At 43.4% G+C, this 57,671-nt stretch carries 55 protein-coding genes (1 of these 55 running past the window's edge); 20 read left to right on the top strand and 35 right to left on the bottom strand.

Translation table 11 applies throughout. The features are described 5' to 3' along the window. The first annotated feature begins 379 nt into the window (after positions 1-379). Positions 380-2,815: an ATP-dependent helicase HrpB gene (gene hrpB, locus ACFPIB_RS05325; protein ID WP_378016398.1), complete on the top strand. Its 2,436-nt coding sequence runs from the start codon at positions 380-382 to the stop codon at positions 2,813-2,815. 330 nt (positions 2,816-3,145) lie between these two features. Here hrpB and ACFPIB_RS05330 read toward each other — a convergent pair whose 3' ends face one another. Together ACFPIB_RS05330 and ACFPIB_RS05335 are read right to left on the bottom strand one after the other, a co-directional pair. After that, complete coding sequence (locus ACFPIB_RS05330; RefSeq protein WP_378016399.1) at positions 3,146-3,379, bottom strand: GIY-YIG nuclease family protein; 234 nt, start codon at positions 3,377-3,379, stop codon at positions 3,146-3,148. Between the two features lie 216 nt (positions 3,380-3,595). Next, positions 3,596-4,072, bottom strand: a complete 477-nt coding sequence (locus ACFPIB_RS05335; RefSeq protein ID WP_378016400.1) for a DinB family protein — start codon at positions 4,070-4,072, stop codon at positions 3,596-3,598. 211 nt (positions 4,073-4,283) lie between these two features. Between ACFPIB_RS05335 and ACFPIB_RS05340 the strand changes: the two genes are divergently transcribed. The 3 genes from ACFPIB_RS05340 to ACFPIB_RS05350 all read left to right on the top strand — a co-directional run bounded on the left by ACFPIB_RS05340 (position 4,284) and on the right by ACFPIB_RS05350 (position 6,999). Continuing rightward, positions 4,284-4,613 carry a hypothetical protein gene (locus ACFPIB_RS05340; protein WP_378016401.1) on the top strand — a complete coding sequence of 110 codons (330 nt, stop codon included), beginning with the start codon at positions 4,284-4,286 and terminating at the stop codon, positions 4,611-4,613. A 184-nt stretch (positions 4,614-4,797) separates the two neighbouring features. Beyond that, on the top strand, positions 4,798-4,980 hold the full coding sequence (locus ACFPIB_RS05345) for a hypothetical protein (RefSeq protein WP_378016402.1): 183 nt from the start codon (positions 4,798-4,800) through the stop codon (positions 4,978-4,980). Between the two features lie 507 nt (positions 4,981-5,487). Beyond that, on the top strand, positions 5,488-6,999 hold the full coding sequence (locus ACFPIB_RS05350) for a hypothetical protein (protein WP_378016403.1): 1,512 nt from the start codon (positions 5,488-5,490) through the stop codon (positions 6,997-6,999). Between the two features lie 47 nt (positions 7,000-7,046). Here the strand turns inward: ACFPIB_RS05350 and ACFPIB_RS05355 are convergent, their stop codons facing one another. The 18 genes from ACFPIB_RS05355 to ACFPIB_RS05440 all read right to left on the bottom strand — a co-directional run bounded on the left by ACFPIB_RS05355 (position 7,047) and on the right by ACFPIB_RS05440 (position 23,560). Continuing rightward, a complete protein-coding gene (locus ACFPIB_RS05355; protein WP_378016404.1) occupies positions 7,047-7,634 on the bottom strand; it encodes a hypothetical protein in 588 nt (195 codons plus the stop codon). Positions 7,635-7,764: 130 nt separating this feature from the next. After that, positions 7,765-7,941: a hypothetical protein gene (locus tag ACFPIB_RS05360; protein ID WP_378016405.1), complete on the bottom strand. Its 177-nt coding sequence runs from the start codon at positions 7,939-7,941 to the stop codon at positions 7,765-7,767. Next, positions 7,938-8,192, bottom strand: a complete 255-nt coding sequence (locus ACFPIB_RS05365; RefSeq protein ID WP_378016406.1) for a BRO-N domain-containing protein — start codon at positions 8,190-8,192, stop codon at positions 7,938-7,940. Before ACFPIB_RS05365 ends, ACFPIB_RS05360 begins: the two co-directional genes overlap by 4 nt. A gap of 4 nt (positions 8,193-8,196) precedes the next feature. After that, positions 8,197-8,679 carry a phage terminase small subunit P27 family gene (locus ACFPIB_RS05370; protein ID WP_378016407.1) on the bottom strand — a complete coding sequence of 161 codons (483 nt, stop codon included), beginning with the start codon at positions 8,677-8,679 and terminating at the stop codon, positions 8,197-8,199. 237 nt (positions 8,680-8,916) lie between these two features. Continuing rightward, positions 8,917-10,209: a DUF6371 domain-containing protein gene (locus tag ACFPIB_RS05375; RefSeq protein WP_378016408.1), complete on the bottom strand. Its 1,293-nt coding sequence runs from the start codon at positions 10,207-10,209 to the stop codon at positions 8,917-8,919. 63 nt (positions 10,210-10,272) lie between these two features. Beyond that, complete coding sequence (locus ACFPIB_RS05380) at positions 10,273-11,745, bottom strand: DNA primase family protein (protein ID WP_378016409.1); 1,473 nt, start codon at positions 11,743-11,745, stop codon at positions 10,273-10,275. 1 nt (position 11,746) lies between these two features. Next, the gene (locus ACFPIB_RS05385; protein ID WP_378016410.1) at positions 11,747-12,004 is read right to left on the bottom strand and encodes a hypothetical protein; all 258 of its coding nucleotides are present in this window, start codon (positions 12,002-12,004) and stop codon (positions 11,747-11,749) included. Beyond that, entirely contained in the window at positions 11,997-12,191 is a 195-nt protein-coding gene (locus tag ACFPIB_RS05390; RefSeq protein ID WP_378016411.1) for a hypothetical protein, read from the bottom strand. Before ACFPIB_RS05390 ends, ACFPIB_RS05385 begins: the two co-directional genes overlap by 8 nt. After that, positions 12,184-12,534: a helix-turn-helix transcriptional regulator gene (locus ACFPIB_RS05395; RefSeq protein ID WP_378016412.1), complete on the bottom strand. Its 351-nt coding sequence runs from the start codon at positions 12,532-12,534 to the stop codon at positions 12,184-12,186. Before ACFPIB_RS05395 ends, ACFPIB_RS05390 begins: the two co-directional genes overlap by 8 nt. A 99-nt stretch (positions 12,535-12,633) precedes the next feature. Beyond that, the gene (locus ACFPIB_RS05400; RefSeq protein WP_378016413.1) at positions 12,634-14,286 is read right to left on the bottom strand and encodes a hypothetical protein; all 1,653 of its coding nucleotides are present in this window, start codon (positions 14,284-14,286) and stop codon (positions 12,634-12,636) included. A 28-nt stretch (positions 14,287-14,314) separates the two neighbouring features. Next, positions 14,315-15,457, bottom strand: coding sequence for a site-specific integrase (locus ACFPIB_RS05405; protein WP_378016414.1), 1,143 nt, complete (start codon positions 15,455-15,457; stop codon positions 14,315-14,317). A 23-nt stretch (positions 15,458-15,480) separates the two neighbouring features. Further along, positions 15,481-16,062: a helix-turn-helix domain-containing protein gene (locus tag ACFPIB_RS05410; RefSeq protein ID WP_378016415.1), complete on the bottom strand. Its 582-nt coding sequence runs from the start codon at positions 16,060-16,062 to the stop codon at positions 15,481-15,483. A gap of 271 nt (positions 16,063-16,333) precedes the next feature. After that, positions 16,334-17,704, bottom strand: coding sequence for a tRNA uridine-5-carboxymethylaminomethyl(34) synthesis GTPase MnmE (gene mnmE / locus ACFPIB_RS05415; protein WP_378016416.1), 1,371 nt, complete (start codon positions 17,702-17,704; stop codon positions 16,334-16,336). A gap of 212 nt (positions 17,705-17,916) precedes the next feature. After that, positions 17,917-18,405, bottom strand: coding sequence for a thioredoxin family protein (locus ACFPIB_RS05420; protein WP_378016417.1), 489 nt, complete (start codon positions 18,403-18,405; stop codon positions 17,917-17,919). Positions 18,406-18,531: 126 nt separating this feature from the next. Next, a complete protein-coding gene (locus ACFPIB_RS05425; protein WP_378016418.1) occupies positions 18,532-20,421 on the bottom strand; it encodes an Nramp family divalent metal transporter in 1,890 nt (629 codons plus the stop codon). A gap of 78 nt (positions 20,422-20,499) precedes the next feature. Further along, the gene (locus ACFPIB_RS05430) at positions 20,500-21,156 is read right to left on the bottom strand and encodes a metal-dependent transcriptional regulator (RefSeq protein WP_378016419.1); all 657 of its coding nucleotides are present in this window, start codon (positions 21,154-21,156) and stop codon (positions 20,500-20,502) included. A gap of 175 nt (positions 21,157-21,331) precedes the next feature. Further along, positions 21,332-22,345, bottom strand: coding sequence for a 3-oxoacyl-ACP synthase III family protein (locus ACFPIB_RS05435; protein ID WP_378016420.1), 1,014 nt, complete (start codon positions 22,343-22,345; stop codon positions 21,332-21,334). Positions 22,346-22,423: 78 nt separating this feature from the next. Then, complete coding sequence (locus ACFPIB_RS05440; RefSeq protein WP_378016421.1) at positions 22,424-23,560, bottom strand: glycosyltransferase family protein; 1,137 nt, start codon at positions 23,558-23,560, stop codon at positions 22,424-22,426. Positions 23,561-23,607: 47 nt separating this feature from the next. On the opposite strand from ACFPIB_RS05440, the gene ACFPIB_RS05445 reads away from it, so the two are divergent. Further along, positions 23,608-24,420, top strand: a complete 813-nt coding sequence (locus ACFPIB_RS05445) for a 2,3,4,5-tetrahydropyridine-2,6-dicarboxylate N-succinyltransferase (protein WP_378016422.1) — start codon at positions 23,608-23,610, stop codon at positions 24,418-24,420. A gap of 126 nt (positions 24,421-24,546) precedes the next feature. Here ACFPIB_RS05445 and ACFPIB_RS05450 read toward each other — a convergent pair whose 3' ends face one another. Continuing rightward, positions 24,547-25,464 carry a 3-hydroxyacyl-CoA dehydrogenase family protein gene (locus tag ACFPIB_RS05450; RefSeq protein ID WP_378016423.1) on the bottom strand — a complete coding sequence of 306 codons (918 nt, stop codon included), beginning with the start codon at positions 25,462-25,464 and terminating at the stop codon, positions 24,547-24,549. Between the two features lie 394 nt (positions 25,465-25,858). Here ACFPIB_RS05450 and ACFPIB_RS05455 point away from each other — a divergent pair, with 394 nt between their 5' ends. Together ACFPIB_RS05455 and ACFPIB_RS05460 are read left to right on the top strand one after the other, a co-directional pair. Next, positions 25,859-26,011 carry a lmo0937 family membrane protein gene (locus tag ACFPIB_RS05455; RefSeq protein WP_378016424.1) on the top strand — a complete coding sequence of 51 codons (153 nt, stop codon included), beginning with the start codon at positions 25,859-25,861 and terminating at the stop codon, positions 26,009-26,011. Positions 26,012-26,059: 48 nt separating this feature from the next. Next, the gene (locus ACFPIB_RS05460) at positions 26,060-26,215 is read left to right on the top strand and encodes a lmo0937 family membrane protein (RefSeq protein WP_200505579.1); all 156 of its coding nucleotides are present in this window, start codon (positions 26,060-26,062) and stop codon (positions 26,213-26,215) included. Between the two features lie 72 nt (positions 26,216-26,287). Here the strand turns inward: ACFPIB_RS05460 and ACFPIB_RS05465 are convergent, their stop codons facing one another. Further along, positions 26,288-26,950, bottom strand: a complete 663-nt coding sequence (locus tag ACFPIB_RS05465) for a hypothetical protein (RefSeq protein WP_378016425.1) — start codon at positions 26,948-26,950, stop codon at positions 26,288-26,290. 51 nt (positions 26,951-27,001) lie between these two features. Beyond that, positions 27,002-28,630, bottom strand: a complete 1,629-nt coding sequence (locus tag ACFPIB_RS05470; RefSeq protein ID WP_378016426.1) for an ABC-F family ATP-binding cassette domain-containing protein — start codon at positions 28,628-28,630, stop codon at positions 27,002-27,004. A gap of 280 nt (positions 28,631-28,910) precedes the next feature. Between ACFPIB_RS05470 and ACFPIB_RS05475 the strand changes: the two genes are divergently transcribed. Continuing rightward, positions 28,911-29,375, top strand: coding sequence for a hypothetical protein (locus ACFPIB_RS05475; RefSeq protein ID WP_378016427.1), 465 nt, complete (start codon positions 28,911-28,913; stop codon positions 29,373-29,375). Between the two features lie 358 nt (positions 29,376-29,733). Then, positions 29,734-30,771 (top strand): hypothetical protein, encoded by a 1,038-nt coding sequence (locus ACFPIB_RS05480; protein ID WP_378016428.1) that lies wholly within the window; start codon positions 29,734-29,736, stop codon positions 30,769-30,771. Between the two features lie 70 nt (positions 30,772-30,841). Here ACFPIB_RS05480 and ACFPIB_RS05485 read toward each other — a convergent pair whose 3' ends face one another. Further along, entirely contained in the window at positions 30,842-31,288 is a 447-nt protein-coding gene (locus ACFPIB_RS05485; RefSeq protein ID WP_378016429.1) for a hypothetical protein, read from the bottom strand. A 45-nt stretch (positions 31,289-31,333) separates the two neighbouring features. Here ACFPIB_RS05485 and ACFPIB_RS05490 point away from each other — a divergent pair, with 45 nt between their 5' ends. Beyond that, positions 31,334-32,119, top strand: coding sequence for a murein L,D-transpeptidase catalytic domain family protein (locus tag ACFPIB_RS05490; protein WP_378016430.1), 786 nt, complete (start codon positions 31,334-31,336; stop codon positions 32,117-32,119). A 99-nt stretch (positions 32,120-32,218) separates the two neighbouring features. Here the strand turns inward: ACFPIB_RS05490 and ACFPIB_RS05495 are convergent, their stop codons facing one another. Further along, the gene (locus ACFPIB_RS05495) at positions 32,219-32,425 is read right to left on the bottom strand and encodes a hypothetical protein (RefSeq protein ID WP_378016431.1); all 207 of its coding nucleotides are present in this window, start codon (positions 32,423-32,425) and stop codon (positions 32,219-32,221) included. Positions 32,426-32,588: 163 nt separating this feature from the next. Here ACFPIB_RS05495 and ACFPIB_RS05500 point away from each other — a divergent pair, with 163 nt between their 5' ends. From ACFPIB_RS05500 to ACFPIB_RS05510, 3 genes are all read left to right on the top strand, one after another. Next, a complete protein-coding gene (locus tag ACFPIB_RS05500) occupies positions 32,589-33,398 on the top strand; it encodes a M48 family metalloprotease (protein ID WP_378016432.1) in 810 nt (269 codons plus the stop codon). 72 nt (positions 33,399-33,470) lie between these two features. Beyond that, entirely contained in the window at positions 33,471-34,388 is a 918-nt protein-coding gene (locus tag ACFPIB_RS05505; protein WP_378016433.1) for a diacylglycerol/lipid kinase family protein, read from the top strand. A gap of 114 nt (positions 34,389-34,502) precedes the next feature. Further along, the gene (locus ACFPIB_RS05510; protein ID WP_378016434.1) at positions 34,503-35,552 is read left to right on the top strand and encodes a hypothetical protein; all 1,050 of its coding nucleotides are present in this window, start codon (positions 34,503-34,505) and stop codon (positions 35,550-35,552) included. Positions 35,553-35,659: 107 nt separating this feature from the next. Here ACFPIB_RS05510 and ACFPIB_RS05515 read toward each other — a convergent pair whose 3' ends face one another. After that, entirely contained in the window at positions 35,660-36,832 is a 1,173-nt protein-coding gene (locus ACFPIB_RS05515) for a metallophosphoesterase (protein ID WP_378016435.1), read from the bottom strand. 47 nt (positions 36,833-36,879) lie between these two features. Further along, positions 36,880-37,515, bottom strand: coding sequence for an LON peptidase substrate-binding domain-containing protein (locus tag ACFPIB_RS05520; RefSeq protein ID WP_378016436.1), 636 nt, complete (start codon positions 37,513-37,515; stop codon positions 36,880-36,882). Between the two features lie 205 nt (positions 37,516-37,720). Here ACFPIB_RS05520 and mtgA point away from each other — a divergent pair, with 205 nt between their 5' ends. Both mtgA and ACFPIB_RS05530 read left to right on the top strand, forming a co-directional pair. Next, positions 37,721-38,452, top strand: coding sequence for a monofunctional biosynthetic peptidoglycan transglycosylase (gene mtgA / locus ACFPIB_RS05525; protein ID WP_378016437.1), 732 nt, complete (start codon positions 37,721-37,723; stop codon positions 38,450-38,452). Then, the gene (locus tag ACFPIB_RS05530) at positions 38,442-38,882 is read left to right on the top strand and encodes a YybH family protein (RefSeq protein ID WP_378016438.1); all 441 of its coding nucleotides are present in this window, start codon (positions 38,442-38,444) and stop codon (positions 38,880-38,882) included. Before mtgA ends, ACFPIB_RS05530 begins: the two co-directional genes overlap by 11 nt. Here ACFPIB_RS05530 and ACFPIB_RS05535 read toward each other — a convergent pair. From ACFPIB_RS05535 to ACFPIB_RS05545, 3 genes are all read right to left on the bottom strand, one after another. Next, the gene (locus tag ACFPIB_RS05535; protein WP_378016439.1) at positions 38,879-40,051 is read right to left on the bottom strand and encodes an App1 family protein; all 1,173 of its coding nucleotides are present in this window, start codon (positions 40,049-40,051) and stop codon (positions 38,879-38,881) included. The genes ACFPIB_RS05530 and ACFPIB_RS05535 overlap by 4 nt on opposite strands. Positions 40,052-40,137: 86 nt before the next feature. After that, positions 40,138-40,974: a M48 family metalloprotease gene (locus tag ACFPIB_RS05540; RefSeq protein ID WP_378016440.1), complete on the bottom strand. Its 837-nt coding sequence runs from the start codon at positions 40,972-40,974 to the stop codon at positions 40,138-40,140. 216 nt (positions 40,975-41,190) lie between these two features. Next, positions 41,191-41,571 carry a hypothetical protein gene (locus tag ACFPIB_RS05545; RefSeq protein ID WP_378016441.1) on the bottom strand — a complete coding sequence of 127 codons (381 nt, stop codon included), beginning with the start codon at positions 41,569-41,571 and terminating at the stop codon, positions 41,191-41,193. A 107-nt stretch (positions 41,572-41,678) separates the two neighbouring features. Here ACFPIB_RS05545 and ACFPIB_RS05550 point away from each other — a divergent pair, with 107 nt between their 5' ends. Further along, positions 41,679-42,755, top strand: coding sequence for a DNA topoisomerase IB (locus tag ACFPIB_RS05550; protein WP_378016442.1), 1,077 nt, complete (start codon positions 41,679-41,681; stop codon positions 42,753-42,755). Positions 42,756-42,933: 178 nt separating this feature from the next. On the opposite strand, the gene ACFPIB_RS05555 is transcribed toward ACFPIB_RS05550, so the two are convergent. Further along, positions 42,934-44,523, bottom strand: coding sequence for a hypothetical protein (locus ACFPIB_RS05555; RefSeq protein ID WP_378016443.1), 1,590 nt, complete (start codon positions 44,521-44,523; stop codon positions 42,934-42,936). Positions 44,524-44,790: 267 nt separating this feature from the next. Then, positions 44,791-46,461, bottom strand: a complete 1,671-nt coding sequence (locus ACFPIB_RS05560) for a formate--tetrahydrofolate ligase (RefSeq protein WP_378016444.1) — start codon at positions 46,459-46,461, stop codon at positions 44,791-44,793. A 306-nt stretch (positions 46,462-46,767) separates the two neighbouring features. Here ACFPIB_RS05560 and ACFPIB_RS05565 point away from each other — a divergent pair, with 306 nt between their 5' ends. Next, complete coding sequence (locus ACFPIB_RS05565; protein WP_378016445.1) at positions 46,768-48,300, top strand: hypothetical protein; 1,533 nt, start codon at positions 46,768-46,770, stop codon at positions 48,298-48,300. Between the two features lie 204 nt (positions 48,301-48,504). On the opposite strand, the gene ACFPIB_RS05570 is transcribed toward ACFPIB_RS05565, so the two are convergent. The 3 genes from ACFPIB_RS05570 to ACFPIB_RS05580 all read right to left on the bottom strand — a co-directional run bounded on the left by ACFPIB_RS05570 (position 48,505) and on the right by ACFPIB_RS05580 (position 52,039). Beyond that, positions 48,505-49,923, bottom strand: a complete 1,419-nt coding sequence (locus ACFPIB_RS05570) for an exonuclease domain-containing protein (protein ID WP_378016446.1) — start codon at positions 49,921-49,923, stop codon at positions 48,505-48,507. A gap of 304 nt (positions 49,924-50,227) precedes the next feature. Further along, entirely contained in the window at positions 50,228-50,701 is a 474-nt protein-coding gene (locus ACFPIB_RS05575; protein ID WP_378016447.1) for a ferritin-like domain-containing protein, read from the bottom strand. A gap of 219 nt (positions 50,702-50,920) precedes the next feature. Continuing rightward, positions 50,921-52,039, bottom strand: a complete 1,119-nt coding sequence (locus tag ACFPIB_RS05580; protein WP_378016448.1) for an AI-2E family transporter — start codon at positions 52,037-52,039, stop codon at positions 50,921-50,923. 328 nt (positions 52,040-52,367) lie between these two features. On the opposite strand from ACFPIB_RS05580, the gene ACFPIB_RS05585 reads away from it, so the two are divergent. The 3 genes from ACFPIB_RS05585 to ACFPIB_RS05595 all read left to right on the top strand — a co-directional run. Then, positions 52,368-54,239 (top strand): DNA topoisomerase IV subunit B, encoded by a 1,872-nt coding sequence (locus ACFPIB_RS05585; protein WP_378016449.1) that lies wholly within the window; start codon positions 52,368-52,370, stop codon positions 54,237-54,239. After that, on the top strand, positions 54,232-56,961 hold the full coding sequence (locus tag ACFPIB_RS05590; RefSeq protein WP_378016450.1) for a DNA gyrase/topoisomerase IV subunit A: 2,730 nt from the start codon (positions 54,232-54,234) through the stop codon (positions 56,959-56,961). Before ACFPIB_RS05585 ends, ACFPIB_RS05590 begins: the two co-directional genes overlap by 8 nt. Positions 56,962-57,034: 73 nt before the next feature. Then, positions 57,035-57,671, top strand: partial view of a hypothetical protein gene (locus ACFPIB_RS05595; protein ID WP_378016451.1) — the 5' portion only. 146 nt of this gene lie beyond the right edge of the window; 637 of the gene's 783 nt are visible here — the first part of the coding sequence; the start codon lies at positions 57,035-57,037; its stop codon lies off the right edge, out of view.

The raw sequence follows: 57,671 nt of genomic DNA on the forward strand, positions 1-57,671 counted from the left end.
GATATCTCTTCCGTTTTTCTTTCTTTTGATGGGTACTCACCGAGGTTTTGAATAGTTGGTCGAATAACTTTCTTAACCAAAGTGGGTACTTTTTTTATCCCGCTAATTCACTTTTAAAACAGTTTCTAAAGTCGGTGCCAAGGGAATCTTTATCTTTTTCTATATACTCCGAAGTATAAACAGGGACTTTGATACAAAGAGGTTCTTTTTCTTTACTCATGGCCTAAATTATTTTGCGATAGAAAGTATCCTTAATGTTACAAAATATTCTTTAGATAGCAAAAATTATATATTTCTTAAACCTCATCAACTAAAATCAAAGGTGGTTATTTTGCGTTAAATTGCACAAAAAATAAACTACTTAGATAAAACTTCCCCCTTGCCCTTCAACCCCTTCACCATAGACCTGCCCGTTACGGAGATCATCCCCACGGTAAAAGAACACCTGTCCGCCCGCAACACGCTGATTGTAAATGCGCCGCCCGGGGCCGGTAAAAGTACCCTGTTGCCGCTGGCCTTGCTGGAGGAACCCTGGCTGGCCGGGCAAAAGATCATCATGCTGGAGCCCCGGCGCCTGGCGGCCCGCACCATTGCAGAGCGCATGGCTTCGCTGCTGGGCGAGGAGGTTGGGCAAACGGTGGGCTACCGGATCCGCTTCGAGAACCGCACGTCCCCGGCCACCCGCCTCGAGGTGGTAACCGAAGGCATCCTCACCCGCATGATCCATTCCGACAATGCGCTCCGCGGCACCGCCCTCGTGATCTTCGACGAATTCCACGAACGCAGCATCCACGCCGACGTAGCCATGGCCCTGGCCCGGGAAGCCCAGCAAACGCTGCGCCCCGACCTCCGCATCATGGTAATGAGTGCCACCCTGGATATGCCCCAGCTCACGCAGCTGCTCAACGCCCCGGTGGCGCAAAGCATGGGCCGGCAATACCCCATAACCGTGCACTACGCCGGAGAAACCGACCAATACCTGCTGCCCGAAATGACCGCCCGCGTGGTAAAACAAGCCCTCCGCGAGAATAACGGCGACATCCTGGTGTTCCTGCCCGGCGAAGGCGACATCAAAAAAACGGAAGCTTTGCTGCGCCGGCAAGTCCGCGATGTGGCGCTGCACCCGCTTTTCGGGAAGCTGCCGCCCGGCAAGCAATACGCCGCCATCATGCCCGACCGCAACAGCAAACGCAAGATCGTGCTGGCCACCAGCATCGCCGAAACCAGCCTTACCATCGAGGGTATTTCGGTGGTGGTAGATACGGGCTTTGGCAAAACGCAGCGCTTCGATCCCCAGTCCGGCTTGTCGCGCCTCGAAACCATCCGCATATCCAAAGATTCCGCCGATCAGCGCGCCGGCCGGGCCGGTCGTCTGGGTCCGGGCGTGGCCTACCGCCTCTGGACCAAAGCCGCCCACGAACGCCTGCAACCGCACCGCACCCCCGAGATCCTGGAAGCCGACCTCACTTCGCTGGTGCTGGATATGGCGCAATGGGGCATTATGGATATTTCGCAGCTTACCTGGGTTACGCCGCCGCCGCGCGCCGCTTTGCTGCAGGCCTCCGAAACGCTGCACCAGCTACAGGCTTTGGAAAACGGCCGCATAACCGAGCACGGCAAGAAGATGCACGCCCTGCCTACGCACCCGCGCATCGCCCACATGCTGTTGGCCGCCCAAGAAAATGACCAGCTGGCCCTGGCCTGCGACATTGCCGCCCTGCTGGAAGAGCGCGACCCGCTGCCCCGAGAAGCCGGCATCGACATCAACGAACGCATCGAAGCCCTGCGCCGCTACCGCCGCGAAAACGGTATGGGAAAGCTGAAAAAAATAGAAAAGATCGCTGCTTCGTACCGCCGCATGTTCAATATGGAAGCCGAAAACGGTACGGTAGATCCTTACGAAACCGGCGTGCTGCTGGCGCATTGCTACCCCGAACGCATTGCCTACGCCCGCCCGGGAAACAACGCGCAATTCCAGCTGGCCAACGGCAAATACGCCGCAGCCGGCCACCGCGACGACCTGGCGCACGAACCCTGGCTGGCCATCGCCAACCTCGACGCCCGCGAAGGCATGGGCAAGATCTTCCTGGCCTCGCCGCTCAACCCCAAAGACCTCATGCCGCTTGTAAAACAGCAGGACGTCATCACCTGGGACACCACCGACGGCGAACTCACCGCCTCGCGGGATCTGCGCATCGGGAGCATCGTGCTGCAAAGCAAACCCCTGCCGGAACCAGACTACGATACACACCTAATTCCCGCCATTTCCGAAGCCCTGAAACGCGAAGGCGAAACGCTATTGAAATGGACCGAAAAAGTGCAACAATGGCAAATGCGGGTGCTCAGTTTAAAAAAATGGCGCCCCACCGAAGCCTGGCCCGACGTTTCAACGCCCACGCTTTTAATGACAAATGCCGATTGGATGACGCCTTATTTAGCAAATGTAGAAGATCCGGAAGACCTGCTGGAAATAGACCTGCTGCCGATCCTGGAGAAATTCTTAACCTCGGAACAGAAACTTCGCTCAGAAGAACTCGCTCCACCAGTTATTGCCTTACCCGATGGCTATGAAATGGAACTGCTCTACATGCCAAACGGCGCGCAACCTATTCTGGAAGTCCGCTTGCAGGATATTTTCGACTGGCAGGAAAACCCCAAGGTAGATAACGGCGACATGCACGTGCTGCTCCATTTGCTAACGCCAGATCTGAAGCCTTTGGAAGTGGTGAGTGATCTGGGCAGTTTTTGGGCGGAAAGGTATAGCGTTTTGAAGCCGGAGCTGGTGGAGCGGTTTCCGAAGGTGGGTTGGAAGTAGGATTGTCTGAATTTGGATTTGTCAGATTTATGGATTTTTGGATTTCGAAATTTTTAATCTGATTAATCCTCTAATCTGGCGAATCCAAATTCAGACAATATATATGGCAAAAAAGGGTAGCGTAGGGTTTAAACCCTACGCTACCCTTTTTTTATTTAATTTGGTCATCCTGAGCGAAGCCGAAGGATCTTACGCGTACCGAACCCGCACGAAAACTAATCTGAAAACGTAAAAAAGGAATTCATTGCTTCGCTCGCATTCCATAGCTGTACCAGTTAGTTCCTTCGGCTTCGCTCAGGATGACCGGATAAATTGAACTTGGGAATAAACTCAAATTTCTGTTTTATCGGCTATGTAATTCAGAAATTTCATTTTCGGGTTTTTGCTTTTGATCAATGCTTCTTTCTTTGAACGAGTCCAGCCTTTTAATTGCTTTTCTCTTTCAATGGCTTGCTCTGCACTTGGGTAACATTCAAAGTAAATCAGCTTATAACAATAATATCTACCAGCAAAAGTCTTGTTGTCGCCGCTATTTTGAAAATGTTGTTGGAGTCTTACAGCCAAAATCGTTGGTTACACCAAAATAATAGGTTGAGCGATTCGGATTAGTTGTGATGTAAACGAAGTAATTGCTGCTGAACATAGATCTGTTCTAAAGTTATCTTTTGTTTACTTTAAACATTCAGCTTTGTTCAGGATTGCAGGATCATTCTAGGGTCACTGTTTAAGGCAGAAATCATTATGACTAACAGCTTAAGATCATTAATCATTATTAATGAATCATTCCCACGTTCCCAGTAACCGTCTAAGCACGATCACTTCGCCGGTATGATAGGCCGTATGTTCAGCCACCAATAAAGCTTCACGCATTAAAGTTTGGCCTTCGCCGTGCGAAAAAGTTTTGAATAAATCATTGGCCGGATCTTGCACCAGTTTGATCATAGTTTGAATACCGGTTTTGATTTCTGCTATGCATTTATCCAGCGTTTCCTGATCAGCAGGTGCTACTTCTTTGGGCCAGTAATCATCCGGCCATTTCAGGTACTGGTAATCCGGGTTTTGGCAGAATTCGAGAATGTCGTATAAGGTGATCCGCATGTGCTCCAGCAATTGCCAGATTGTATAAGGTAAATGTGAGATACTTTTGCCGGCTTCATCCGCGGTTATGTCTTTTAACAGTTCTTCTATTGGTTGATAGGCAATACCACCTTCCAATAATTTGATAAGCTGATTACGGATTTCCTGGTTCTGGTTCATAACGACTTTTTCTTTCGTTTTCCATACCGTTTTCAGGTCAAACAGTTTTACGATCAGAGCATTATTTTATGGGAGCTTACCTGAAAATTAACTAATTTGCTGTGAAATGAGGCGTTTAATTATGGGCTATAACATAATAATTGGCCCTACCTAAAAAGATCCTGGAAGTGAAAGATTTAAATGCTCTCGCTCGCTCTTAATAAAAAATATCATGAAAATCGCTTTTATAAACATTTTGCTCAGTGCATTTCTGGTCACTGGAGCCGGCTGCAAAACTTCAAAGCCTGACCAGGAGAAACTTAGCCAGGACGAAAGTCTTTTTATTACCGGAAAGGTAACCGCAATACAACCGGGGAAAGATGGGTATACCGCAAAAATACTTACGGTTAACAATCAGGAATACTTTGCAACAATAAGTCGCGCAAATCTTACAGATCCAGCGACTTACCGGACTGTTACTATTGGCGAAGTATTAAAAGTAAAAGGCGACCAGTGGCAAATGGAAAACCAAAATCATATAACCGTCCGGGAGCTGAAGTAATTACCATAAAGCACTTCTGGGGATTACTTATTCCATATGTTGTTCTGTTGTGAAAGTGGAGAAGTTTCTTTTTATACCTCATGATTTAAACCAAAAATACGTTTTGCTTTCTGGCATATTAGCCGCATTCAGCTGAATTAAAGAATAGAATAATGGGTTGTAGCAAAAGGATTTACCTGTAAAAATGATAAACGAAGAAGAATTCAGTGAGCAATTCACCAAAGTGTTGGATACAGTAATAGAAGCGATGACCGAAAGCCCCGAAATTGAACCGGAAAAGTTTTTCAGTATGGTCTGCGTTTTAGAGAATCTGCAATATTTCGGGCCGGTAATTTTTAGTGCCCTTAAGGTGAACTCCAAAGAATAAGGTGTTAATTAAATAAAAGAAGCCCATATGCAGCGCTTAGCATGTGGGCTTAGTTTTATGATTATTATGCTTTTTGCAGGCTTACTTGCCGATACAAAAAGTAATTCGTGTTGAAAATCAGTTAGTTGTAAAGTAAAGGTACAAATAAGGTACAAAACTGTTTAAAAAAGTGAATTCACCTTTAATTTCACCCCGTAAATAAATTCCTAAATGAGGTAAAGCCTTTCAATCAGATCGGGGGTAAGCTGTTCGCTTTCCTGTATCTTTTTCATTAGCCTTGCATACCGTTTAGTAGGTTTACCGGCATAATTTTCCTAGATCCTTATTGTAAAACTGTCTAAAAAATTTTACCAAACCATAAAAACAAAAATAAATACCAATCTTTGTTTTCTGATTAGTCTATCATACTAGCAACTACCAAAATCACAGTAATACAAATTGTTCATAGGGAAATTTGCTGTAATGGATTTTGGAAAACTATTTAATCCTAAGTAAATACAAGACTTAATGAAAAATTCAGATACTCATAATTCACAAGGAGGCACCCTCCAAACTAACCTGAATGTTTGGAATCTTTTGGATATTATGACTGGCCGATATAAAGAATTTATTGAAACTGACTATTATGGGCAACCAATAATAAAGATTGAGAACAAAAGAATAACAGGCCCAGGTGATAATTATTTTCACGAACTAGATTGTCAGCATAGAATAGAATTTAGAAACTGTATTTTCGATGTTCACTTCAGTTTAGGAAAATCAAATTTTAAGGGCAGTTTGTTGCTTATTGATTGCGTTTTTAATGAAGGCTTATGGTGGAAAGGTTGTGATTTTGGAGAGTTTTTTATGTTTAGCAAATGCAGATTTTTAAAATCAGTTAATATTTCTGCGTTTGAATGTTATCGGTTTCATATTGATGATTGTATTTTCTTTAATTTACTAGTAATAGCTGAAGGTACTACTAAAAAATCTGAAGATAAAAGTTACGGAAGAAATGGTGGTGATTTAAGTAATATAAAAGCGAAGCATGTTATGTTGAAAAATAATGACTTTGCTTGGGTTACAATTTATTTTCATCACATAGGTGTTTTAGAGATAGGGTCTGGTACTTATGAGGAAAGAATTCTCTTACATAAATCCGCAAACCCTGACCTTTATCCATTAGAATTGACAGAAAAGGTTATTGACGAGCTTAAAATTCATACTAAGTCTAAAGACACCATAGGAGAGATTTATGTCTCTAAGTGTGAGATAAGGGAAATTACATTAACTGGTGAGCTTAATAGTGGAAATTTTATTTTTGAGGATGTAAGTACCGATAAGCTTAGTTTTAATAAATTTACGAATACTTCTATTTTAAAATTTATTAGGTTAAAGAACTTAACCAATCAATCCCGAGTTGAAATAATAGAAACTTATTTAGGTAAAGCTCAATTCTTTGAAATCGATTTTACCAAGTTTTCGAAATTATACATCGATAATTCTCATTTGGTTGAAATCTTGACCACTTTTACAAACTGGCCTACCAAAATTTTTACTAAAGACGATAATCCACATAAGCTTAAAGAAAATTATAGGCAATTAAAAGTTGCTATGCGGAAACAAGAGGAAGGGTTTCAAGCACTTGTTTTTGAACAAGAAGAAATGAATGCTTATAGCAACACATTAGATAATAATAGTGGAAATTGGCAAGAAAAATTTATTATTTGGACAAGCCGTGAATCAAACTATTTTGGAAGAGATTGGATAACTCCTGTGGTTTGGATGATAATTTTTAATTATTATTTTTTCTTTTTTATAGGAGCTTCAATCTTTTGGAATAATTCTGAAGGCTTTGATAATTATTTAAAAAATATTGGTAGAATTGTTCATCTGTTTAATCCTGCACACCTTGTAACTTTATTAGATACTGGAATAAATTCTAATAATTTAGCCCTTGTATTAGATTTTGCTTCTAGAATTACGACTTCTTACTTTCTTTTTCAAACCATTAAGGCGTTTAGAAAATACTCCAAGTAGTATGAATGATTCAAAGCATTAATTAATTAATTAATTAATTAATTAATCTAAATGAGGTAAAGCCTTTCAATTTGATCGGGGGTAAGCTGTTCGCTTTCCTGTATCTTTTTCATTAGTTTCAGATACCGTTTTGTAGGCTTTCCGGCGTAGTGGGTTTTGAAATGCTTTTTGTAAAGCTGTTCGTAAAGCCGTTCAGATCTAAAGGCTTTTTCAAATAGTTTATCTAAACCACGTTTATAATTTGAATAGGTTTGTTTCTCATAAAGGCAACCAGTAAAGGCTTCGCGATGCAAAAACCGTTCACCTACTAAATAAAGGTTGCGGCATCTTTTCCCGGTATGTGGGCAAAGGAAATACCAAACCCGGCCTTTGCCTAAATTCGAGGAAACAGAAACCAATTCAACCTTATAATTTATTGGTTTGTTCTGGCATTTATAGTTCAGCTCCAGGTAAGGGGTTTTTGAATGTGTATTTACCCAAATTGAAATATTTGCTGTTTGGTTACCTCTCCAACTCCAGGAAAGAGTACCACCTTTTATTTGGCCTGGGTTCAGGTAGCCCCATTTATTCAGCTTGCTAATGTAAATTGTTAAAACCTCATCGTAAAGGGTTGGGAACGTGGGAAACTTTGGCATTTTGTCAGAATTTAAAACCTAAATCTTTAAGGAACATAGGGGTTTAATCTTCAGTAAATACGGCTTTTAAATTGTACTTTGGGTAAAACTTCGGCCGTATTTTTCCCTATTTAACGGTAGTGTTTTATAATTATTCAGGGGTTTTGCCTTCAATCTTGTTTATTACTGTTTGTAAGGTTCCTAATTCCTGGCCGGTCAGATCAAGATTTAGGGTAGCTTCATAAAAATACAGGGCGTTTAGTACCTCATACTTTTCGGCCGGGGTTAAAATTACCGGGCTGGTTTCGGTTGGTTCGGGCTGGTTCATGACAGGTAAGTTAAAAAAGGTTGATCGGGGTTTTGTTTGTGGTGTTCGTTTAAAATATCTAATGCCGCGTCCTGGCTTAATAGGTCGTGCTGGTTTTTGTAGCCTAATATTATTGCCATGTCGTCAGCATTTACTAATACCTGGCCGCTGGCCTTATCGAAGTAAAACCGTACCGGATGGCCTTCAAAGTGGTCAATCATGGTAATTCTTTCGGCATCTTCGGCTATTATTTTCATTCTTTCAGGTTCCATAGTTTTATAAGTTTTGCCAATTCATGTATTCCGCTAATGCATCCTTTTCTTTTTCAGCATCTTTAAAATTCAGCTTTTGCCTGCTTAATGGGTTAAGGCCAAATTGAGAACCTAACCGGTTAGCGAGCTGTACGGCATCGTTTAAAATGCTAATCCAGGGGCTTTTTGCCGGGTAGCTTTGCTTTTTGGTATTGGTCAGCATTATAGTAAAGCCTTCGGTTTCCAGGTGTTGCTGGGCTTCGGCTATTACAAAACATTGGTAGCAATAGCTTTTAAAAAGCGGAATATCAATATTGGTTAGTATGCTGTTTTTTACCAGTTCTGCCCCGGTGGTATTCCAAACGTGCCGGGCTAATTCCGGCAGATCTACGGGCGCGGCTGGTATTTCGGTAAAGGGTTCCAGGGCTTCCGGGGCTTTCAGTTCGCGGCTTTTCCGGTAGGTGCCTTTTAATTTTTTGGTTTGGGTTTCTTCTCTGTAACGTGCCATAAAAAACGGTATGGTTTTAAGGTTAAAAACTGATTAGTAAGGGTTTGCCCCCTGAAAGGGTTGGGTAAAATTTTGGCTTCGTGAAAATTAGCCTGGTCTGCGGTTCATGGGGGTAATCTGGCAGGTATTTACCCGCCCCCCTGGTTTGTTACCCCCTTTTACTTTTGAAATGGATAGCATTTTTTTTCAGAACCAACCGGTTAATGGTTCTTTATTGCCTGGGTATTATAGTACCCCCTATGCCGCCCGGCTTTGGTAATAGGTGGTCAATAGCTCGCAATTATGCAGGCTCCAGGTTTGGCAGGTTGCGTACTTTTCTGAAAGTTCCTGATACTGTTTTACCTTAGCGTTTGCCTGATCGGTGCCAATGGCCTGGCATAATTCGGAATAAGTAAAGCGGTAAAATTCTTTTCCAGGCTCGCTGGTTAGCTCCAGGTTTTTACCATTGGGCTGGCTTTCATTTTCCTGTTGGGGGTGTAAAAAAATATTTGTTTTTGGGGCTTCACTTTTTTCACCTTTTTCACTTTCTGCCGGTAGGGGTTTGGGTTGCTGAGTTGGGGCTGGCTGTTTGCTGAACGTTTTTAAATCATATTTTAAAAGGTAGTCAGCTAAATCTAAACCGCTGGCTTTTTCGGCTCCGGTGGCGTTGCGTTCCAGTAAATCGGAAACCTCAAACAGGGTACCCGGCATTTGCTGGCTTAACTCTTTAGCTTTCCGGCTCCATAGTTCAAACCCGTTCAGATCGGGAAACAGGTAAACGTTCCGGCCGGATAAAGCCCTGCATTTTTCAGGGTTCAGGTTGGTAAGACTGCCAACGGCTAACCAAATAAATTCAGGTAAATAAATACTTGCAATAACGGCGGTTTTCTCGCTTTCTACCAGTGCAATAGGTTTGTTTAACTGGCTTAGTAAATGGCTGCCAAAGTAGCATTGTTTCAGCTCAAAATTAGGCAGTTTAAGGGCTTTATGTACCCATGTAATATGGTTGAAAGGCTCCTTTGTTCTTTTGCCGGTGGTGGGGCTGTAATGCATTATTTTGCCGCTTCTAATTTGCCCGGCTTGGTCTATCTGCCAAAATACCGTTGCCCCGTTCCAATGCTTTGATGTGCCTATAAAGTACCGGGCTATTGCCTGGCTTACCGTTTCGGCAGGGAATAAGGTACTTAGCCAAAGTACAAAATTATTATGCTGGTAACCGGCGCGGCTTTGCTTCATAACCTCAACCGGAATAAATGAGGGTTCCGGGGGTGGGGTGGGGCTGGCCTGGGGGCTGCTCAATTTTGGCCGGTCTGGTTTCCGTGTGCCGGTAGGCTGGCCGCTTTCCTGATCGGTTATTTCTTTGGCGTACCCATCGGAATACGGGTTAAGGTAGTACCCGCAATTTATAGCCCGGTCGCAACGGCCGTACCGTTCCGGTAGGTGCTGGCCGGTGGTGGTGTCCAGGAACGGCACAAAGCGTTTTTTGCCGCAACCGGGGCAAAGAAATTTCTTGCTGCCTGGTAATAGCGTAAAGCGGTGGTTTGTTGCCATGAGTGAAAAGAGTGAAAAAGGTGAACATCAGAAAACATATTTTTTTTCTTAGTACCGGGTGTTTCATCTTGCTATAAATGCCACGTTCCCGATATTCTTTTTCTCAATGGGTACTCCAAACCCCTGCAACCGCTTTATAAAATTTGATTTGTTAACCGGCTTAAATCCATCGTCAATACAGAAATTCCGGTATTCCTGGTAAAGCTCTTTTATTAGCCGGTATTCGGTTGGGCTGTTCTTATAGCCGTTTTCCTCAATAAACATTTTTACACTATCAGACTGGGTTTTATAGTGTTCCCTGGCATCGTGCGCGGCCTGGCAGTTGGTGAACTGCTTTTGACTTAGTAAGCGGTTAAGCCCCTGCAATACCCAATTAAAAACCCCTGATAACTCGTTTTCAATTATCTTAATATGAAGTTGTTTATCCTGTTCCGCTTCGGGTATGGTTACATCAAAAGGCACAATCAGGAACCGCCGGAAAAAAGCATCGGTTTGCTCAACATCGCGGGGCAGATCGTTTACATTGAAAATTAACCGGGCGTAATCGGAAATTTGCATCGGGTTGCCATAGGGCAAACGAGCGGAAACGGTTTCTCCGGAAGCAAGCTGTTTAAAGGTGGCCGCTTCGAGCTTTCCGCTTATTTCGCTTGCATAGTTTACCAGCTTATTGGCAATCATGGCGCGGTAATACCCGTTATCGTTGGTAAGGTCTTGTAAAGAATATTGCGAGGTGTTTTCGGCTCCTAAAAGGGCTTTTACTACTTCATGGAATACTGATTTACCATTTGCCCCGGTGCCGTACAGAAACAATACTTTTTCTTCTTTTATGGTACCGTTTTTTATAAAAACATACCCCAAATATTCAGCAAGTACCTTTTGGCGTTCCTGATCGGGTAAAACCTTGTTTAGGTAGGCAGTAAATAAAGGGGCTTCGGCTTCGGGGTTGTACTCAAACGGTAGTTGGTAGGTAATAAAATCGGATCTATCAAAAGGCCGTAACCGGTGGCCGGTGGGGCTAATTTCAAAGGTGCCGTTTTTCAGGTTTACTAATACTACCTCTTTGGGCTGTTCGGGCTTTGGCAGATTTGCCAACGTAAGGAACTGTTTAAAAAGCGTTTCCCGGAACTGGAAATACCGGGCTTTGAATTTATCTACGCCCATTTTTTCCGCCGCTTCACCTAAAAAGGCTTTTAGCTCCTCAACATCGAAAAGGCTCCAGTATGCCCCGTTGTATAAGTAAATAAAATCATGGTTCCGGCAAATGCCCCATTTGTTCAGCTTTGCGAGGTTCAAAACCTGTTCAACCGTTATTATTTGCAAATGGCTGTTATTTAGCTTTTCGGCTTCTTCAAGTTCTGCCAATTCCCGAAAATCCAATGTATTAACCCGGTCAAGTAACCGGGCTAATATTTGGGCGTGGGGTATGGGTTCGGCTTGTTTTATAAGCTCCTCAACGTGGTTTATTATGGTTTCAGGAGTAAACAGGGGTTTGGCCTGATCGAAAAGGCTATCGTTAAAATTCGGGTTCAGCACCATATTAAAAAAGGCTTAGTTGTTGGGAATTTTTGGGGGCTTTGGCCTGATCGGTGGTTAGGTACCATGCTTTGCAGCCGGTGCGCTGGCAGGCTTTCCGAGTAAGTTGCCATAACCGCCCGGCCTTTTCCAGTTCCCGTTTATAGCGGGTAATGCATTTTTGGTGTACACCGGTTGCGGCTTCGGCCATTGAAGCGGTGGCAACGTGGTTTTTCAAGTACTCAAAAAGTATTTCGCGTTGGGTTTGGTGGGGCTTATGCATAGCGTTTACCTCCTTTCATAAATTCGGCAATGGCCGCTTTTAATTGTTCGGGGGTAATGCTGAACCGCTTAGCAATGTTTTGTAAGCCTTTTTCTGAAAAGTTTAGGAAAGGTACTGCTTGTAAGAAGTGGAATAATTTTGTATCTTCGCCTTGTCCTTTATGCTTGGGGGTTGCCGTGTTACGCATGGTAGCCCCCTTTCTTTTTGGCTAAATACTGGCTGGCTTCGGCTTCAATTTCGGCAGCGGTTTTACGCCCCTGGTTTTTTAACCATTGGTCAATTTCGCTTTTCAGGAAGGCTAAACGCTTACCAACTTTTTTATGGGGTATTTCGCGGGTGTGAACTTTGCCGTAAATGGTAGCCCTGGCCGGGTTGCCCGGCAGGTAGGCGCAAAGTTCATCAAGATCAAACCAGCGGTCGGTTTCGGCTGGTTTGCTGGCCTGGCTGGTTAGCAGGCTTTTTAGGTGGGCTACATCCTCAAGGAGTTTAGAAACGGCTCCCGGCAGGCTTTCAAAGGTTAAATTTTCCATTTGCATAATGCTTTAAGTGAAACATTATGCAATAGTATAGGCGTGTTTTGTGCCCTTACAATGCCTTTACAGTAAGGGTATTACAAGGGTATAAGTTTGTTAGTATTTTCTATACTTTTTTTTCTGTTCCTGTTTAACTGCCACAATTTGCCCGTTTTCAATTTTCAAAAGTGGGTTCATGCATGGGTTGGTATAATTAGATATTCCCTTTCTTACAGTTTCGTATTCAAAATCAATAGCATCTTTTTTCTTTCCGGAATAGCAGAAATTCTTTATAGTCCATTGCTGCAAAACTTCTTTTTGGCAACCAATAATAAATTGGCAATCATACAATTTCTGCCATGTATCAGTTAATTGATTTGCGTTGCCTTTGAATAATAGTTTTGGGCTTGTATCGCTGCCGGTTTCTATTAACTGTTTTAACTGGGGTTGCTGGTTTGTATTGAAATAGTCTTTTAAAATATTGTAAACCTGATCGGTAATTTCTGTTTTAAAAACTGGTTTTATTTCCGGCGTTATGGTTTCAGTATTTGGAGTTTGGGCTGGTTGGTTTCCGCTGCTTACTGTTTCAATTTCGTTTTTTATGAAATCGAAATATTTACCAATTTCTATTTGAGTTGAAATTGAAGGTTTGCGTTTTGGTTCGCCGTTTGGGCTTTTATCCGATAGCCAATTTTCAATAGTTTTCAGCTCCTCATTTAACCAAATTAGGTACCGGGCTTTTATTTCTGTTTCGGTAGTTTCTAACCCGTTAAAAGCTCGTTCCTTTATAAAGTATTCCTTAATCTGATTAAAAAGGTTTAAACGGAAAGGCTTTAGTAAATTGAAATCGTGGGTGGGGTTAAGTTTTAAACCTTTCTGTTCTAACCTGTCTTTCATTCCGCTTTCATTCCAATATTCCCAACTATTTACTTCTTTCCCGCCGTTTTCAGGATCTCCAATGTAAAATTTAAGGCCGCCTTTTTGGGGGTTCGCGGGTTGGGTTAATTTTGCTAAATGATTATCAATTAAATTTATTACATAAGTAGCGTCCTGATAATCAGCACTTTTGCTAAACCAATATTCTATTTTTCGATTTTCTTCAAATTCAGGGGGGTATTTATAGTTTTTAATTTCCAGGAATCCAGCGCATTGCCTTACAGAATCCATTAAAGCTTTATCGGCGTAATTTCTTACTTTAGATAGCTCGTATTCAGATAATTCTTTTACAAAGGCAGGAAACTTTATAATTTCTAAAAAATATTCCCTTAATTGGTAGTCTTTTAGCTGTTGCATTCCATTAAAGTATTTGTCCTTTTGAGTATTTTTAGTTGTTGGTGTTGGAGGCATTAAGGTTTTTTGCCTCCATAATAAATGGGCTTCATCTTTTGCCAATAAAATTGCTTCACTTGTTTCTAAAGGGTGTGAATAATTCGGAGTACCTAAAACTAAATCGTTGAAGTATGGCTTAAAAATCAAAATTTGATCATTAATTGCATCTAATTGGTATTTAATCGACCTTAATTTATCGTATGGTAAAAACTCAATGGCCTTTTCTAAATAGCCAATTCTAATATCTGGGCATACAATATTTCCTCTAAGCTCTGTCCAAATCTTTTTAGTCGCATAATCCTCATTTTTTGTTAATTCAGAACAGATTTCAATGTACTTATCGGTATTATAAATTAAAGGGTGCAACTCATTAAGATACTTTTCAACTGGTACCCCATTTTTCATGTCCTCCAATATTTGAACTGTTGTATTTATTGACATTTGAAGCCTCTTTAGCTTAACAACCTCTTTAAAAGTCTAATTTGATTTTATCCGCTGCTGTTCGTTTAGTTTGATCTATTACTTTGGCGTAAACCTGGGTAGTTTTTAGTTCGCGGTGGCCTAACATTTTGGAAACCGTGTAAATATCGGTTCCCTGGCTTAGTTGCAAGGTGGCAAAAGTATGCCGGAAGCAATGGAACGTTATAGGCTTGGTGATACCGGCTTTCCTTATCCAGTCTTTCAGGTAGGTGTTTTGGTAGGCAGAATATTGCAGGTCGGAAAATACCTGTTCGGTTGGTTCGGCTGGCTGGCCTAATAACTGAAAAGCCTGATCGGAAATAGGCTGTAATTCGGTGCCTTTGGTTTTTTGCTGCCGGAACCGGATAAAATACCCCTGGCCTTCCATGTATTCCAGTTCGCTCCAAACCAGCTTTGCAATATCGGAAAACCGTAGGCCGGTAAGGGCAGAAAATAGCGCGGCCTGTTTTAGTTGGGGGTTGGCACAATCGGTTTTTACCAGCGCGTTCAGCTCCTCCAGGGTTAAAAAATGCCGTTGGGTTTCGCCGGGTTTTATGCCTTTTATTTTGCCGTTCAGATCGGTAGGTAATAAACCATCCTGAAACGCCTGTCTTAAAGCGGCTTTGAACTTGTTGAAATAAGATAAAGCGGTATTTTGAGCAAGTGGGGTTTTGGTTCGCTTATGGCTTTTGGCGTTTAGCAGATATTCCCGGTACTCGTTGCAAAACGTTTCGTTCAGATCAGCAAAGGTAAGTTTGCTGCCGGTAAACGTTTCGAGGTAATGAAAGGCAGAAACCCAATTGTCATGGTTTGAACCGGCGCGTTTCCGCTTTAGCTGTTCAAAGTATTCTAAAAACGAGCGTTCAGAAATTTCCTTTAACCGTAGTTGTTCCTTTTCAAACCCGGTATAAATTTCAGGTTTGTTCAGGTGGTTATCTCGCTTTTGCCTTATCTGTTCAGCAAGCGTTTGGGTATCTTTATTGTGCTGCTTATCTACGGGGCTTTTCGGCTTTTCAAAAAGGTATAAATTCAGAAATTCCCGGCGCGTAGGGCTGCCGGTTTCGGGGTGGGGTATAGCGGGGTAAAAGTCCAGGTACAGACTTTTGCGGCCGCCGGAAATAGGCTTAGCTCGTAGTTTTACTTTCGTTGGCATCTTGTCCTTTATGCTTTAGAAAATCAGTTTAACAATTTATCAATAATTACTTTAGGAACATAGGCAAACCAGCCTTTTTTTAGTTTGGGTATGCTGTTCCGCTTTATGAGTTCAGATAAAGCCTTTTCAGAAATGCCGTACTTGCTTTGAATTTCGGTTAGGGTATAGCATTCGGCAATATCTAACTGGCTGGCCTTCCAGGTTTCAATTTCCTGCTTTTGGGTTTCAGGTATGGCTTCGGGCTGGGGTGGTTCCTTCATGAGCTGTTCCAGTTCGGTACGCCGGATAAGGGTTTTCTTTAGCAGAATATTGGTAGCCCGTATTTTGCCCGATTTAATGAGCTTGTAAACGTTTTGCCGGGAACAGTTCATAAATTGCGCGGCCATTGAAACGGTTAAAAACTCTTTGGCTTTCAGATCTTCAATAGGCTGGCTTTTCCGCCGCTTGGTTTCCCGGTTGCTGGCTTCAATTTTTCCGGCCTTTTGCCTGGCCTTATAAGCACGTTTGGCGCAAACATCGCCGCAAAACTTGGTTACGGTGGTTTTGGCTGTAAACTCGTTGCCGCAATGCTGGCAAACCCGCTGTATTTGTATGTTTGAACTCATGGCCTTTTAAATCATTCCGCTTAATTTCTCCCAAATCAGGGGGTAAAGTGTATCAAAGTGTAAACTTTGTAAACTATGTAAACCAAACGAGGTACAAAAACAGGCTAAAAAAAGCCCCTTTAGCTTTCGGGGTACAAATGAGGTACAAATATAAACAAAACAAAGGGGTAATACCAATAAATAAACCGATAAGTTAAGGCAATAAAAAAGCCCTTAACACGTAGTTAAAGGCTGTTTTTGTAGGGGTTTGGTATTTGGTTATTTATGGGGGTTATTTCCCGATACAAAACTTACTAAAAATATTCTCCAAAAGATCGTCCGTTGTAATTTCCCCGGTAATTTCTCCCAGTGCATGTAAAGCTCTGCGGATATCGGAAGCTACGAGTTCGCTGCTGATTCCTAGGTCTAATCCATGCAATACATCGTCTAATGCAGCATAGGTTTTTTCCAGGCTGGCTACGTGGCGGAGGTTGGTTACGATGGTTTGACTGCGGTCTTGTAAATTGGCAGTTTTTACCTGCGAAACGATAGCGTTTTTTAGCTCCGGAATGTGTAGTTTTTGTGATGCAGATATGCCAACAAGGTTTTCTAACTGATCGAATTGTTGAAGCTGGTTTTGGTCCGCGTCTATTTTGTTGGCAACCAAAATTACCGGTTTGCCGGATGTTTTCAGGTCGGTTATTTCCTGCTGAAGTTCTTGGGGAGTTGTGGAATTGATATCGAAAAGATAAATGACCAAAGCCGCTTCTTCCACTTTCTGGCGCGTGCGCTCTACCCCTAAAGCTTCTACTTTATCTTCCGTTTCGCGCAGGCCAGCGGTGTCTATAAACCGGAAACGGATGCCTTCGATAGAAACTTCATCTTCAATAAAATCGCGGGTAGTGCCGGGAATATCGGAGACGATAGCTTTTTCTTCGTTCAACAGCACGTTCAGTAAAGTAGATTTGCCGGCATTTGGTTTACCTACAATTACCGTAGGAACGCCGTTTTTTAGCACGTTGCCTAGTTCGAAACTTTGCAGTAAATGGCGAAGCAGTTTCTGAATTTCAGCGATCAGTTTGCGTAAGGCACTGCGGTCAGCAAATTCTACATCTTCTTCGGCGAAATCGAGTTCCAGTTCAATCATGCTGGCAAAGTGCACCAGTTGCGCGCGCAGATTTTTAATCTCCTGAGAAAAGCCGCCGCGCATTTGTTTCATGGCAACTTCGTGGCTCATCCGTGAATTAGAAGAAATGAGATCGGCAACGGCTTCGGCTTGCGCCAGGTCCATCTGACCATTCAGAAAAGCGCGTTTGGTAAACTCGCCGGCTTCAGCCAAACGGGCACCTTCGCGTAAAAACAGCTTTATGATTTCGGCAACAATGTATTCGGAACCGTGGCATGAAATCTCTACCACGTTCTCTTTGGTATAGGAGTGAGGCGCCACAAATAAACTCACCAACACTTCATCGATCAGGCGTTCACCTTCGCGAATGGTACCGAAATGTAAGGTATGGGAAGCTTGTTTTTCCAGGTCTTTGCCCCTGAAAACTTTATTGGTAAGGGAAATGGCTTCCGGTCCGGAAAGGCGGATCACGGAAATGGCACCGGGACCTTGCGCCGTAGCAAGCGCGACAATAGTATCGTTAGAAGGGAAATTCAATTTGGTAAATAATTAGAGAACTTGTGTAGATGTGAACCTCCCCCTAACCCCCTCCAAAGGGGGACTCTTCGCAGATCGTGATTGTTATTTAAACACATTATCCGATAAAGTCCCCCTTTGGAGGGGGTTAGGGGGAGGTTTACTTTTTGAAGCGAAATTGATGCTGTTTTGAGAAATAGATTTTAGAAACAAATAGCATTTCCCAGGAAACGCTATTGATTCTTCGCTACAAAGTCATCGAACGAACCATTTTTGTAATGATTTTCGGCAAAATAGCGGAGCAGATTGTCGAATTTTTTAACGTCGTAGAAGCCCATAACCGGAGCCAGCATATTAAATTTTTCGTCGAGGTAAACGGTGCTTGGGTAGCCCATTTTGCCTTGTAGCAATTCGGCAGCTATTTCGTTTACGCCATATTTGGGGTTGAAACGGTAGGTTTTTCCGTTCAAAATTATTTCCTCTTTCGTTTCAGCGTCCAGTTTTACGGCGTAGTAATGTTTGTTTACGTAAGCTGCGGTTTTCTCATCGGCGAAAGTCGATTTATCCATTTTTTTGCACCAGCCGCACCAATCCGTATAAATATCGATCACGATCTTGCGCGGTTGTTTTTTGTTCAGTTTTTCCGCTTCCTGAATGGTGATCCAGTTAATGGCTTCTTTTTTATCTTTCTCCTTATCCGGGGAAGAAAAACGGAAAGCCATAGCGGCGAAAACTAGAAGAAAAAGACCTAAAAAACGGTATGGTTTCATGGCTGAAAAGTATGTGCTTTACAAAGATAATGTTTTTACGCATTCTGATACATCAACGCCTTTCATGCTGCTTTTATTTCAGGCTTTTACGATCAGTACCGGAATATCTACGCTGTGCCGCACGGTATTTATAGTTTCGCCGTAGATCAGGTCTTTCATCATTTTGTGGCCATGTGAACCCATTACCAACAGATCGGAACGGAAATCTTTTACCAGTTCGGGAATGCGTTTTTTCGGGTTACCGTAGCCTAATGCAATTTCAACTGTAAAACCCTGGTCGCGCAATTCGCTGGCATATCGTTCCAGATTTAGTTTGTCTTCGGAAGTTTCAAAATCGATAATGTCTTTTCCCATAACCAATGCTCCAACGCTTTCTACAATGTGAATGAGCAAATATCGGGCTTCGGTATGGCCTAAAGCCATTGCGTTTTTGATCGCGTTGCGGTCGGAATTCGTAAAATCTACTGTGATTGCAATGCGGCTGTATGCCGGTTTTTTCAGGTTTACTAACGATGCACCTTTGCCGTGCGGCACTGTGAATTTGTGTTTTAAAGCGGTAGTGATTAAAGGTTGGAAAGTTATGTAAAGTAATAAAATACCTGCGCTACTTAAAACAGGAATTACCGTGAGCCAGACAACGGTAGGGTAATTGGTAATACTCAGCCACTCCATAATTGCCTCGTAAACCAGTTTAATGTTGAGCGAAACAATGATAAGGGCACAGATCCAGGCGGCAATTTTAATGAAAGGCCCGATCGCAAAATTTCCCATCCGGCTTTTATTGCTCACAAAATGAATGAGCGGAATAATGGCAAAACCAAGCTGCATACTTAGAATAACCTGGCTAAAAACCAGCATTTGTCCGGTTTTATCCTCGCCGAAATAATAGATCACAAATAAAGCGGGCAGTACTGCAATTAATCGGGTAATCATTCTTCGGAGCCAGGGCTGGATGCGCAGGTTCAGGTAACCTTCCATCACGATCTGACCAGCCAAAGTTCCTGTTAGCGTTGAGCTTTGTCCGGCGGCAATTAAAGCAACGGCAAACAGAATCGGCGCCCACTTGGTACCTAAGAGCGGCGCTAAGAATTTATGCGCATCCTGAATTTCCGAAACATTAAACATGCCATTTTTATAGAAAGCCGCTGCAGCCAGAATCAGAATCGCCGCATTTACAAATAGTGCTAAGTTTAGGGCAATGGCCGAATCGATGAAGTTAAATTTCAGGGCACGCCTGATGCCTTCGTCGTTTCTTTCGAATTTACGGGTTTGCACCAGGGAGGAATGGAGGTATAGATTATGCGGCATAACCGTTGCCCCGATTATACCAATGGCAATATAGAGCGCGGTGTTGTTCGGAATGCTGGGAATTAAGCCTTGCGCCAGCGCCGGAAGTTCGGGTTGGGCGAAGATCATTTGCAGAAAAAATGCTCCGCCAATAATTGATATCAGCACTAAAATAAAGGCTTCCATTTTGCGCATACCCTGGTTGATCAGGAAAAGCAGCAGGAAAGTATCGAGCACGGTTAGCGCCACACCCCATAATAATGGAATGTCGAAAAGGAGTTGCAAACCGATCGCCATACCCAAAACTTCGGCCAGGTCCGTGGCGGCAATAGCAATTTCGGCCAGTACGTAAAGCGGGATATTCACCCATTTCGGATACGATTCGCGGGAAGCCTGCGCAAGATCTTTGCCGCGTACCACGCCTAACCGTGCGCTTAAACTTTGCAACAGCAACGCGATCAGGTTCGACATTACCAGAACCCAGATCAGTTTATACCCGAACTGGCTTCCCCCGGCAATATCAGTAGCCCAGTTTCCCGGGTCCATGTAGCCGACACTTACCAGGTAAGCCGGGCCCATGAAAGCCAGCAATTTTTTAAAAAAGCCTTTGTGCGCCGTAGTATCTACGGAAGAGTGAACTTCGTCTAAAGATCGGGAACCGTGATTTGTATCTTGCAGCATTGGTAATCTAAAAGGAAATTTATTGGGAAAGGGTAAGTGTTCTATGAGTTTTTAAGCCTGAAACCCTACCGTTTTGCTTTAAACTGATACAAAAATATTCTTGGAAACTTCGCTGGAAACCGATAATTGTTTTTTACTGTCTAAGTTGATCTCCAAAGAGTTGTCGTAGGCTACTTTATCGGTTACTTTAATCTTGGCACCGAGGTAGATCCCTACTTTATCGAGGTACTGCAAAAAGAGCGGCTGCGAATCTTTTACCCCCATCACAATGCCTGCCTGACCCGGTTCCAGCTCCGAAAGTAAGATCTGCTGCTTCACCGCCATGTGTCCTTCTTCCGTTGGAATCGGGTCGCCGTGCGGATCGTATTTGGGGTAGCCCAGGAATTCATCGAGCCTTTTAACCATCAATTCGGAATTGATATGCTCTAATTCTTCTGCCACTTCATGAACTTCATCCCAGTTGAATTTCAGCTTATCTACCAGAAAAACTTCCCAAAGCCGGTGCTTACGAACCAGCTGAAGGGCCGTTTTTCTTCCTTCTTCCGTAAGCGTTACGCCCCGGTATTTTACGTAATTGATGATCTCTTTTTCGTTCAGCCGTCGCAACATATCGCTTACCGAAGCCGCTTTGGTCTGCATTACTTCCGCAATGGCATTGGTGCTCACCGCCCCGTCGCCGTCCTGCGAAAGCTTGTAGATCGCCTTGATGTAATTCTCTTCGGTAAAGCTTAGCATTTTTAAATTGTTGAATTGTTAAATGGCTAAATTGTTGATTTAAAATTATTCTAGGGAAATGCTTTTATGCTCTCTGTATTTTTCTGGAAACGTTAGGGTTCTTACTTAAAAAACTCATTCGCTTTCATGCTGATAGTACCAGCTATTAAACAATTTAACCATTTAGCAATTTAAATTACCAGCGAATAAGCGCCGAAGCCCAAGTGAAGCCGGAGCCAAACGCTGCCAGGCAAACCAGATCGCCTTTTTTGATCTTGCCTTCACCCACCGCTTCGCTCAAAGCGATCGGTACGGATGCAGCTGTTGTATTGCCGTAACGCTGGATATTGCTATACACTTTTTCTTCCGGTAAGCCCATTTTTTGCTGAATAAAACTCGTGATACGCAGATTAGCCTGGTGAGGTATAAGCATGTCAATATCAGTAGGTTTATAGCCATTTGCCTGAAGTGCTTCATTAATTACTTCCGGGAAGCGTTGCACGGCGTGTTTAAAAACCGTACTGCCGTTCATGTATGGATAAATCGTGCCTTCGTCGATCATTTCATGCGTCAGGCGTTCCTGCTTGATGCTGCCCGGATCGAGTACGGCAAGCTCTTCTGCAAATTCCCCTTCGGCGTGTAAGTGCGTGCTTAAAATACCGGTTTCATTGTTTTCGGCAGGAGTGAGGATCGCAGCCCCGGCACCATCGCCAAAGATCACAGAAACGGCCCGGCCGCGGGTAGAAAAGTCAAGTCCGGAAGAATGAATTTCTGAGCCTACAATCAGGATATTATTGTACATGCCGGTCTTAATGAACTGATCGCCAACGGATAAAGCATAAATAAACCCGGAGCATTGGTTGCGTACATCCAAAGCTGGAATGTTATGTAAGCCAAGTTCGCGCTGCATTAAAACCCCGGAACCCGGGAAAGTGTAATCAGGGCTCAGAGTAGCAAAGATGATCATGTCAACGTCTTCGGGTTTCAGGCCAGCCATTTCCAAGGCTTTTAGCGATGCTTTGGCGCCCATATTAGCTGTGGTATCCTTTCCTTCCTCAAAATAGCGACGTTCCTTGATTCCGGTCCGTTCCTGGATCCAGGCGTCAGAAGTATCCATGATCTTTTCCAGATCGTGGTTGGTAACTACTTTTTCCGGTACGTAATGCCCGATCCCGGCTATTTTAGAATTGCGAAGTGTTTTCGTTTCCATAATGCAAATATATGTTGTTTATGCGAAAGTTTAGATAAGTCTAAAAATAAATTATAAAACAGTATAAGAAATTAATGATTAGCTGTTTAATAGTTTTTCATTGAAAAACGATAGCAATTTTCGTTCTTCTTCCTGCCAGAAAACATGTTTCGGTTGACCACCGGGATAAAACGAGCCGGACGTTAAACGGTTTAAAATGTTTAATGCATCGGGTTCGGTAAAATTAACGCTGAAGCCTGCCTTAGATTGCTGTACCATTGCCTCCCAAAGCGGATTCTCCGGGATTAGCACAGGTAAACAATTTGCCAGGTATTCGAAAAGCTTGGTTGGCATGCAATCGCGCGTGCTGGGGTTATCGCGGTACGGTAAAAGGCCAACTGAAGCATGGTTAATCGCTTTTATGATTTCAGGATGCGGTACCAGTTTATTTCCTCCGATCAGATTGATGTAAGGTTTTTCAGCAATGTTTTTCCTGATCTTCCGATAGGTAGTTTCCTGTGGGCAAAAACCTATTATGGTTAATTTTGTTTTGTTATTCAGCACAAATAACCGGTCGGCTAATGCAATGGCTTCCCACATACCGTAAACTTCAGATATGGTGCCGGAATAAAGCAGGTGCAGTTCAACAGGGTTTACCGTAACCGGAAAAGTTTTCCAGGATTCGAAATGTTTGTTGGGTTTGAATTTGTTTTCCAGAACGGTATGCTTTCCGGCTAAAAAAGTCATTTCGGTAGCATAACTTCGTTCGGCTAAAAAGTAGTGCGAAATAAAACGGGTGGAAAGTTTTTCCAGGAGCCGCAAGGGATAAGCCAGCATCGGGCGCAGTAAGGCCGGATAAGTAGGCTGACTGGTTATGTTTTTAAAGTAATTTTCCTGAACATCGTAGTAAATTTCCGCCTTAAACAAAATCTTGCAAATTGCCATAAGTGGCAGTAATTCAGCGGTGGTAATAATTATTACTTCAGGTTTTAGTTTATGGATGATTTTGTAAATTTTCCATTGCGCTGATATTCGTTTGAAACTCAGTCTTTTGAAATTGGGAAGCCGGTGAAAGAATATATTACTGCTTTTTTCTGACTTCTGCGAACTTGATTGCCCGATAAGGTGAACTTCTGCACCCGGTACTTTTGCCAGCGACTGTCCGAATTTTTCGAACATCCGGGTATCGTTCACGGGTTTTAAAATAGTGGCAAGCAGTATTCTGGTTTTTCGCATCAGCCGAAATATAGTATTTTTGAACCGGAAATTTAACGAATGCTTATATGAGCTTGCAAACAATAATTGAAAATGCCTGGCAGGACCGCAGCCTGCTGCAGGATAAAAATACCCAGGAAGCGATCCGTTCGGTGCTGGAAGATCTGGATAAAGGCCGCATTCGGGTGGCGGAGCCGGAAGGTGAAAACTGGAAAGTGAACGAGTGGGTAAAGAAAGCCGTGCTCATGTATTTCCCGATCCAGCAAATGGAGACCATTAAAGTAGGTCCTTTCGAGTTTCACGATAAAATTGCCTTGAAAGAAAACTATGCCCAGCTGGGAGTAAGAGTGGTGCCGCACGCCATTGCCCGTTACGGTTCGTTTGTAGCCAAAGGTGTGATCATGATGCCGTCTTATGTAAACATTGGCGCTTACGTAGACGAAGGAACTATGGTAGATACCTGGGCTACTGTTGGAAGCTGCGCGCAGGTTGGCAAGAATGTTCACATGAGTGGCGGCGTTGGTTTAGGCGGCGTTTTAGAGCCCGTACAAGCTGCTCCGGTTATTATTGAAGATGGTGCCTTTATCGGTTCCAGAAGTATTTTGGTAGAAGGCGTACGCATTGGAAAAGAAGCTGTGATAGGAGCGAACGTTTGCATTACCGGCAGCACCAAGATCATCGACGTAACGGGTTCGGAGCCGAAAGAATATAAAGGCTATGTGCCGGCCCGTTCGGTGGTAATTCCGGGCAGCTATGCGAAGAAATTTGCCGCCGGCGAGTACCAGGTTCCATGCGCTTTGATCATTGGTCAGCGGAAAGAAAGCACCGATCTGAAAACTTCTCTGAATGATGCTTTGCGTGAGCACGCAGTTGCGGTTTAGATTGCAGAAAACGCTATGAAAAAGACTGCCAAAACTGGCATCCTTTTTTTGTTTATAGGAAAAAAAAGTCCCGGGACTTACTTCCCGGGACTTTTCAAAACGCTATACTTTTAAGCACAAAAACTGCTATTCAGCCATTGCAGCTTCGTTAGACTTTTTTTTAAAACGGGTGGCTACAACCAGTTCTTTTGTGCCGTGTGTCCAGCTATAAAAACCTTGGCCAGATTTTACACCTTTATGACCAGCCTGAACCATATTTACCAGCAGCGGGCACGGCGCATATTTCGGGTTGCCGAAGCCATCGTGCAATACGTTCAGAATAGAAAGGCAAACGTCCAGACCAATAAAGTCGGCTAACTGCAACGGACCCATCGGGTGTGCCATTCCCAGTTTCATAACAGTATCAATTTCTTCCACGCCGGCCACGCCTTCATATAACGAGTAGATCGCTTCGTTGATCATCGGCATTAAAATACGATTGGCAATAAAGCCCGGATAATCGTTTACTTCGGTTGGCGTTTTGCCAAGAACCAGGGAAGTTTCCATTACAAGACGGGTGGTATCGTCGGAAGTTGAATAACCGCGGATGATTTCCACCAGTTTCATTACCGGCACCGGGTTCATAAAGTGCATGCCAATTACTTTTTCCGGACGGTTGGTTACCGAAGCAATTTTGGTAATGGAAATGGAAGAAGTATTGGATGCTAAGATAGCTTCCGGCTTGGCGTGCAGATCCAGTTCCCGGAAAATGTTCAGTTTCAGATCTACGTTTTCGGTAGCCGCTTCTACGATCAGGTCAGCATTTTTTACACCTTCAGCAATGCTCGTGAAAGTAGTAATGTTGCCTAACGTGGTTTTTTTCTGCTCTTCGGTTAAGTTGCCTTTGGCTACAATGCGGTCCAGGTTTTTAGAAATAGTAGCAAGTGCTTTGTCTAAAGCGGCTTGTGAAATATCGATAAGGGAAACCTGGTAATTATTCTGGGCAAAAACGTGCGCAATGCCATTACCCATAGTTCCGGATCCAATTACTGCAACTTGTGTCATATTAAAAAGGGCGGTTTAAAAGAAAAATGATGTTTCAATGCAAATTCTGCCTGTAAAGCTACGGCTAATTTGCCGAAAATTTTAACCCGATCCCCAAAAAAAATAGCCAGTTAAACGGCTTTGCTTAAAAAAAGAGTGAAAAAAATCGGTAGGGGAATGGGCCTGAAAATCCGCAGTTTATCTTTTATCAGGAGCATTTGATATTTCAGTTTATGGCCAGAAATTTTTCTATATAAATCTTTTACAATATTCCTGCGTACAAGCTATCATTATTCCGGAAAACGGGTTTAAAACTTTTAAAATCGGCTTTATCAAGCTTCGTTTTGAAACTAACGAACCTGTTGCCTGAATAATAATACCAACAAATACAAGCTTTCAAACACTTACAAAAACTATGGGAAATTTGCTTTATATCATCGCCGTAATCCTGGTCATTTTCTGGCTCATCGGCTTTCTCGGCTTTCCAAACGAAGTTGGGAATATCATTCACATTCTGCTCGTAATTGCCATCATTGCGGTGGTTATCCGGCTCATACGTCGGGCGTGATCAATTTTTTTTATTTAAATAAATGTTAAACCAACCATATTCATCATCATGGGAAATTTATTGTATATTATCGCTTTAGTATTAGTAATTCTGTGGCTGATCGGCTTTTTAGGCTTCGGCGATTCTGTAGGTAATATTATTCATATACTGCTGGTTATTGCCGTTATTGCCGTAATTCTTCGCCTGATCCGCGGAAATGCTTAGCAACGCATTGCTAAAAGAAAAAAGCCGTTCTGAATTTCTTCGGAACGGCTTTTTTTTGATTTAAAGTGGAGCTTACAAATTAAAGATCAGTACCGGACGAATGACCGGATTTCTATAAAACGATCGTCCGTTCTGGTTCAGATCAAAAAGCACCATCAGGTCTAAGCCGGCGCGTTCGCTGAACATTTGCCGGTAACCGGCACCTGCCAGTATCACGGAAAAATTATTCCGGAAGTCGACCAGTTCGTATTCGGCGTGCCCGAAGAACGTTTTATAAACCATGCCCTGCGCAAACAACTTTCCGCCCAGCAAAGAACCTTCAAAATAAGGATCGTTGATGTAGAAATAGCTCAAACCGGTTCCAACGGTAATTCTATCGGTAAGCCGGTATCCCAGAATGGGAGCCGCATTTATGTAAGTGTATGTACCGAACGAGATACCAAAACTGCCGCCGGTAATGTACTTTTTGCCCAGCGGGTTATCTTCGGTTGGTTCTTTCGCAGTTTTTACTTTTTCCTTCACTTTTACTTTTACCGTATCTTTTGCTGGCGCTGTTGGCGGCATTACAATTACGGGCGGCGTAACCACGGCTGGCGGCATACCGGTGTTCAGTTCCGGTTTCTGGTAAACGGTATCCGGAACCTGCGCAAAAGTATCCTGAATAGCCAGCCACGTAAAAATAACCAGAAACGCTATGGTTTTCAGGTGAAAAAGTAAACCGCGATGATGCGTCATAAGGGGTTTCGTTTTTAAGCGGTAACGCTTTTTAAAAGTACAGAATTGTGCTTAGCTTAACACTTTTTCAGCGTACATTTTCTGGCGAAGCGCTTTAATGTTCTCGTCAGCGAGGTATTCTTCGTAGCTCATGCGCTTGTCAATAATGCCTTTTGGTGTCAGCTCGATAATGCGGTTGGCAATGGTTTCTACGAACTGCATATCGTGCGAAGCGAACAGAATCGTACCCTGGAAATCTTTCAGGCCGTTGTTCAGCGCCGTGATAGATTCGAGGTCTAAGTGGTTGGTCGGTTCATCTAAAACCAGCACGTTACCGCTTTGCAGCATCATGCGGCTCAGCATACAACGCACTTTTTCACCTCCGGAAAGCACATTCGCCTTTTTCAAAGATTCTTCACCAGAGAACAACATGCGGCCCAGGAAACCACGGATAAAGCTTTCGTCTTTCTCTACGGAATACTGACGCAGCCAATCTACCAGGTTCAGATCTGTGTTGAAATATTCAGCATTGTCTTTCGGGAAGAAAGCGTTGGTAATGGTGGTACCCCATTTATATTCGCCTTTATCTGCTTTCATTTCATCCATAATGATCTTGAAGAAAGCAGAAGCAGCTAAGTCGTTACGACCTAGAATGGCAATTTTATCGTTTTTCTCAACCGTAAAGGTTACGTCTTTAAAGATCAGTTCGCCTTCGATTGATTTTTCCAGATCGGTAACTTCCAGCAACTGGTTTCCGGCTTCGCGTTCCTGCTTGAACTGGATGTAAGGATATTTACGCGAAGAAGGTTTAATATCTTCCAGCGTAAGTTTATTCAGCAATTTCTGGCGCGAAGTTGCCTGTTTCGATTTGGAAGCGTTTGCCGAGAAACGGCGGATGAATTCTTCGAGTTCTTTCCGTTTGTCGTCGGTTTTTTTGTTGGCATCGGTGCGCTGTTTCAAAGCCAGCTGGCTCGATTCGTACCAGAAAGAATAGTTACCGGCAAACATCTGGATCTTACCAAAGTCAATATCAGCAACGTGCGTACAAACTGCATCCAGGAAGTGACGGTCGTGGGAAACCACAATTACCGTGTTGGCAAAATTATCGAGGAAGTTTTCCAGCCACAGGATCGATTCAGAATCCAGGTGGTTGGTAGGTTCATCGAGCAATAAAATATCGGGGTTACCGAATAAAGCCTGCGCCAGTAAAACCCGCACTTTCTCAGAACCGCCCAGGTCTTTCATTAAAGAATAATGCAGGTCTTCTTTAATACCCAAACCACTCAACAATTCAGCAGCTTCGTATTCGGCGTTCCAGCCTTCCAGGTCAGCAAATTCGCCTTCCAGTTCCGAAGCCCGGATACCATCTTCTTCCGAAAAATCAGGCTTAGCGTAAATGGCTTCTTTTTCCTGAATAATTTCGAATAAGCGCTGGTGGCCTTTAATTACCGTTTGCAAAACCGGCATCTCATCAAATTCGAAATGGTTCTGCTTTAAAATAGCCATACGCATGCCGGCCGGTATTTCTACTGTGCCTGTACGAGGATCAATTTCGCCGGAAAGTATTTTAAGGAAAGTAGATTTACCCGCACCGTTGGCACCAATAAGGCCATAGCAGTTGCCGGGTGTAAACTTAATAGTTACGTCTTCAAATAAAGTGCGCTTGCCGTACGCCAGGCTCACGTTGGAAGTACTGATCATAAATCGAAGGAAAAAATGGTATGTATTTCGGCCGCAAAAGTACGTAAATAAAATGGCTTTCGCGAACCAGATCGGTTTTTAACTGCATTTATATACCGTTTAGTTCCGGTATAAAACGCTATAAATGAATACTTAAAAACGAAGGCAAGAAAAAAACAAGGTGAAACCACAACACTCGGTCGCTAAATTAAGTATAGGAAAATGAGAATATTCCTGAAAGCAAGAATTTCAGAGGATTTCTGTTGCTTAAATTGTTACTAAACTTTACCAAAATACAACTATGGCTTTAAATTCTGCTTCCATCGAAAAAACGGGCGCCTGGTATGGTTTCCTGAACGGGCTTTGCCTGATCATTTATGGTGTTTTATTGCAAATTACGAACCTGGTCGAAGTACCTTTACTCCGGGTTGGCTTTATTCTTATTACCGTAGTTTTCATATGTATGGCCATTCTTAGCCTGAAACGCGGGCGCGAAGGCCGGCTGGATTATTTGCAGGGTATCGGGGTTGGTACGCTAACTTCCATTGTCGGGTCGCTGATGTTCGCAATTTTCACGCTTATCAACATCCAGTTTTTTGGCTCAAACATTATAAATGTGTTACGGAGTGAAAATGTCATGGGCGAAAATCTCACCCTTTCAACCGTTTTTATGGTGATCACCATGATCGGGTTTGTGGGTGGTGCAATTACTTCTTTTATTGCCATGCAATATTATAAACGGCCAGACCATAAATTAACAAAGTAATTTTCTTGCTCATTTTCTTTAAGAGCCGGGCCGAAAGCCCGGCTTTTTTTGTGCCTGTTCATACCGTTATTTTACTATATAGAATTTCCGGTTATTTATTCAGAATACTACAGATGTGTTGAAAAAGTGCAACTCCTAAAATTTTGTAACCTCGTTAATTAAACATAGAAGTTCGCTGCTACTTCTAGCCAGTTACTGAAATTTTCGCTCTTTTACCATTACTTCTATGAAAACTACTTTACTATTCTTAATTCTATTTCTTGTTTTATTTCAAGTCCGGGCTCAGCATAATACTATTGAGGTGCCCACAATAGAGAACCACGGCAGAGTTAATGTTCCCGCGGAAAACCAGTATTTAATGCGCAGGCTTTTATTGAATCAGGCCCAATTCGAAAAAGTAGAAAGTATTAATACCGAGCGCAACGAAATGCTGGAAATGGTGGCTAACATGTACCGCTTCGATCCGGAAAATTACAGTAAAAAAAAACTGGAACTCGAACTGCAATTCGATGCTGAATTTGAGAAAGTGTTAACCACTAAACAATACGCTGAATACCTGGCCATGAACGGCCGCACGCCGGAAAAAGAAACGCCGGAAAATATATTAAAAGCTGGTGCCGGAGAAACCCAACTGGCTGAGCGAACCGAAGAATCGCCAAAACTTGCCGAGCCGACTTTCAACGATCGGATACATGCCATTCTGGAGAAAGCCACGGCTGTAAAAATAGATTCTGCCCTCATTGCCAAACAAGATACTGCCGATTTCGAGCCACTTACCCTGGAAGAAGAAAGTATATTGAATGGCCTGAGACCGCAAAATGCCACTTTAATTGCTTTGCAGGCCGATACCGCCAAAAAAACTGAAACGGTAGCTAAAACTGAAACGGTAGCTAAAACTGAATTAAAACCCGATGGCGAATGTAAAACCTGCTTCTCTGTAAATCCGGAAGACAGTACCGCTCAAAAAGTAAAAATGATTGCGGTAAAAACGCCTAAAAAAGCTGCTAAACTGGCTGCTATAGATGAGGAGTGGAATCAAGAGCAGGAAGTTTACAATGCACCGAATTCCGAAGAAAAAACAGATTCTTTATTCTCCGGATCTGAAAACGAAATTTCTGCTACAGAAAAACCGGAAACAATTGCCGTAGAGCAGGAAACCAAAGAGCAAATTTCCTTAACCGAAGAAGAACCTGCCCAATTGGCCAATTCTCCAACGCATGAAAATTCCCTGGTTATTCCGGCTGATGAAATAAAAAAACTCAGAGAAAGCCTGCCACCTGCTAACGAAAACGGTACGATTTCGGAAGAAAAAACTGCCGATGAAGAACCGGAAAGCCCGCAATTAACGCAACCATTACCTTTAAATAAATCGCTGGCCGAGGATCTTGAACCTTAGCCGATGCCGCTCTGTCTGTGAAAACAAACTAAACGGAGAAGCCGCCCCGAAATCCTTCGGAGTGGCTTCTCTATTTTTTTACCGGTTGCTCGTAGTTTATTTCAATTACAAACCCCATAGAATTCATGCGCACCTGTAACTTATTTGCGCTGGAAAAGTATGACTTTTGGGTACATTGCGGTCCGGGTTCAATATAATAAAAATAGATCCGTTCACTTTGATCTGTTAAAGAAGTAGCGTCAGGTTTTCCAAGCAGCTTCTGTATCTCCGTTTCGCGTAAACCAAGCAGTTGCGGCCGCACTTTTTCTAATTCAGGCAGCAATTCCAACCGGTTATTATTGCAGGCCAGCGGGTCGTTTTGCCAGGCTTTGGTATTAAAGTTGTTTTCCGGCAGCTTTTTAGTACAAGCTGTAACTAAAAAAAGAAAAAATATAAAGTTTCTGATTGTCAGTTTATTGCGTTTAGAAAACTGTCGGTTTTTCTGTAATTTTTTTTTCAGATTTGAAACTAAATTCATATATTCAACATTGCTTTAGCTACAATATTAAAAAATTCTTTCAGTATGCGCAGATTTACGGTGATAATTGCAGGTCTCTTTTTCTTAAATCTAACCTCACCTGCTAACAGTAATAATAATTCATTTTCTGTAGCAGACCGCAATTTAACAATTGAATCAGCACGGATTGCTACTTTTGAACTGAATATCAATAATACTTATACCGGGGCGCATTTGCAGCAAGCCGGGTTAGATTATGATATTTTCCGGAAAGCCCTGATCGGGTATTACAATCTGAAACGTAACAATCAGCCGCATACTGTTAAAAAATCGGTACTAAGCATCATCGATTTCAACAAAGCCAGTTCCGAAAACCGCCTTTGGATAATCGATCTGAAATCTAAGAAACTCCTTTATAAAACATTGGTAGCCCATGGGAAAAACTCCGGTGAGAATTTTGCCCGCCATTTTTCCAATGTGCCCCAATCTGAAAAAAGCAGCCTCGGCTTTTATGTTACCAGGCAGACCTATTTCGGCAAACACGGCCTTTCTTTAAAAATAGATGGCATCGATAAAGGCTTTAATACCAATGCGATGCAACGTGCCATTGTTATTCACGGCGCTAACTACGTAAGCCAAAGTTTTGTAGCGCGACATGGTCGTTTAGGTCGTAGCCAGGGTTGCCCTGCTTTACCCGTAGCGCAAACGCCGGAAATTATTCAAACCATTAAAGATAATTCCTGCCTGTTCATTGCCGGTCCGGAACCAAAATACGATTCACCTTACCTCGATCTGGAGCCGGCCGTAGCTAAATTTGCCATGGAACTGGATAAAGCCCAGAATAATATTTAGATTTTTTTTTCAGAAACCTGATTTCTGCAAAACGAAAAAACCACTCTGTTTCCGGAGTGGTTTTTTCGTTTAAAAGCATACCGTTTTTAAGAGCACAATTTAAGCCCGGTCGCCGGTATTTTTTATGAGGCTGATGCCGGAAAAGAAGAAGATCAGGCCTACAATAAAGGGTACCAGCGCAGTTGCGGTATTCATGCTCAGGCCGGCAACGTTTTTACCGCCGCTCATAAAAGAATAAGCGCCCATAATTATACCAATAATGCCCAGCACGGTTAGTATGGCGCCGAAAGTTCGTTTTAGGTTCATGTTTATGTTCTTTTTAAAGAAGCAGTTTACGGCAATTTACATTTTCGGTTAACGGGTTTTTCGCGCAACCCAATTTCCGTTTCCGCGTTCACACAACAGTTGCCGGAATTAGCGGCAATTCTTCTTTAAAGTTTTCCCGATCATTCAACCAATCAAAATTTATATGCGCGGCTCACTCCGATACATTATTGCCATCCTGATCGCTGGTTTTTCGCTGGTTACTTATTGGTGCAAACGCGAAAAAAATGAAATTACCGGCGAAATGCAGCACGTAGACATGACCACCGAACAGGAAATTGCCCTTGGTTTACAGGCTGCGCCAGAAATGGCCCGGCAATACGGTGGTTTGCACCCTGATCAGGAAGCAGGCCGCCGGGTAAAAGAGATCGGGCAGCAGATCGTGTCCCGCACCAAAGCAGGCGATTCGCCTTATGAATTCGATTTCCATTTATTAGCCGATGAAAATACGGTAAATGCGTTTGCTTTGCCTGGTGGACAAATTTTTATAACGGCCGGTTTGCTTAAAAATCTGCAGACAGAAGGCCAGCTTGCCGGAGTTTTAGGGCACGAAGTTGGGCACGTAGTTGCGCGCCACTCAGCAGAACAAATTGCTAAATCGAAGCTTACCCAAGGGCTTACCGGCGCCGCTGCAATTGCTGTTTATGACCCTGACCGGCCAAGTACCGCCGCTGCCGCTGCCGCTGCAGCCATGATCGGAAAACTGATGACCCTGAAATATGGCCGCGACGATGAGTTGGAATCAGACCGTTTAGCCGTTCGTTTTACAGCTGAAGCCGGTTACGATCCGAATGCCATGATCCAGGTAATGGAAATTCTCAGCCAGGCTTCCGGCGGGAGCCGTGGGATGGATTTCTTTCAAACGCACCCAAACCCGGAGAATCGTATTGGTGAAATTCAGGGCGCAATTCAGAAAGAATATCCGAATGGTTTGCCTTCAGGCTTAATCAAGTAAATTACTTTTCAGTTTAATTTAAAGCCAAAAAAACGGTATAGTTTCAGGGTTAAAAAGTATGATTTTATAATTATGGCTGCCAGCAAGCTTGCCAACGTATTATTTGTGGTAAATCCGATCTCGGGCGATATTGAAAAAGGCTCTGTAAACGAAACGATCCAGGAATTCTGTCTGCAAAACCGGATCAATTTTGCTTTTTTTGAAACAACCGGCGAAAACGATCTGGCAAACCTGAAAGCAATTCTGAAACAGGAAAGTTACCAGGCGGTTTTTTCGGTAGGCGGCGACGGTACTTCGCATTTGGTTGGCTCTGCATTAATTCATTCTTCCACGCCCATGGGCATAATTCCAATGGGCTCCGGCAACGGCCTTTCCAAAGATCTGGGTATTCCGCAGGAGCTCGATGATGCGCTGGGTATTTTGCTGCAGAACCAGGTTAAAGCCATCGATACACTTTCGGTAAACAATGAAATTTGCGTACATCTTACCGATCTTGGTTTTAATGCATTGGTTGTGAAAAAGTTCAGCGAAGGGGAGAAGCGCGGCGCAACTTCTTACGCTTTTGTAGCCATGCAGGAATACCTGAGTTATGAGCCAAAACTGTTCACTATTGAGACCGATAACGGTAATTTTAAAGGCCGCGCCTTCATGGTAACCATTACAAATGCCAATGCTTTCGGCAGCAATGCTACCATTAATCCTTCCGGCATTATTGACGACGGTAAATTTGAGATCTGCATCATCGAGCCCTTTCCCAAAACTTCCGGCCTGCAGATCCTTTACCGCCTTTACAACGATTCTATAGAAGCCTCCGATTATTCGCGCCTGATCAGTTGCCGACAGGCAGAAATTTACAATACCGAGCAGGATGTTTCGCAGGTAGACGGTGAGCCTATGGATTTAGGTGAAAAAATTACGATAAAACTTCTTCCAAAGAGCCTGCACCTTTTAATTCCAAAACAAATGCAGGCTTCGGAAGATGAGTATTAATTCCGGCTTTATTCACTAATTCTTGCCGTAAAAATTCAGCAAATGTATGGTTCATACGTGAAAGCAATTTAATTTGCATTCGCCTGACTTTTACATTTTCAGGCTAGAAATTTTATGGCTAAATATTCGCAGGTTTTAAAAATAGTTTTTTGGTTTTGGTTTCTGTTTATAGGAAGTGAGATCAAGGTTTTCGCACAAAATTATAATAGCCAGAAACGGGCCACTGTTTACGCAACGCATTTTCCGGAAAGTAAGGCGAAGATCAATAAATTTATTCGCCAGCATTCCATTCGCATTCAGAAAAAAGAAGAAATGGCCGAGCGCATTTCGGCTGAATTTGTAATGCCGGAAAATAACCTGGCTGCGCTCGATTCCCTGATTCCTTCGTTGGGCTGGGTAGTAGAAAATGCGCTTACTTCCCAGGATTTTCAACAGCATATCAGGCAGATAAAGATCAATCTTCAGGATGAAGCCGAAGAACAGAACCGGTTGCAGGAACAATTGCGCCAGGCTGCTTTAGAAGCCGCCCAAAAACAACAATTACAAAGCCGGCTCGAAAATAGCCTGCACAACAGAAAACGCCTACAACAAGAACTCCGGAATTATGAAGATTACGATTCGCTGGTTTTTGTTGCCATTAATATTTACGACGAAATAACGTACCCTACCGGAAACCGGAAAATTGCCTTCGTTAACATGCCGGGCATAGAGTATAGTTTATTGTTTCCGGAAAACCCCAAAACCGGAACCAGCAACGATCTTTATCAGGGTTATCTGATCAAATATCTATTCACGCGCGGCAAAAGTTATCTTGATCTGGGCGTTTATAAAGCAGTAGATAATAACCGCGCCGATTCCACGCTCATCAACGAATTATTCCTGATCAATTTCGGCCAGGATTTTTATCCCCGTCATTTCGGCCGGGGCAAACGCAAATACCTGAATTTGTATACTTGCTACCAGATCGGGGGCTTTATTATTAACCGCAATAACGACAAGCATAATACCTTTAATCCAAACCTGAATATAGGTCTGGGCGTGGAAATTTTCAAAAGCAAGCATATTCTTATAGACAATAAAGTAAGCTACTTTCTGCCGCTTAACGAACTGAACCGCAACCTCCGCAGCTTATCATATAATGCTTCGCTGAATTTTGTGTTTTAGAATTTTTGAAGCTTTGCCAGTTTAAAAACGCTATGGTTTTAAGCCGGAAAAGTCTAATAAAACGGTAGGGTTTTGGCCGGAAAAAGTCCCTTCAGTAAATTTCAATTTCAGAGTTTTATTCTGAAAATCTCTACCGTTTCCTTGTCTGGGCCAGGTTCCAGAATGCGCAGCCAGGTTTCATCTTCGTAATAATCGATGACAAAAAAGCCTTTGCATTCGTGGGTGAAAGTAGCTTTGCCACCTTTTTTTACAAATGTAGTTTTGCTGCCCGCTCCGCTTACAATAAAATGATTGCCATACATGTGAAAATATTGCAAGTTGTGGTCGTGGCCGGCGGCGTAAATAATATTATTGTATTCCTTGAAAATGCGCAATAATTTCCGCCGCAAACGTTTATAACGCGGGTGCGACATATCTTCTTCCGCCCCGATAAATTTGCGGTAAACCGGGTAAAGCGAACCAAAACCAGGCATGGGAATGTAGAACTTTTTATGCGCGGCTGTAAGCGGAAACAAATGCTGTTTTACCGTAAATTTTCCGCCGTGTACGGAGTTGCTGTAAAGCGGATGATGCGCGGCAATTAAGATGCGTTGGTGCTGGTTGTGGCGTAAGATCTTTACCAGATCCGCCAGAATTTCTTCCGAACTTTCCTGCGGACAACCATATTGAACACCAATAGGCCTTATTCCTTTCTGCACCCACCACTGCGTATTCAATACGATCAGTAAAAGACCGGGCGCCATCTGAATGCTAACCGGGCCGGGACAACCATTCTGTGGTAAATAAACTTCTTCATCCGGCAGGTAACTGCGCACAAATTCTTCCTGCCGCAATACGAAAGAATAACCATTTTCCCGGCCTTTATTCCAGTCGTGGTTGCCGCTCAGAAACGTTACTTTACCAGCATAATTTTTGAAGATCCGTAACTGCGCCAGCATTTTTTCTTCGGCAGATTCACGGTGGCGATCGGTAGCAGGCGGTATGCCTTTCGGATAAATATTGTCGCCCAGGAAAATAACGCGGCTGTTTTGGCCGGAAGTTTTTAGCCAGCGTTGCAGCAAATTCAATACCGCATCAGAACCATCAGTAGCAACATTGCCAGTATCGCCGATAAGAACTACCGAATAAACTGGCTTGGAAGCAGGAGGCACTTTTTCGGCCCAATCCAATACCGTTTTCCGATAATAGGGGCGGTGCCGGTATTGCCATTCGCGCCAGAATGCATAAGCAAAAAGTATTAGTAAAAGGCAAATAATTATAAGCAGTATTTCTGTAAGCATCGTATTCGGGCGTACGGAAATAAGGGGCAAAAGCTGCCTGAAATACTTTAAAAATTTGGCGGCGAAAGGTTCTTGAAGTGGCCGTTCAGTTTTACGCGCTCTTTCAGTTTTTCGGTTTCTAAAACTACCGGCACCACTTTCAATAAATGTTCAAGTACAATTTCCTGGCGGGTGCTTTCGCTTTCAGCCACCAGAATCTCAAATTCCTGGTCGGTTGTTAAACCAACATGGTGCGCAATATCGAAGATCTTATAATCCTGCGAAAGATCTGTGTAAAGTTTGGCTAAGCCCAATGTTTCGTAAAGCTGGTACAGCAGTTCGGTAATACGGTTTTTAATGATAATATCTTCATCATCAATATTTTCAATATCGGTAATTTTTCCGCCTGCATATTCTTTGTCGGGCAATTGCTGGTAAAGTTCATCGATCCGAAAAGTGCCGATACCTTTAGTTTTAATATCCAGTTCGCCACCGCCGTATTCTTTCTCGATGCTCAGAATTTGCATTTCGGTGCCCACCGCGCTTACACCGGCTGTCAAAAAAGGAGGAATACCGAACGTAGCATTTGTTTTGGCACATTCGGTTATCAGTTCCTTATAGCGGGGCTCGAAAATATGAAGGTTCAGTTTTTCGCCGGGAAACACTACGATATTAAGCGGAAACAGTGGAAGTATTCGGGACATGGGCTTCAATTAGAATTGGTTTTGCATATTACTCCAAAAAGCTGAAAACGGCTACAAACCTATAACAAATATGGTTGTAATACCGGTAAATAATAACCAGCTGCGGGCTAGCCAATAGCAGGAATTGCTTTAGAAATAAACCAATTTAGGTGCTTTCTGTTTTCCGCCGGAAATATTTTACCTTTGAAGTCTTAAAAGAAATAATATGTCGCGCTACGGCAATCAAATAAAATTTATCAGGCTCCTGTTTATCAAGCTGGTACTTACGCTCTTTCTGATGAGCATTTTGTGGGTGCTGGTTTATAAATGGTTTTCGCCACCGGCCACTTTGCTTATGATGCAACGCAGGGCTGCACCTGCTCAAAACAGCAAAACCGCTTCCGAAAAGATCCGCTACGATTTTGTAGAACTGGAAGACGTATCGTACCATGTGCCGCTGGCTTTTATTGCTTCCGAAGACCAGCTTTTTACGCACCACAACGGTTTCGATTACAATGCCATTCACAAAGCTTTTCAGAAAAACCAGAAGGGCAGGAGAGTGGTAGGCGGCAGCACGATCAGTCAGCAGGTAGCTAAGAACGTGTTTTTGTGGCACGGCCGCAGTTACATCCGCAAAGTAGTAGAAGCTTATTTCACCATTCTCATCGAGCTTTTCTGGAGCAAACACCGCATCATGGAAATGTACCTGAACATTGCGGAAATGGGCAATAAAGTATTTGGAATTGAGCAGGCCGCACAAAAATATTTTAACAAACCGGCCAAAGATCTGAACGCTTACGAGGCTGCTGCTATTGCTGCCGTTTTGCCAAACCCGATCAAATTTTCGGTTACAAACCCTTCCGGATATATTGTGCGTAAAAGAGCAAAGATCCGCCGGAATATGCGAAACCTGGGCGGGAAAATGTTCATTAAACCACTGGTAGACAATGAGATTTAAAGCGATTTACTCCCTCGTGATTTTATGCTGCCTGGCGGGCTGCATGTCCACAAAATTCCGGTCCGAAAGTACCAAAACCAGAACCAAAGATGTTTTAGATCAGCAGGTAATTGCCTGGAATAAAGGTGACCTGAATGGTTATATGCAAGGTTACTGGAAATCTGATTCGCTGGAATTTATAGGTAAGAACGGCGTAACCTACGGCTGGGAAAAAACGCTGCAAAACTACCAGCGCAGCTACCCGAACGCCGAAGCGATGGGGCAGCTGGCTTTAACAATTTTACGCGTAGAAGACATTAATTCCAGCACGGCTTACGTAACCGGAAAATGGACCATAACCCGCACCGCCGGTAATCTGGAAGGTTATTTTACCTTGTTGTTCCGGAAGATCGACGAAGAATGGAAGATCGTATCTGACCATTCGAGCTAGGTCGGTTGGGTAACGCTTGGTTCTTCCTTGCCGGGTAATTCGCCTTTATCCTGCGCTTTTTCCGTCTTAATTTCCGGAATGGTTTCTGTAAAGATCAGTCCGGTTTTAGCGGCGTGTTCGGCGGCGTTAACCGTATTTTCTATCAGCAGCATTTCTACTTTTTGTTCTTTTAAACCTTCGGAAATTTTTACCACGATTTCGGAGCGTTCGGCCACTTTTACATCGCGGATATAAATAGCCAGAATGCGGCCGGGGTGTTTTTTTACTACTTCCTCATAAATGCGCGCATCTTCCTGGCCGCTATCGCCGATCAATACAAAACTTAGCTTTGGATAAGTGATCAGAATATTTTCAATCTCCCGCATTTTATGCGAAAGGTGATCGCTTTTTATGAATTTATTTTGGTCTATTCCTAAGTCGCGCAGCAAGATCGGCCCGCCCGGAATTTCATTCAGATCCAGGAAATCGCGCAGCAGATCGTAAGTATTCCAAGGGCTGCTCGACACGTAAAAGAACGGATTATTTCGTTTGCCGTTCCGGCCTAATTGCAGTGATTTATAGAATGCCGAAACTCCGGCAAAAGGCAAGCGCGTGCGGGCATTATTAAAAAAAACGTTGCGCGCCGTAGCCAGCATACTTGTAGCGCCGGTTTGAATTACCGTATCGTCTATATCGCTGATAATACCGTATTCGGCATCGGGTGGTGGTACCAGAACTTCGGCCTGCGTTTTAATTTCTCCCGAAAAAGCTACGGGTGCATTTTTCAGTTTAATTTCTACCGGGTGCCAGATATCCTGGAGTTGCAGTGGTTTTTCAGGTTTCAGGTTCAGCGTAAAATAGCCTTCTTCATCGGTTACGACTTCATGCTCCACATTATCGAAATTAATGACAAGCTGCGCATTAGGCACTTCGTCGCTGTCGAACCGTTTATACATGTTCCAGAGGTTGTCCCAGACGTTGTGATTTTCTTCGGCGCCACTTACGTTTTTATCGGCCAGTACGCGGCCGGTTACATAAAGTCTTTCCGGCGTTCCGTAGCTGCGATACGGAACGATCTGCAAAGGGGCAAACAAGCCGAAACGGTTGCGGAAATCGAAGATCAGGCCGTCGATTTTATCTTCAGCTTTATCGGTATTATTCAGAAGTAGTTTTTTGAGCTGGGAGATCATGTAGTAAATTGGTTTTTCAACATGCTCTTAAACGAAAACAGCCCGAAAGGTTTTCGGGCTGTTTAAAAAACGGTATGTTTTTGGGCTTATAAAGTCAGGTTGTTCTTCAGCGTCTGATAATCAGAAACTGAACTTTGCTGCACTGGTTTCACGCATTTATCAGCAATAGCTTTATCGGAAATTGCTTTAATACGATCTTCATCGTTCGGGTGCGTGCTCAGGAAAACCGGTGGCTTGCCGGCCTGTTGTTCATCCTGCATTTTCTTGAAGAATTCGGCTGCACCGTCGCAGGTATATGGCGTATCGCCTAAATATTCCACGGAATAAAAATCGGCTTCAGTTTCGGCGTCACGACCAAATTTCAGGGTAGCTAAACCGGCGCCAATTTCTACTAGCTGGTTCTGGTTTTCGCCTAATAAAATAGAAAGCAGCACGCTTAAACCGTATTGACGTTCCAGCGCTTTGGAAGTATGGCGGCGATCTGCGTGGGCAATTTCGTGACCTAATACACCCGCTAATTGGTCTTCGTTGTCGAGCTTTTTAATAATGCCCGTAAATACATAAATATGGCCGCCCGGCGTAGCAAAAGCATTCAGCGTGTTGTCGTCGTGAATGATCTTCACTTCATAGCCAAATTCCTGCGCGTAGCTAACCTGGTCGGAAGTAAGAATTTTATCTACAATTTTGTTGATCTGCGCATAAGCAGCCTGAACATTCGGGCGCGGATCGTTGAGTTCTAAAAGCTGGCCTTTGGAGCGGTAAATAGAATCGGTTTGTGCAGCAACCTGGTTACCTAAAGCTATGTCGTCTTCAATGGAGAAGATAAGGCGTTCGCCGTTCTTATCTTTAGCGCAGCTGCTGAGCATTAAGCCTGCAGCCATAAAAGCGGCTACATAAAAGTTAGAAGAAAATAATCGTTTCATAAAAATTTAATTTGATCTGGATTTCTGCCAGAAAGAAAATAACGTGCCAGTTTTAAATTTGCCTTTTCTGTTTCTGGTTGGAGCGTTTACGGAAATTTTGCCGCAATGATAGGTGATTTTTAAATATTGGGTTTTAATTTTTCGAAAAAATGGATCTTAATGACTTTTTCTGCCCAAAACCATAGCGTTTTTGCTGACCTAAATTTCTAAATACGTTCAGTTTAATTCCTGGCGAATACGGGCGGCATTGCTCGTAGATATTAGTAAATACACAAGTGTGATCACAAACAAAGTGCTGTAAATAATAAAGCCGGTTTCGGAAACCTGCATGCTTATGGCACCGGTGGCTTTGCTTCGGAAATAGGAAATAATATTCCAACCCAATGCCGTTGCCATTATAAATAATTGCCCCAGCAAAGCCGTAAAACCCCAGTAATGTTTGCGATTCAGGAAATGCGCCCAGGTAAAAATGCCGATACCGCCCAGAAAAAACCAGGCCGCGCTTTGTAAACTCTGCACCCAAAAACTAAAAGCTGCTGCGCCAAATAAACGCAAGGCATAAAAAATAAAACTCAGGGAAAGATACTTGGAATTCATGGCCGCAAAATTGGGAAATAAAACCGGGAAATAATAAATCAAAATGCGGTAAGGTAACCTTTGGTGCTGGCTGCGAGTTTCAGGACATAAAAACATACCGTTTCTGCATGCCTTCAAAAACCAAAACTACCGATGTGCACAATCTTTACGCCGATTCCACGCTTTCTGCCAGCGAGGCGGGATTGCGCTATATGCCCGATACCAAACCCGGCATACGCGTGGTGCAAAAAGGTAAAAAAATAACGTATCTCGATACCAAAGGCCAGCTTATAACCGACGAAAAAACGCTCCAGCGTATTCAGAAACTCGTAATTCCGCCTGTTTGGACGGATGTCTGGATCTGCCCTTCGCCCAATGGACATTTGCAGGTTACGGGCCGCGATGCCAAGGGCCGCAAGCAATATATTTACCATCCGCTATGGCAGCATTCGCGCAACCAAACAAAGTTTGGCCGCATGATCGCGTTTGGAAACCAATTGCCGGAGATCCGGAAAAAAATAGATGCCGATCTTCGTTCGCACGGTTTGAACCACCGCAAAATTATGGCTATTGCCCTGAATTTAATGGATCAATCACTTATTCGGATCGGGAATAAATATTATGCGAAATCGAATAAAAGTTACGGCCTTACCACCTTGCGCGACAAGCATGTGCAGATAAATGGACAAGAAATAAAGTTTGAATTTGTAGGCAAAAAGGGAGTAACGCACAGCATTACAATTAAAGACAAACGGCTGGCGCAACTCGTAAAAAAATGCCGCGATATTCCGGGGCAGGATCTTTTTCAGTATTACGATGAAAATGGTCAGCGGCAAACGTTAGAATCCGGCGATCTGAATGTTTACTTGAAGGAAATTACGCAAACCGAATTCTCTGCCAAAGATTTCCGGACCTGGGGTGGAACCGTGCGCATGGTGGCCTGTCTGGAAAACCTGTTGCACGAACATCCGGAACTGGAAAAAGAAAAAACCGTGAAAGAAGCGTTTAAACGTGTAGCCAAAGACCTGGGAAATACGCCAAGCGTTTGCAGCAAATATTACGTGCACCCGCAGGTTGTAGATCTTTTTAAAGAAGATAAACTAATGACCTACCTGAAAAAGCACGATGCCGGAAAAGGCGATAAATACTTGAGCGGCACCGAAAAATTAGTTTTAAAACTTTTAAAAGCAATGGAGAAAGGGTAATATTAATGTGCTAATTGTTTAATGTGCTGATGTGTTAATTGTTTGACTGACTGTTTTTCGTGTTCAAAAGCTATCATTTTTACTTTTAGAATTTATTAAAAAAAATGCTTTAATCTGATGAACAAACGTCCTTGCTCAGTAAACCATCAGCACATTAAAAAAATAGCATATTAGCAAATTATAATCCTTCACGGTCGAAGGCGTGGACGGCTACGTTTCGGCTCAGGCGCTTTTTGGTTTCGCGGGTTTTCTCCATTACAATACCGCGCTTGGTATCGTACACTTTTATCGATTTTCCCAAGCCTTTTACTTTCGATTCATCTTCGAGTTCGTCTTCTCCTTCGCCGCCATACACCGCTATTGCAATTGCATTTTTTGCTTCACCAGAAAACTCGAATGAATCTTCGCCTCCCAAACCATGTAAGATTATTTTCTTCGTATCTGTGGGTTTAAAAATCCGGGCATAGATCCTGCGGTTAGAATTCTTTTCATCGCGGAAAACTTCAACTGATGTTTCGCCGGAAGGTAAACGTTTCACCACAAATTTTTCTTCTTCATCGGAGCCGGCAACGGTAACTTCTTTGGCCAGAATTTTATAGATCTTCAGGGCTGCTTCGGGAAGTTTATCGCGGCGGCTTTTCAGTTTGGCAATCGTTTCTGCTCCTTGTTTCTCGTAGATCGGTTTCGGGAAATTGGCTACCGCTTTTTCAATTACAGCATCGGTTAAAGCCGCTTTCATTGTTTCTGCATGTTGCAGCCATTCTTCGCGGGTAACTTCGTTCAGCGCACGTTCATCTATAAAGTGGGCGTTAAAAAGCCACCCAGACAAATTGCCGTAATGGTGATGGAAGGTCTGAAATTTTTTAAGTACCGGTGCTTTGCTGGCCAGCCAGGTAATAATGCCATCATTAAAACGGTAAAAAGCCTGGTCGCGGTCTTTAGGAATTGGTTTATAGAGGTTTTCGGATCCATTTTCATAAACGGCCCATTGCCATTGGCCTTCGTGCCGGTCCCAGTCACCGATCAGGACATCGAATAACCGCGAACGGGCAAATAATTGCTGATCGATCTGGTGGTTGTTTTTCTTGAAACGGTTTTCCAAAAGGTCTTCACTATCTACCAGATCGCTGGAATTGCCAAAAGCCGGAATAATATTTTCTGCACCATCGTATTTCTCTTCCAGCATCATGACTTTGCCCAGAATGCGCGGGCCAAATTTTCCAAAACTGCTGTCGTTTTCGGCTACATAAAAAATTTCCGGATTGGTATGAAACACGCCGGCAGCTTCAGAAAGTGTTGGTAAAACCACAGAAGCAAAAGGGTTAGCGGCTGAAGTCTGGTCGCGGAGCACATTTACAATAAACGTTCCGCGCAGGCTTTTAGGCAGGGTTTTCTGCGGATCTTTATCGAGTGATCGGAGTACAAAAATGCGTTCGTTCTTGTCTTTCAGGGTTAAACTGGTAGTCTGAAATCCGCCGCCTAAAGAAACCGGTTTTAAGCCGCCTTTTTCTTCTGCCATTCGATAAACCGGCAGTTTTACGGGAGTAGCCCAGAGTTCGCGGTAATGTTTGCCAAAAAACAGATTCTGAAAAAATCCTTTTTTATAATGACGGCCAACGGTAACTATAACGCTATCGGGTGTATTGCCGGCAGCAATGGCCGCTTTCTGTGCCGGATCCGTCAGGGCAGATTGCTGATAAAAATTTTTACGGGCGCAGCTAAAACAGAAAAGGAGGGAAAGCAGGAAAAACGCTAGGGATTTGGGCATTAAAAGTCCGGAGTTGTTTTTATTCCCTAAACGGAATTCCTCAGGAAAGTTTTAGTTAAAGTGTGATTTTTTTTAAGGATTGAATGACAGTGAGAGAATGACTGAGTGAGAGAATGTTGAAGTTTTAAAATCAGAAACGGTAGCTTTTTTGATATATAAACTCATGCTCTCCATTTCATTTTTGCGAATGCATATTATTTAAAACTAAACATTCAATCACTCAGTCATTCTCTCACTCATTCATTTAATCATTCCAACATTCAATCATTAACTCAACCCTTCAATCTCACCGTCTTGCAGGAAAATGCGTTCGGCTTGCGGCGATTTTGGCAGGCCTGGCATACGCATCATTTCACCGGCAACGGCCACAATAAAACCCGCACCGGAGTTAATGATCAAGTCAGCAATTTTAAATTCGAAATCGCGTGCTACGCCTAAATGAGCCGGATTATCGGAGAAGGAATACTGGGTTTTGGCAATGCAGATGGGAAGATTATTCAGGCCAAGCCGGTCGATACGTTTCAGCATTAAAGCTGCTTTCGGGCTGAAAGAAATGAATTTGCCGCCGTACACGTTCACAACCACTTTGCGGATCTTGTCTTCAATGCTGTCTTCCAGATCGTAGGCAAATTTTACATTTTGGGAAGGCAGTTTTTCGATCGTTTTTAATACCGTTTCGGCCAGTTCGATTGCTCCTTTTCCGCCTTGGGTAAAGCCATTATTCAGGGCAAAAGCAGCACCGTGATTGTCGCACCATTTCCGCACCAATTCTATTTCTGCTTCCGTATCGAAATGATATTGGTTGAACGCGATAATTACCGATTGTCCGAACTGCTGCAGGTTTTTCAAATGCACGCCCACGTTCAACAAACCGGTTTTCAGGCCTTCTTCGTTTGGTTTCGAAATATCGGCTACCGCTACACCGCCGTGCAGTTTTAGCGCCTGGGAAGTTACAACCAGCACACTCGCTTTCGGATTCAGGTTGGCTAAACGGCATTTAATATCGAAGAATTTTTCTGCTCCCAGATCAGCCCCGAAACCAGCTTCTGTAATCACATATTCGCCGGTACTCATAGCCATGCGGGTTGCCATTAAAGAGTTACAACCGTGCGCAATATTAGCAAAAGGCCCGCCGTGCACAAACGCTGCGCCACCTTCCATGGTCTGTACTAAATTCGGGTTAAGCGCATCTTTCAGTAATACCGTAATCGCGCCGCCAACACCCAGATCACGCACGTAAAAAGGTTCGTTTTCTACCGTGTAGCCAAGTAAAATATTGTTGATGCGGTTCTCCAGATCTTCCAGGTCTTTGGCCAGGCACAAAATAGCCATGATCTCCGAAGCAGCCGTAATATCAAAGCCGGTTTCCGCAGGAATTCCGTTGGCCGAACCACCCAAACCTGAAACCATCTGGCGCAGGCTGCGGTCGTTCACATCCAGCACTCTTTTCCAGATCACTTGCTTTAATTGGGGTTTATCGGTGCTGCGGTTCTGGTAAATGTAATTATCGAGCAGGGCCGCCAGCATGTTGTTGGCAGAAGTAATAGCGTGAAAATCGCCGGTAAAATGCAGGTTAATTTCTTCCATTGGCAGAACCTGCGAATATCCGCCACCGGTTGCGCCACCTTTCATGCCAAAACATGGTCCTAATGATGGTTCACGTAAAGCCAATACCGCTTTTTTACCCAGCATTTCTAAGCCTTGAGCCAGACTGATGGAAGTAGTAGTTTTACCGATGCCCGCTTTGGTTGGCGTAATTGCCGTTACTAGGATCAGGTTGCTTTGCTGAATTTTTTCTTCCGAGATCAGCTCGTAATTTACTTTGGCTTTGTACTTGCCGTATGGGATCAGGTCGTCAGCGTTTAACTGCAACTTTTCTGCAATTTGCGTTATTGTTTGCAGCTTGGTTTCGCGGGCCAGTTCTATATCAGATTTCATAATTTCAGGTTTGAGAAGAAAGAGGTTTGATGCAGGAATTTACGTTTGCGTTGCAGCGTGAAATTAGGCAAAATGCACTAAAAAACGCTAGGTTTTTCGGGTTAAAAACTCGCAGGCTGCAAAAAAAGATGAGAATAAAAGCTGTTAATAGTTGTTTGGTTTGAAAGATGTTCTCTTTTGAAAAAGCATTATTTAGCGTTGTTTTGCTGTGTTCTTCAAAATATGCTGAAAAAACAATATTCTAAGCCAAACTTTTGATTTCAATTGCGTAAAAACACAATTAAAAGAAAAAACCGCCGCACGCTTTTGAAAAAATACATATTTACCTGTTTCCTGACTTTTATAAGCCTTTTCCCTACCGTTTTTGCTTCGCCGCCCGATACGGTAGTTGTTGCGGGTAAGCAATACGACCGCGGCTTTTTTCACCGGCTGTTTTGGGGAACGCATTACCGCAATGTTTGGGCAGAACCAATCCGCGTACCTTTCCTGGATCTTACAACCGAAGCCGGAGGCCTGAAGCCAACAGAAAAAGGCGGCTCATACCAAACCAAAAACCTGCGTCTTTTAGATTCTAGCGGTCGTGAATACGTGATCCGTTCCGTAAATAAAGATGCCAGCCAAACTCTTTCACCGCAAAAACGCAAATCTATAATAGGGCGCACGATCCGCGATCAGACCAGTGTGATCCATCCGTACGGCGCCATGATCATTCCGTCGATGGCTGAAGCGGCAGGTGTTTTTCATGCAAATCCAAAGTATTTTGTGGTGGCAGATCAGCAGGCTTTGGGTGAATTCCGGAGTGAGTTTGCAAACATGCTCGTGATGCTTGAAGAAAGGCCGGAAGGCAACTGGGAAACAAACCCTGATTTCGGGAGTTCCAAGGAAATTGAAAGTTCAAAAAGGGCCTTTACTAAATTGATCGACAATAATAAAAATAAAGTAGATGCGCGCAGATTTCTACGGTCACGCTTGTTCGATATGTTTCTTGGCGACTGGAGTCGGCGCGAAGATCAGTGGCGCTGGGCAACGTATAAAATGCCGAATGGCGGTACGTATTTCAAACCCATTCCGCGCGACCGTGACCATGCCTTTTTTAAATTCAACGATGGTATTATTACGTGGTTAGCCAGTCTGTATGCAACCCATTTGCAAACATTCGGGCCAAAGATCAAAAATCTGAAAGGCCTCAACAAAACTGGTGCGCCCATGGATCGTTCACTATTAGTTTTCCTGAAAAAAGAAGACTTTAAGCAGATCGGCGACAGTTTGAAAATGCAGCTGACCGATGAGATAATCGAAAATGCGGTGCGTACCTGGCCGGAAAATATTTATAAGCTCACTGGAAAGGAATTCGAAAAGAACCTGAAAAAGCGCCGCGACCAGTTACCGGAAATAGCTGAAAAATATTACAGCATCCTTGCTAAAAATGTTGAAATTCCTGGTTCGGATAAAGAAGATATTTTCCGGATTACGGGCTCCGAAAAAAGCCTGTTAGTAGAAGTGCTGAAACCCGGGAAAAAAGACCAGCCAGATTCCTTAATTGCCAGCCGCACGTTTTACCCTTCCGAAACGAAGAGTTTGAAAATTTATGGTTTGGGTGAAGAAGATGTTTTCGAAATTCGGGGCAATGGCAACCCATTAAAAAAACTGATCATCTACGACGGCGAAGATGAAGATGAAATTAAATTTGACGCCAAGAAGGACAAACCAATAGAGATCCTTGATTCCGGCGACGGCAACAAAATTCCGGATACTAAAAAACTTACCATAAAAAAATACCAGCCCAAAGCCAATGAATTCAGCGGAAAAGGCTGGCTTTTAAGGCACCGGCTGGATTGATTTTGTAATGGTTGAATTTTTGATTGAGAGAACGTTTGAATGAGAGAATTAGCAAATGTGCGGTTGAAGATTCGATTAAAAACGGTAGGGATTTGCTGTGAAAAACTGGAGGAATTGTAATCGATTTAGGTATTCAGAAAACGTAGAGACAAGTCATTGCCTTGTCTCTACACATTTTACCTGATCAAATTTCAAATTTAACCATTAGAAAATAATCACCTTATCGTTATTCTTGGTGCGTAAATGCTGGCGGATTATCTGCTGAATATCTTTGTTATCGTTATAACGTTTAATGCCGTTTTTGAAATCTTCAAGATTGCTGGCCGAGAATGTACTATCTACAAAACCAAAGCCTAAATAACGGCCATTCTCCACCACAATAATCGATTTTTCACCTTCTTCACGGCCTTTTCCAATGATCACAAAATTCTCATGCTCATACGAAAAAGCTTCAATGGCTTTATCTACTCGTTTGTTATAGACTTCCGGACTTTCCTTGCCAATACAGGCCCCTTTGCACTGATGCACCTGAAAATCGAAGCAGGAACCAGCCGATTTATACAGATCACAAAGTTTCTGGCAAAGCTGGTATTTCCCGACAACGTGGTACAGAAAACCTTTGGCTTTGTAATGATTGCTCAGCGCGATCAGCGGAATTTTATCATCGTTAATACGGCCGTAGCTTAAGTGTTTGTATCCGTTTTTATCGGTATCTACAAAAATACCCGTATTGAAAACGCTGCGCCTTTGCTGCCGGTTGTAATACGGTTTCATCCGCTTGATTTCATCCGATTCGAACAGCAAAGCCACCAGTTCATTGCCCATTAATTCATAAGAAATATCAGCGATCTGGTTTTTAAATTCGATGGATTTTTTGCTTTTATAATCGATGTTGAAGTGCTGGATAATGCGCTTGCGGATATTGATGCTTTTGCCCACGTAAATTACTTCGCCTTTCTCATCGTGGAAATAATATACTCCCGGTTTATCAGGCAGCGCATCTACTTGCTCTTTTTTAATGGCCGGCGGCAGTAAAGAAGTTTTAACTTCATTCTTTAACGCTTTCTGACTTTCCGTAACCACGTCTTCGCTACCCGAAACGGCTTTCTCGTTCAGCTTTATCAGTTTATCGAAAAGTTTGGCCGTAGCTTCTGCATCGCCGATGGCGCGGTGGCGTAATTCCAGTGGAATGTTAATGCTCTTGCAAAGTTTCCCCAAAGAATAAGAAGGCAAACCAGGAATCAGACTGCGGCTCAAACGTACAGTACAAAGCGTTTTCCGTTGGTACGTATAACCCAGATCGGCAAATTCTTTCTTAACAAAGCTGTAATCGAAACGAACGTTGTGGGCTACAAAAATTTTGCCTTCGGTAAACTGCACAATTTCCTTCGCCACTTCGTGAAATTTAGGCGCATCTTTCACCATCTCATCAGTAATGCCGGTGAGGTTGGAAATAAAATAGGGGATAGGGCGCTGCGGATTTACGAGCGTATGAAACTTATCGGTGATCTGCTGGCCATCGTGAATAAAAATGGCGATTTCCGTAATACGGTCCTGGGCCGGCTGGCCGCCCGTAGTTTCAATATCGATTATGGCGTACAAAGGAAGTTCAGTGCGTTTCAAGGCAAATATAACTAAAAATATTAGCTAAAAAGTTAGCAATGCTGCTTTGAAACAGAATTTGATTTTGAAAAGTGCCTTTTTGCTAAAGAAAGGATTTTTTGCGTGAAAAACGCTACCGTTTTTGGAAAGAAAAGTCGTAAAAACGCTATGGTTTTGGCTTGAAAAAGTCGCAAAGACCGAAAAACCTCACAGGTCTCAAAGTCCTGTGAGGTTTGACTTCACAAAAGTCCTGTGAAGTTTGACTTCACAAAAAAGCAGCCCGGTTTTCCAGGCTGCTTTTCTTTTATACATTTCAGATCAAAACCTAAATTACGGTGTTTTTCAGCGAAGAAATAGCGGTTTTGGTTGCTTCAATTTCGTCGTGTTGTTTCTGAATTACGCTTTTCACGTTCATCGGAATTTCTGAACTGCTCATTACGCTTTCGTAAGCTTTCAAAGCAGCGGCATCACCGTTTTCGCATTCATCCAGAATTGCTTTATTATCGTGACCGGTAATGGTAGATTTTATGTTGATCCAGCCCCGGTGCACAGCGCCGGCTGCTTCCATAGCCATGCCGCTCACCGACGAGGTTTCTTCCGGCGCACCACCGATCTGTTTCATGCAGCTTTCCAGTTCGCTCCGGAAATCGGCACGTTGCTGGGCAAAACGGGTAAGCTCCGTTTTCAGTTGTGGATTATCTACGCTTTCAGCGGCAGTTTTAAAGCCTTTTTCGCCGTCGCGGCAAGTTTCTACCAGACTATTTATTGCTTTCAGAGCATCATTATTTTGCATTTCCATAGTTATGAGCGTTTAAGTTTTACAAATAAACATGAAGCAATATTGCAGCTTCATAAGCCTAACTATACTCCGAAAATTACCGATTGGTTACGAATGAAATTGTTGAATGATTGAATGAGTGAATTATTAAATGTGAGAATTAGATAATTTAAAAATTCAGGTATTCTTTAATTAATCATTCTCACATTCAATAAATCTCTCATTCTTCATAAAAAAACGTTATGCTTTTTTCCCAAAAAACTGTTTGATCTTGTTGGTTAAATTATCGAACAAGCCGGGTTTGTCATCCACATCGGTAATGTCGCCGAGCAGAAAACCGAAAGGCTCGGTTGGAGAGTATGCATCAAAAAGCACTTTTATAATAGCAATGAGCGGAATAGACAAGATCATACCTACTGCCCCCCAGATCTCACCGCCAATAATTAAAGCTACAATAGCCGCAAACGGATTGATCGAAACTTTGGAACCGGTAATGTAAGGCGTAATAAAATTACCTTCCAGAAACTGAACAAAAGCAAAAATACCCACCACGATCAGGGCATCTACTACCGAACCGGTTTCTACGAGCGTAAACAAAGCAGGCAAAGTTGCCCCGATCAGGATGCCGATGTAAGGAATAATGGTAAGTATGGCTGCAAAAACCCCGAAGAAAACGGCATATTTTACACCCATGATCAAGAGTCCCAGCGAGTTCAGCAACGATACAATGATAATAACCGTGATCAGTCCGGAAATATAACTAGCCACCACGCCTTGTATGCTGCCAACCGTTTTCATTACGTGCGTGCGGTTATTGGGAGAAATAAATTTGAACATGAACTGCCGCATGTGGTTCCGGTAATACAACATACAGAAAATGTAGATCGGAATTAAACCAAAAACCGAAAGGGCACCCGTGGTAAGCGAAATAGTATTGCCAATAATTTTGGTGCCTTGTTCCTGCAAACTTCCCAAGCTGCTTTTTATCAGGTCGGCATTATTCCTCGGTTGTATGCCAAATTTTTTCTGTAAGAAGAGCTGAATTTTCATGAGTAGTTCGCTCATTTTACCTGTTATGTTGCTCAATTCATCAGAAAAACTTAATAATTGCGCAGATAAAAACCAGATCAAACCGCTTAAAACCACAATAATGGCAATAATGCAGAATAAAATAGCCAGCGGCCGCGGTACTTTCAGGTTTTCCAGGCTCCGGCAAAGGGGTAAAAGCAGGAAAGTAAGCAATGCCGAAAAAAGAATAGGGACCAAAACAGGTTTAAAAAGCTGCAGAAACCAGATGGTTAATGCTAAACCTATTAGTAAAAACACGTATTTTAAGTAACCGGGTAATTGTAATTTCATTTATTTTGAAGCTGATTTTTGCTTAACGTACTTTTTAAAAAAATGGCTGAAATCATAAAAAACGCTATGGTTTCAACTTTCAAAACTAAGATTAATAATCTGGTAATTCAGCATAATTAATAGGTTTTTTCTGAACTTTGAAATTAATTATGCAGTTATGTTTGAACCCACGATTCAGGTAGATTCTGGTTGCATCCGGTGCCGGTTTCGATGGTTTGTGAATTTCATATTTCTGAATGTTTGCCAAAAATATTAGCTTTTAATAAGTGCGAATGTCCTGAAATTTTCTTTATTTTACATCTTAGTTCTTATCAAAAATACGCTTTAAATGGCAGAAGTTAATTACAACGAAGATTCCATACGGTCCCTGGACTGGCGCGAACACATTCGCCTCCGTCCGGGTATGTACATCGGTAAGCTCGGCGACGGGTCCTCGACCGACGATGGTATCTATATTCTGGTGAAAGAGATCATCGATAACTCGATCGATGAATACGTAATGGGTAACGGAAAGACCATTGAAATTAAAGTTTCCGATCATAAAGTTGTGGTACGCGATTATGGCCGCGGCATTCCGCTGGGCAAGGTGATCGATTGCGTTTCCAAAATAAATACCGGCGGTAAATACGATTCCAAAGCCTTCCAGAAATCGGTTGGTTTGAACGGGGTTGGTACGAAAGCGGCTAACGCTTTATCGAGCTATTTCAAAGTACAATCGGTGCGCGAAGGCCAGATGAAAACTGCCGAATTTGAGCAAGGCGTTTTAACTATTGATTCTCCTATTGTAGAAACGTCGCAGCGCAACGGTACATTAGTAACCTTCGTGCCCGACGATACTATTTTCCGCAACTACCATTTCATTCCGGAATACCTGGAAAACCAGATCTGGAATTACGTATATCTGAACGCCGGATTAACCATTCATTTCAACGGCCAGAAATACTATTCCGAAAACGGTTTAAAAGACCTGTTAGCCCGCAAAATAGACGAAGAAAGCCAGCGCTACCCGATCGTTCATTTAAAAGGCGACGATATAGAAGTAGCTTTAACCCACGGCAACGAATACGGCGAAGAATATTATTCCTTCGTGAACGGTCAGTATACCACGCAGGGCGGTACGCATTTAGCGGCTTTCCGGGAAGCGGTGGTAAAAACGGTGCGCGAATTCTATAAAAAAGACTACGATGCTTCCGATATCCGGGCTTCCATTGTAGGCGCTATTTCGGTGCGTGTGCAGGAACCGGTTTTTGAAAGCCAGACTAAAACCAAATTAGGTTCGCAGAATGTTGGTCCGGATGGTCCGACGGTGCGGAACTTCGTGGTCGATTTTCTGAAGGAACATTTAGACAATTACCTGCACAAAAATCCGCAGACCGCCGATGCCCTGAAACGCAGAATCGAGCAAAGCGAGCGCGAACGAAAAGATATGGCCGGCATTAAAAAACTGGCAAACCAGCGCGCGAAAAAAGCAAACCTGCACAACAAAAAACTCCGCGATTGCCGCCTGCATTTCGACGTCGATAAATCGGAAAAAGCGCTGCTCACAACTTTGTTTATTACCGAGGGTGATTCAGCTTCGGGTTCGATTACCAAATCCAGAAACGTCGAAACGGAAGCGGTATTTAGCTTGCGCGGTAAACCGCTGAACTGCTTTGGTTTGAAGAAAAAAGTGGTTTACGAAAACGAAGAATTCAACCTGCTGCAACACGCCCTGAACATTGAAGAAAGCATTGAAGATCTGCGTTACAACCGCGTGGTAATCGCCACCGATGCCGACGTGGACGGCATGCACATTCGCTTGTTGCTGCTTACATTCTTCCTGCAATTCTTCCCCGATCTGGTAAAGAACGGCCACGTGTTCATTCTGGAAACGCCGTTGTTCCGGGTTAGAAACAAGAAAGAAACTATTTACTGCTATAACGAATCCGAAAAACAAGCCGCGATCAAAAAACTGGGCAAAAATCCGGAGATCACGCGCTTCAAAGGTCTGGGTGAAATTTCGCCGGACGAGTTTGGTAAGTTCATTGGCGACAACATTCGTCTGGAGCCGGTAATTCTGCGCAACGAAACCAGCATACAGAAGATCCTGACCTATTACATGGGCAAGAATACGCCGGAACGCCAGCAGTTTATTATTGAGAATTTAAAGATAGAAAAAGACCTCGTAGAGGACGTAGAAGAAGTAGAAGTTTATGCTTAACGATAACGAACTGGAAAACGAAGAATCCAACATTGAAAGTTTTGAGGCGGAAGAAGTTATTCACGACGTAATTCCGGTTTCGGGCTTATACGAAACCTGGTTTCTGGATTATGCCTCTTACGTAATTCTGGAGCGCGCCGTACCAGCCATTGAAGATGGTTTGAAACCGGTACAGCGCCGTATTCTGCACGCCATGCGCGTAATAGATGATGGTCGCTTTAACAAAGTGGCAAACGTGATCGGGCAGACCATGCAGTACCACCCGCACGGCGATGCTTCCATTGGCGACGCCATCGTAAACCTAGGACAGAAAGACCTGCTAATAGAAACCCAGGGAAACTGGGGCGACGTACGCACCGGCGACTCTGCTGCGGCGCCGCGTTACATTGAAGCGCGCCTTTCCAAATTTGCCTTAGATGTAGCTTTCAATAACGATACTACCATCTGGCAGGCATCTTACGACGGCCGGAAAAACGAACCGGTAACTTTGCCGGTAAAATTCCCGCTGCTGTTGGCGCAGGGCGTGGAAGGTATTGCGGTTGGCTTGAGTACTAAAATTATGCCGCACAATTTCAAGGAGCTGATCAAAGGTTCGATTGAAATTCTGAAAGGCCGCAGGACGCAAATCGTGCCTGATTTCCCGACGGGCGGTCTGATCGATGTAAGCAATTACAACGGCGGTCTGCGCGGTTCCCGGATTCGCGTGCGCGCTACCATCGAGAAAGTAGATAAAACCCTGCTGATCATCCGCGACGTGCCTTATGGTTCTACGACTACCGGTCTAATGGATTCGATCGTGAAAGCGAACGAAAACAACAAGATCAAGATTAAGAAGGTGGTTGATAATACTGCGAAAGACGTGGAGATCCAGGTGCATTTGCCGGCCGGCGTTTCTCCGGATTTGACTATCGATGCACTGTATGCTTTCACGGATTGTGAGGTTTCTATTTCGCCTAATACCTGCGTGATCATCGATGACAAGCCGCATTTTATGAATGTGGATGATGTGCTGCGGATTTCTACTTTCAAAACGCAGGAATTACTACGCCAGGAACTGGAGATCCGCAAAGCCGAGCTTGACGAAAAATGGCACATGTCTTCGCTGGAAAAGATATTCATTGAGAACCGGATTTACCGCGACATTGAAGAAGCTACCACCTGGGAAGAAGTGATAGCCCGGATCGACAAAGGTCTGGAGCCGTTCAAGAAAAACCTGCGCCGCGAAGTAACCCAGGATGATATTGTACGCCTGACCGAAATACGCATTAAACGCATTTCGAAATACGATGCTTTTAAGGCTGAAGAATTCATTAAGAACCTGGAAGCGGAAATGGCGGAAGTGGCAGATAATTTAGCCAACCTGACCCGCTATGCGATTGCTTACTTCGAAAACTTACTGAAGAAATACGGCGCCGGCCGCGATCGCAAAACGCAGATTAGAACGTTTGATGTGGTTTCTGCACAGAAAGTTGCCATTGCCAACCAGAAACTGTACGTGAACCGGAAAGACGGTTTCGTGGGTTACGGTCTGAAGAAAGACGAATTCGTGTGTGATTGCTCCGACATGGACGATATCATTGCGTTCACCAAAGAAGGTAAATTCCAGGTAAGCAAGATCTCCGATAAAGTATTCATGGGCAAGGATTTGATCTACGTGGGCGTTTACAACAAAAACGACGAACACATGGTTTACAACATGATCTATGCCGACGGCAAATCGGGGTTGAGCATGGCCAAGCGTTTTAACGTAACCGGCATTACCCGCGATAAAGAATATGAACTAACCAAGGGCAATAAAGGCTCCAAAGTGCTTTACTTTACGGCAAATCCAAACTCGGAATCGGAGGTGGTAACGGTAACATTAACGCCAACCGCCCCGGCGCGAAACAAGGTTTTCGATTTTGATTTTGCGGAACTGCTGATCAAAGGAAAAGGCTCACAGGGAAATATCGTAACCAAGTATCCGGTGAAGAAGATTGTACAGAAGTCTTTGGGCGAAAGTACCTTGGGTGGTCGCGAGATTTACTACGATGAAGTAATTGGTCGATTAAATACTGAAAGCCGCGGCCGTTATTTAGGTTCATTCAACACCGATGATACGATCCTGGTGATCTTCAAAGATGGTTCTTACGAGCTTACTTCGTTTGATATTACGAACCATTACGACGTGGCCAACATTGAAATTCTGCAGAAGTTCGATCCGGAACGCGTTATTTCGGTGGTGCATATGGATGGCGAAAGCAAGATCTACTATGTGAAACGCTTCAAGATCGAAACCAATACGGTGGGCAAACGCTTCAGTTTTATAAATGAAAGCAAAGGCTCGAAAATGGTAGCTGTTTCTACGCACGAAGCGCCGCAGGTGGAAATTAAAATGCAGCGCGAGAAGAAAGGTGAGAAGGAAACAGAAAGCATTTTACTAAGTGCGTTCATCGATGTAAAAGGCTGGAAAGCAACTGGTAATAAATTAAATTATTACAAGGTTTCGGAAGTGAATGTACTTACGCCGGAACCGGTAGAGGAAGAACCAAAACCGGGGTCTAAAGCTGGTAAATTAACCAGGGCACCAAAATCTTTAGAAGTTAAATTGCCTTCAGAAAGTATTAGTAAAACTGGACAAAAAGAAGAAAATTTAGATTTCGAACTGAATGAAAATGAAGGCGTAAAATCTGAAATAAAGGAGGATAGCAAACCTAAAAAGAAACAGTTGCACCTCTTCTGAGAATGGCAACCTTTTTGCAGTAAAAGAAGTACCGTTTTCATGTTTATTGTTTAAACACAAATTTTAAACAGCCATGCGTGTACGATTATCTGCTCTGCTATTTATAATTTTTTGCTGGACTTCGGCCGGGCTTCAGGCTCGTGCCGCAGTTTCCAGTGTAGAAATTATGCTTCAGGAAGCCAACAATTACTATACTAATGCCAAAGATAACCTGGCCCTCCGGAAATTTGAAGAAGTGCTGCAGGTAGAACCTGATTGCTATGAAGCCCTCTGGAAAGCGAGTTTATTGAATTCGCGGATCGGTAACCGGTATTCTGACCAGGTAAGCAAACTAAATTATTTCGAGAATGCCTGGCGTTATGCTGATGCCGCATTGTGTGCTAAACCCGGCGATGCCGAAGGGAATTATGTAATGGCACTGGCCGTTTATAATAAGTCGCTCGTTTTAGGACTTAAAGAAAGAATGCAGCGCACCAAAGTAATTAAATTTTACCTCGACGAAGCTTTGTGTGCTGATCCTGAGTATGCCGATGCGTGGCAACTGATGGGGCGCTGGCATTTTAAAAACGCGAACTTAAGCTTACCGGAAAGATCTGCTCTTAATTTGTTTTTTGGAGGAGCACCGCTGGAAGCCTCGAACGAAGCCGCTGCGGAAGCTCTGCAAAATGCCATCAAATTCAATCCGAATAATATTTCTTATTACTACGATC

It is taken from the genome of Adhaeribacter terreus, assembly GCF_042657365.1.
In the GTDB taxonomy this organism is placed as follows: Bacteria; Bacteroidota; Bacteroidia; order Cytophagales; family Hymenobacteraceae; genus Adhaeribacter_A; species Adhaeribacter_A terreus.

Coding starts and splice junctions, on each gene's coding strand:
- ACFPIB_RS05555 (WP_378016443.1), bottom strand. CDS start 44,523: ATGCCCAAATCCCTAGCGTTTTTCCTGCTTTCCCTCCTTTTCTGTTTT.
- ACFPIB_RS05390 (WP_378016411.1), bottom strand. CDS start 12,191: ATGCGTAACACGGCAACCCCCAAGCATAAAGGACAAGGCGAAGATACA.
- ACFPIB_RS05385 (WP_378016410.1), bottom strand. CDS start 12,004: ATGCATAAGCCCCACCAAACCCAACGCGAAATACTTTTTGAGTACTTG.
- ACFPIB_RS05540 (WP_378016440.1), bottom strand. CDS start 40,974: ATGAAACGATTATTTTCTTCTAACTTTTATGTAGCCGCTTTTATGGCT.
- ACFPIB_RS05490 (WP_378016430.1), top strand. CDS start 31,334: ATGCGCAGATTTACGGTGATAATTGCAGGTCTCTTTTTCTTAAATCTA.
- ACFPIB_RS05340 (WP_378016401.1), top strand. CDS start 4,284: ATGAAAATCGCTTTTATAAACATTTTGCTCAGTGCATTTCTGGTCACT.
- ACFPIB_RS05470 (WP_378016426.1), bottom strand. CDS start 28,630: ATGATCAGTACTTCCAACGTGAGCCTGGCGTACGGCAAGCGCACTTTA.
- ACFPIB_RS05545 (WP_378016441.1), bottom strand. CDS start 41,571: ATGAATTCCAAGTATCTTTCCCTGAGTTTTATTTTTTATGCCTTGCGT.
- ACFPIB_RS05435 (WP_378016420.1), bottom strand. CDS start 22,345: ATGGAAACGAAAACACTTCGCAATTCTAAAATAGCCGGGATCGGGCAT.
- ACFPIB_RS05510 (WP_378016434.1), top strand. CDS start 34,503: ATGGCTAAATATTCGCAGGTTTTAAAAATAGTTTTTTGGTTTTGGTTT.
- ACFPIB_RS05395 (WP_378016412.1), bottom strand. CDS start 12,534: ATGGAAAATTTAACCTTTGAAAGCCTGCCGGGAGCCGTTTCTAAACTC.
- ACFPIB_RS05410 (WP_378016415.1), bottom strand. CDS start 16,062: ATGAGTTCAAACATACAAATACAGCGGGTTTGCCAGCATTGCGGCAAC.
- ACFPIB_RS05465 (WP_378016425.1), bottom strand. CDS start 26,950: ATGACGCATCATCGCGGTTTACTTTTTCACCTGAAAACCATAGCGTTT.
- ACFPIB_RS05560 (WP_378016444.1), bottom strand. CDS start 46,461: ATGAAATCTGATATAGAACTGGCCCGCGAAACCAAGCTGCAAACAATA.
- mtgA (WP_378016437.1), top strand. CDS start 37,721: ATGTCGCGCTACGGCAATCAAATAAAATTTATCAGGCTCCTGTTTATC.
- ACFPIB_RS05400 (WP_378016413.1), bottom strand. CDS start 14,286: ATGTCAATAAATACAACAGTTCAAATATTGGAGGACATGAAAAATGGG.
- ACFPIB_RS05585 (WP_378016449.1), top strand. CDS start 52,368: ATGGCAGAAGTTAATTACAACGAAGATTCCATACGGTCCCTGGACTGG.
- ACFPIB_RS05380 (WP_378016409.1), bottom strand. CDS start 11,745: ATGGTGCTGAACCCGAATTTTAACGATAGCCTTTTCGATCAGGCCAAA.
- ACFPIB_RS05535 (WP_378016439.1), bottom strand. CDS start 40,051: ATGATCTCCCAGCTCAAAAAACTACTTCTGAATAATACCGATAAAGCT.
- ACFPIB_RS05460 (WP_200505579.1), top strand. CDS start 26,060: ATGGGAAATTTATTGTATATTATCGCTTTAGTATTAGTAATTCTGTGG.
- ACFPIB_RS05455 (WP_378016424.1), top strand. CDS start 25,859: ATGGGAAATTTGCTTTATATCATCGCCGTAATCCTGGTCATTTTCTGG.
- ACFPIB_RS05530 (WP_378016438.1), top strand. CDS start 38,442: ATGAGATTTAAAGCGATTTACTCCCTCGTGATTTTATGCTGCCTGGCG.
- ACFPIB_RS05370 (WP_378016407.1), bottom strand. CDS start 8,679: ATGGCACGTTACAGAGAAGAAACCCAAACCAAAAAATTAAAAGGCACC.
- ACFPIB_RS05440 (WP_378016421.1), bottom strand. CDS start 23,560: ATGCGAAAAACCAGAATACTGCTTGCCACTATTTTAAAACCCGTGAAC.
- ACFPIB_RS05405 (WP_378016414.1), bottom strand. CDS start 15,457: ATGCCAACGAAAGTAAAACTACGAGCTAAGCCTATTTCCGGCGGCCGC.
- ACFPIB_RS05485 (WP_378016429.1), bottom strand. CDS start 31,288: ATGAATTTAGTTTCAAATCTGAAAAAAAAATTACAGAAAAACCGACAG.
- ACFPIB_RS05505 (WP_378016433.1), top strand. CDS start 33,471: ATGGCTGCCAGCAAGCTTGCCAACGTATTATTTGTGGTAAATCCGATC.
- ACFPIB_RS05500 (WP_378016432.1), top strand. CDS start 32,589: ATGCGCGGCTCACTCCGATACATTATTGCCATCCTGATCGCTGGTTTT.
- ACFPIB_RS05475 (WP_378016427.1), top strand. CDS start 28,911: ATGGCTTTAAATTCTGCTTCCATCGAAAAAACGGGCGCCTGGTATGGT.
- ACFPIB_RS05425 (WP_378016418.1), bottom strand. CDS start 20,421: ATGCTGCAAGATACAAATCACGGTTCCCGATCTTTAGACGAAGTTCAC.
- ACFPIB_RS05550 (WP_378016442.1), top strand. CDS start 41,679: ATGCCTTCAAAAACCAAAACTACCGATGTGCACAATCTTTACGCCGAT.
- ACFPIB_RS05335 (WP_378016400.1), bottom strand. CDS start 4,072: ATGAACCAGAACCAGGAAATCCGTAATCAGCTTATCAAATTATTGGAA.
- ACFPIB_RS05445 (WP_378016422.1), top strand. CDS start 23,608: ATGAGCTTGCAAACAATAATTGAAAATGCCTGGCAGGACCGCAGCCTG.
- ACFPIB_RS05515 (WP_378016435.1), bottom strand. CDS start 36,832: ATGCTTACAGAAATACTGCTTATAATTATTTGCCTTTTACTAATACTT.
- ACFPIB_RS05420 (WP_378016417.1), bottom strand. CDS start 18,405: ATGGCTTTCCGTTTTTCTTCCCCGGATAAGGAGAAAGATAAAAAAGAA.
- ACFPIB_RS05480 (WP_378016428.1), top strand. CDS start 29,734: ATGCGCAGGCTTTTATTGAATCAGGCCCAATTCGAAAAAGTAGAAAGT.
- ACFPIB_RS05575 (WP_378016447.1), bottom strand. CDS start 50,701: ATGGAAATGCAAAATAATGATGCTCTGAAAGCAATAAATAGTCTGGTA.
- ACFPIB_RS05580 (WP_378016448.1), bottom strand. CDS start 52,039: ATGAAATTACAATTACCCGGTTACTTAAAATACGTGTTTTTACTAATA.
- ACFPIB_RS05345 (WP_378016402.1), top strand. CDS start 4,798: ATGATAAACGAAGAAGAATTCAGTGAGCAATTCACCAAAGTGTTGGAT.
- ACFPIB_RS05590 (WP_378016450.1), top strand. CDS start 54,232: ATGCTTAACGATAACGAACTGGAAAACGAAGAATCCAACATTGAAAGT.
- ACFPIB_RS05430 (WP_378016419.1), bottom strand. CDS start 21,156: ATGCTAAGCTTTACCGAAGAGAATTACATCAAGGCGATCTACAAGCTT.
- ACFPIB_RS05495 (WP_378016431.1), bottom strand. CDS start 32,425: ATGAACCTAAAACGAACTTTCGGCGCCATACTAACCGTGCTGGGCATT.
- ACFPIB_RS05360 (WP_378016405.1), bottom strand. CDS start 7,941: ATGAACCAGCCCGAACCAACCGAAACCAGCCCGGTAATTTTAACCCCG.
- ACFPIB_RS05355 (WP_378016404.1), bottom strand. CDS start 7,634: ATGCCAAAGTTTCCCACGTTCCCAACCCTTTACGATGAGGTTTTAACA.
- ACFPIB_RS05365 (WP_378016406.1), bottom strand. CDS start 8,192: ATGGAACCTGAAAGAATGAAAATAATAGCCGAAGATGCCGAAAGAATT.
- ACFPIB_RS05375 (WP_378016408.1), bottom strand. CDS start 10,209: ATGGCAACAAACCACCGCTTTACGCTATTACCAGGCAGCAAGAAATTT.
- ACFPIB_RS05450 (WP_378016423.1), bottom strand. CDS start 25,464: ATGACACAAGTTGCAGTAATTGGATCCGGAACTATGGGTAATGGCATT.
- ACFPIB_RS05520 (WP_378016436.1), bottom strand. CDS start 37,515: ATGTCCCGAATACTTCCACTGTTTCCGCTTAATATCGTAGTGTTTCCC.
- ACFPIB_RS05350 (WP_378016403.1), top strand. CDS start 5,488: ATGAAAAATTCAGATACTCATAATTCACAAGGAGGCACCCTCCAAACT.